A 53,700-nucleotide genomic window follows, 5' to 3' on the forward strand; every position below is an offset into this window, starting at 1 on the left:
GGCGATCACGGGCACGCACGCGCACCTGCTCCGAAGGGTCAATGGCCTTGGAGTCCTTGCGCTGGCGCAAGGTCAGGGCGATGGCTGCAATCATGGCCACCAGCAGGATCACCGCAGCCACCTCAACGGGGTACAGGTACTCTGTGTAGAGCAGTTTGCCCAAGGCTTTGGTGTTCGAGTAAGGCACCACCTGCCCCGCAGCATTCACCAGCACTTCGACGGCCTTGGGCTCTTCGATGCCACGAAAACCAGTCATGAGCACAGCGGCCATCTCGAATGCCACCAGGGCACCGATGAATGCCGCCAAAGGAAAGTGCTTCCAGAAACCGCGTCGCACGGTATCGATGCGGATGTCCAGCATCATCACGACAAAGAGGAACAGCACCATCACGGCGCCCAGGTAGACGAGCACCAGCGTGATGGCGAGGAATTCCGCCTTCAGCAGAAACCACACGCCGGCGGCCTGCGAGAAGGCAAGAATCAGATGCAGCACGGCATGCACGGGGTTGCGCGCCGTTATGACCCGGAAGGCCGCGTACAGCAGCACTACCGAGAACAAGTAGAAGAAACCGGTTTTGGCGTCCATGAATCGGGTCTTTTCAAAAAGTCAGGTGCGGTGAGGCAACCCGATCAACGGTACTTGGCGTCCGCCGCCTTGGCGGCTGCGATCTCGGGCTCGTAGCGGTCGCCCACGGCCAGCAGCATGTCCTTGGTGAAGTACAGATCACCGCGCTTCTCGCCGTGGTATTCGAAGATCTGCGTTTCCACAATGGAATCCACCGGGCAGCTCTCTTCGCAAAAGCCACAAAAAATGCACTTGGTCAGGTCGATGTCATAACGGGTGGTACGGCGCGAACCGTCCTCACGCACGTCGGACTCGATGGTGATCGCCAGCGCCGGGCACACCGCTTCGCACAGCTTGCAGGCAATGCAGCGCTCTTCGCCGTTGTCATAACGGCGCAGCGCGTGCAGGCCGCGAAAGCGCGGCGACAACGGTGTCTTCTCCTCGGGGAACTGCACAGTGACCTTGCGACGGAAGGTATAGCGACCGGTCAGGGCCATGCCCTTCGCCAGTTCCCAGAGCATGAAGCTCTTGAAGAAATCCTTGATTGAAAAGGATGCAGGAGCAGCAACAGCAGCCATGGATGTCCCCGCTTATTTCCAGATGTTCCAGGGCGACAGCAACCAGGCGCCCACGATCAACAGCCATACCAGCGTGACCGGAATAAAGATCTTCCAACCCAGACGCATGATCTGGTCATAGCGGAAGCGCGGGAACGTGGCGCGAATCCAGATGAACATGGATACCACCAGGAACGTCTTGATGCCCAGCCAGATCCAGCCCGGAACGAAGCCCAGGGCTTCGATCGGCGGCAGCCAGCCGCCCAGGAACATCACCACCGCCAGGATGGAAACCAGCCACATGCTGGCGTATTCGGCCAGGAAGAAGATGGCGAAACCCATGCCTGAATACTCGACCATGTGACCGGCGACGATTTCCGCCTCACCTTCCACCACGTCAAACGGGTGGCGGTTCACTTCGGCCACGCCCGAGATCAGGTAGACCAAGAAGATGGGCAGCAGGGGCAGCCAATTCCACGACAGGAAGTTCAGGCCCATGGCCGCCATCGTGCCCTGCCCTTGGCCCAGCACGATCTCGGTCAGGTTCATGCTGCCCGATACCATGATGACGACCAGGAAGCAGAAACCCATGGCAATTTCGTAGCTCACCATCTGCGCAGACGCACGCAGCGCGCCCAGAAAGGCGTACTTGGAGTTGGACGCCCACCCCGCAATGATCACGCCGTAGACCTCGATGGAGGTGATGGCCATGATCAGCAACAGACCCGCATTGACGTTGGCAAGCGCTACATCGGGTCCGAAGGGAATCGCCACCCAGGCCGCCAGGGCAGGCATGATGGCCATCACCGGGCCGAGGTAGAACAAGCCCTTGGCCGCGGCCGTGGGCTGGATCAACTCCTTCGAGAGCAATTTCAGACCGTCAGCCAGAGGTTGCAGCAAACCGAAGGGGCCCACGCGGTTGGGGCCCATGCGCACCTGCATGAAGCCCAGCAGCTTGCGCTCCCACAGCGTCAGGTAGGCCACGGCACCCATCAGGGGGCCCACGATGCAGACGATCTTGATCAGGATCCAGAGTACGGGCCAAGCCACCCCGGTCCACCATCCGGCGGCAACCAGATTGAGGCCGCCGTTGTAGATTGCATCGATCATGCTGCGACTCCTTCACGTGCCGCGCGCGCGTCGGCAGTCAGTTGCAGCGACGGTGCGCGGCGCACCAGGCTGTCGAGCTGATAGATGGCTGCCACGACGGGTTCAGCACACTCGCCGCCCAGCTTCGGCTCGGCCGATGTGGCGTTGCTCAGGCGCTCCGCCGGCAGCAGCGTGCACTCACCTGCGGGCTTGCCGGTCGCACGGACCAGCACGTCCTGGGACGTCTCGTAGTCCATGCCTTCCAGCCCGAGCAGATTGCCCAGCACGCGCAATACCTTCCACGCAGGACGCGCCTCGCCGGCCGGCTTGACCACGGCATGGAAGCTCTGCAGGCGCCCTTCGGCGTTGACGAAACTGCCCGAGGTCTCGGAGAACGGAGCGATCGGCAGCAGCACGTCGCTGAACTCGAGGTTGGTCTTGAACGGGCTCAGCGTGACGACCATGTCGGTCTGCGCCAAAGCTTGAGCCGCTGCAGCACCCAAGGCGGAGTCGTGCTCAGGCTCCACATTCAGCAGCAGGGCTGCCTTCAGGCGGCCATCCAGCATTTGTGCAGCGTTCAGCCCGCCCTCTTGAGGTTGCGCACCCACGAACTGCGCACCGACCGTATTGGCGGCCTCCGTCAGGTAACCCACCGTCGCTCCGGTCTGCGCGCCAATCCACTGCGCCAGCGCCAGCAGGCTCGACGCTTGGGCATGATGGGCAGCACCATTGCCCAGCAGAATGGCTTTGCGCTCCCCCGTCAGCAATGCAGCAGCAATGGCCCGGGCTTCTTCGCTGGTGGCAGCCCCTTGCACGGGGGCAGCCACGCCCTTCTCTGCAGCGATGGCGGCTGCGACTTCCGCCAGCGCCGTGCTCCAGCCGGCCGCTGGGGCCAGCTTGGTGCGGACATTCGGAATAGCCCAATCACTCGCTACTGAATTAATAGCGTTTACCGCACACCCATGGCGCGCTGCCTGCCGAATTCGCTGTGCAAACAAGGGATGGTCCTTGCGCAGATTCGATCCAACGACCAACACGGACTGCAGCGTGCTCAGGGATGCGATGGACGTCCCCAGCCAGCGCACACCTTCGGCCTTGCCGAACTCCGCATGGCGCAGACGGTGGTCGATGTTGTCGCTACCCAACCCGCGCACCAGCGCGCCGGCCAGGAACAACTCTTCTACTGTGCTGTGCGGGCTTACCAGCGCTCCGATGCTCTGGGCGCCGTGCTCGGTTTTGACGCACCGCAGACCGTTGGCCACATATTCCAGAGCCGTCTGCCAATCGACTTCCTTCCACTCCCCGCCCTGTTTGAGCATGGGACGTGTCAGGCGGTCGGGGGAATTCAATGCCTCATAGGAAAAACGGTCGCGGTCAGCAATCCAGCACTCGTTGACATCCTCGTTCTCGAACGGGACGACGCGCATGACCTTGTGGTTCTTGACCTGCACAATGATATTGGCGCCCGTGGAGTCGTGCGGACTCACGGATTTGCGGCGAGAAAGTTCCCACGTGCGGGCGCTGTAGCGGAAGGGCTTGCTGGTCAGCGCCCCCACCGGGCACAGGTCGATCATGTTGCCCGACAGTTCCGAGTCGACGGTATCGCCGATCACGGTCGTGATCTCCGAATGCTCGCCGCGGTTCACCATGCCGAGTTCCATCACGCCCGCGATTTCCTGGCCGAAACGAACGCAACGCGTGCAATGGATGCAGCGGGTCATCTCTTCCATAGAGATCAGTGGGCCCACGTCCTTGTGCGCCACCACGCGCTTTTCCTCGCCGTAGCGCGAGGAATCGCCGCCATAACCTACGGCCAGATCCTGCAACTGGCATTCGCCGCCCTGGTCGCAGATGGGGCAGTCCAGCGGGTGATTGATGAGCAGGAACTCCATCACCGATTGCTGGGCCTTGATCGCCTTGTCGCTCTTGGTGCGCACGATCATGCCCTGCGTCACGGGTGTGGCGCATGCTGGCAGGGGTTTGGGGGCCTTCTCCACCTCCACCAGGCACATGCGGCAATTGGCGGCAATGGAAAGCTTCTTGTGGTAGCAGAAATGGGGAATGTAGGTACCCACCTTCTCGGCCGCATGCATCACCATGCAGCCTTCGGTGACTTCTACCTTCTTCCCGTCCAGTTCGATTTCAACCATATGCTGTACTCGCGTTCAGGCGCTGGCGGGGGTGGAACCCGATGGGTGGGCGTTTCGGATCAGCGCTTCAAACTCAGGACGGAAATGCTTGAGCATGGCGCGCACCGGCATGGCTGCCGCATCGCCCAGCGCGCAGATGGTCCGGCCCTGAATGTTGTCCGCGACGGAATTGAGCAGGTCCAGATCGCTCTCCCGCCCGGCTTCGTGCTGGATACGATTGATCACGCGCCACATCCAGCCCGTGCCTTCGCGGCAGGGTGTGCACTGACCGCAGGATTCATGCGCGTAGAAATACGACAGGCGCAGCAGGCTCTCCACCATGTTGCGGGAATCGTCCATCACGATCACGGCGCCCGAGCCCAGCATGGAGCCGGCCTTGGCGATGGAGTCGTAGTCCATCGTGCATTCCATGATGATGGACGCCGGCAACACGGGAGCGGAAGAACCGCCCGGAATCACCGCCTTGAGCTGGCGACCCTTGCGCACGCCACCCGCCAGTTCCAGCAGCTTGGCAAATGGCGTGCCCAAGGGCACTTCATAGTTGCCTGGACGCTCTACGTCGCCGGACACCGAGAAGATCTTGGTGCCGCCGTTGTTGGGCTTGCCGCACTCAAGGTAAGCCTGACCGCCATTGCGGATGATCCACGGCACCGCGGCGAACGTCTCGGTGTTGTTGATCGTGGTGGGTTTGCCGTACAGGCCAAAGCTGGCCGGGAATGGCGGCTTGAAGCGCGGCTGGCCCTTCTTGCCTTCCAGCGATTCCAGCAACGCGGTTTCCTCACCGCAGATATACGCCCCAAAGCCATGGTGCGCATGCAGTTGGAAGCTGAAGCTGCTGCCCAGGATGTTCTCACCCAGATAGCCTGCAGCGCGCGCCTCTTCCAGCGCCGCTTCAAAGCGCTCGTAGACCTGGAAGATCTCGCCGTGGATGTAGTTGTAGCCCACAGAGATGCCCATCGCGTAGGCCGCGATGATCATGCCCTCGATCACGATGTGCGGGTTGTACATCAGGATGTCGCGATCCTTGCACGTGCCCGGCTCCCCCTCGTCGGAATTGCAGACCAAGTATTTCTGGCCAGGGAACTGACGCGGCATGAAGCTCCACTTCAGGCCAGTCGGGAAGCCCGCACCGCCACGGCCGCGAAGACCGGATTCCTTCATGGTGGCGATCACCTGGTCCTGGGTCAGGCCTTCACCACCATCCTTGCCCAGCAGCTTGCGCAGGGCCTGGTAGCCTCCCCGGGCCTCGTAATCCTTGAGGCTCCAGTTGCTGCCGTTCAAGCCCGCATAGATCTGCGGATTGATATGGCGGTCATGGAAGCAGGTCTGTACGCCCGTCGCCTGAAACTGCGACAGCACTTGTGCAGCCGTGGTCATTGTTTGCCCTCCGCAGCGCGCAGGCCATCCACCATCTGGTCGAGCTTGTCGTCGTCCATGAAACTGCACATGTTGCGGTCATTGACCAGCATCACGGGCGCGTCGGCGCAGGCCCCCAGGCATTCGCATTGCTGCAAGGTGAAAAGGCCATCGGCGGTGGTTTCGCCCATGGAAATGCCCAGCTTCTTCTCAAGGTGGTGCAGCGCATCCTGCCCACGGCGCAGCTGACACGGCAAATTGGTGCAGACGGCCAGCTTGTACTTGCCCACCGGCTGCTGGTTGTACATGTTGTAGAACGTGGTGACCTCATGCACGGCGATCTGGGGCATGCCCAGGTACTCGGCGATCACGGCCTCGCTCTCGGCGCTGACCCAGCCCTGTTCCTGCTGGACGATGGACAGGCACGCCATCACCGCCGACTGTTTCTGGTCTGCGGGGTATTTCGCCACTTCGCGGGCAAAACGTTGCTTGGTCGCTTCGGTAATCATCGGTCAATCTCTCCGAACACGATATCCATGGTGCCGATGATGGCCACGGCGTCGGCCAGCATGTGGCCCCGCGCCATTTCGTCGAGTGTGGCCAGATGCGCGAACCCGGGTGCGCGGATCTTCAGGCGGTAGGGTTTGTTCGCACCGTCGCTCACCATGTAGATACCGAACTCCCCCTTGGGATGCTCAACGGCCGCGTAAGCCTCGCCGGCCGGCACGCGGAAGCCTTCCGTGAAGAGCTTGAAATGGTGGATCAGCTCTTCCATGTTGGACTTCATGGCCTCGCGCGAGGGCGGCGCGATCTTGTGGTTGTCCGTGATGACAGGGCCGGGGTTGGCCCTGAGCCAATCGACGCACTGCTTGATGATGCGATTGGACTCGCGCATCTCTTGCACGCGAACGAGATAGCGGTCATAGCTATCGCCCGTCACCCCGACCGGCACATCGAAGTCCACACGGTCATAGGCGTCATAGGGCTGCTTCTTGCGCAGGTCCCATGCAATGCCCGAGCCGCGCAGCATCGGGCCGGTCATGCCCAGGTTCAACGCGCGCTCAGCCGGCACCACGCCGATACCCACCGTACGCTGCTTCCAGATCCGGTTGTCTGTCAGCAGGGTCTCATACTCGTCTACGCACTTGGGGAAGCGCTGCGTGAAATCGTCGATGAAATCCAGCAGCGAACCCTGCCGGTTACGGTTGAGCTCCTCGATAGCCTTGGCGTTCTTGATCTTGCTGACCTTGTACTGGGCCATGCTGTCCGGCAGGTCCCGGTACACACCTCCCGGACGGAAGTAGGCCGCGTGCATGCGAGCGCCAGAAACGGCCTCGTACATGTCGAACAAGTCCTCCCGCTCACGGAAGGTATAGATGAGGATCGTGGAACTGCCGCAGTCGTTGCCGTGCGAACCCAGCCACATCAGGTGGTTCAGCAGGCGCGTGATTTCGCCGAACATCGTTCGGATGTACTTCGCGCGCAGCGGCACCTCGATGCCCAGCATCTTCTCGATGGCCAAGCAGTAGGCCTGCTCGTTGCACATCATGGACACGTAATCGAGACGGTCCATGTAGGGCAAGGATTGGATGTAGGTCTTGTGCTCTGCCAGCTTTTCGGTGGCACGGTGCAACAGCCCGATGTGCGGGTCGGCCCGTTGTACGACCTCGCCATCCAGTTCCAGCACCAAGCGCAGCACGCCGTGTGCTGCCGGGTGCTGCGGTCCGAAGTTCAGGGAGTAGTTCTTGATTTCAGCCATGGTCGATCACCAAGCGGCACGCCGCCTCAGTGCAGGCCTCCGTACTTGTCTTCGCGGATGATGCGCGGCGTCACTTCGCGCGGCTCGATGGTCACGGGCTCATAGATCACGCGACGCTGGTCGGCGTCATAGCGCATCTCGACATGGCCGGACAAGGGGAAATCCTTGCGGAACGGGTGGCCGATGAATCCGTAATCGGTCAGGATGCGGCGCAGATCGTTGTGCCCATCAAACACGATGCCGAACAGATCGAATGCCTCGCGCTCAAACCAGTTGGCCGAGTTCCAGATGTCGGTAACCGAGGCGACGATGGGGAAGTCGTCGTCGGAGCAGAACACCTTCACGCGCAACCGCTGGTTGAGGGAAACGGACAGCAAATGGGAAACCACGGCGTAGCGCGGTCCTTCCGAGCCCGTGGCGCCATAGGCAGAATAGTCGACGCCGCACAGATCAATCAATTGCTCGAACTTGCAATCGGGCGCATCGCGCAGGATTTGCATGGCTTCGAGATAGCGCGCAGCGGACACCACCACGGTCACCTCATCCAGCGCCACCGAGATCTGGCGCACGCGGTCACCCAGAGCGGAGGCAACCACGTCCCGCAGGCTCTCGGGGTGAATGGCAATAGCAGTCATCTTCGTCCCTTCAGGCGCGCGCAATGGTGTGGGTGCGGCGGATCTTCTGCTGCAGCTGAATGATCCCGTAGATCAGCGCCTCGGCCGTCGGAGGACAGCCGGGAACATACACATCCACAGGGACGATGCGATCACAGCCACGCACCACCGAATAGCTGTAGTGGTAGTAACCCCCGCCGTTGGCACAAGAACCCATGGAGATGACCCAGCGCGGCTCGGCCATTTGGTCGTACACCTTGCGCAGAGCGGGCGCCATCTTGTTGCACAGCGTGCCGGCCACGATCATCAGGTCCGACTGTCGCGGGCTCGCCCGGAACACTTCCGCGCCAAAACGCCCCAGGTCATAACGTGCGGCGGCAGCATGCATCATCTCGACAGCGCAGCAGGCCAGCCCGAAGGTCATGGGCCAAAGGGATCCGGTCTTGGCCCAGTTCACCACGGAGTCATAACTCGTGGTGATGAAGCCTTCCTTCATCACACCTTCAATCATTGCGTCATTCCTTTGAGCGGCGGCTCATTCCCAGTTGAGGGCGCCTTTTTTCCATTCGTAGGCAAAGCCCACCACGAGGATGGCCAGGAAAACCAGCACAGCGACAAAGCCCGTCACCCCCACCTCTTGCAGAGTCACCGCCCAAGGGAAGAGGAAGGCAATTTCCAGGTCGAACAAAATGAAGAGGATGGCCACCAGGTAGTAGCGCACGTCAAACTTCATACGCGCGTCTTCAAATGCCTCGAAGCCGCACTCATAGGGGGAGTTTTTCGCCGCATCCGGGCGATTGGGGCCAAGCACATAGCCCAGAAGAAGCGGCACCACACCGACACCGATGCCGACCAGAATGAACAATAGGACTGGGAGGTATTGATCGAGGTTCATCTGGCAGATGTGCTCACCGCTGAAAAACCGCCTCGCATGCCCCGCAACGCGGACCAGGGAGGCGGCTTCTTGTGATTGGTGCCGTCGGCGAGACTCGAACTCGCACAGCTTTCGCCACTACCCCCTCAAGATAGCGTGTCTACCAATTTCACCACGACGGCTGCTGTATGCATCTGGATGGCATGAGGACCGGAAATAACGGTTTTGGCTTTCCAGACAATCCGGGATTCTACCCCGGAAAAACCCTGTCACAAACGGATGAGGCGTTTTTTTGCGACGCCTCAAACGTTCACTTGGTCGGGATCTGAGCGGCGCCGGAGGCAGGCTCCACCGCCGGCGCTGGGGCCGCCGCAGAGGCATCGACCGCAGGCGCCGTCGAGGCGGGGACAGCCGCTGCGGGCGTCTCCAGAACACTACCAGTGCTCACCGGACGCTGGTTGCCAAAGTATGCCAATGCCAGGGTTGCCACGAAGAACACCGTCGCCAGGACCGCCGTAGTGCGCGAAAGGAAGTTGGCGCTGCCGCTGGCCCCAAACAAGCTGCCGGAACTGCCACTACCGAAGGCTGCCCCCATGTCCGCACCCTTACCGTGCTGGATCAGGATCAACCCAATCATCCCGAGGGCGGTCAGCATCTGCACCGCCAGAATCACGTTCACAACCAGTCCCATAATCCCATCACTCCTAATTTAATAGCTACCAGCGCTTGTCAGCTATGCGCTGCAGCGATAATTTTCAAGAAATCCGCGGCCTTGAGCGACGCACCGCCCACCAGGCCCCCATCGATATCCGGCTGCGCCAGCAGTTCGGCTGCGTTGGCAGCATTCATGCTGCCGCCATACAGGATGAGCACGCGGTCCGCGCTCTCGGTCGCGGCGGCGAGCTGAGCGCGCAGCACCGCATGCACCTGCTGCGCCTGCTCTGGCGTTGCCGTGCGGCCGGTGCCGATGGCCCAGACAGGCTCGTAGGCCACCACGATCTCGCTCACGCAGTGCCCCACGGCATGGATCACAGCCGCCAGTTGGCGCTTGACGACGGTCTCGGTCTGGCCCGCCTCGCGCTCCGCCAGGGTTTCCCCCACGCATACGATCGGCGTGACGCCGCCCGAGAGCGCCCGCTGGGCCTTGGCCGCCACCACGGCATCGGTTTCGCCATGGTATTGGCGACGCTCGGAATGCCCCACAAGCGCGTAGCGTGCACCAAAGTCGCGCAACATGCCCACAGAGACCTCGCCGGTGAACGCGCCCGTTTCATGCTGCGACACATCCTGGGCGGCGAGAGCGATTTCGCTGCCCGCGACCAAGGCCTGCACCTGCGCCAGGTAGGGCGCCGGCACGGCCACCGCCACGCCACAGCCGGGCACACCCAAGCCGTCGCGTAGCGCCTGCAACAGCGCCGCATTGGCCTGCAGGCTGCCGTTCATCTTCCAGTTGCCGGCAATGAGTTTCTTTTTCTGTGTCATGTCGTCCATGTCAAAACAATCTTGCCCACGTGCTGGTTGGATTCCATCAGCGCATGCGCCTGCGCGGCATGCGCGGCCGGGAAAGTGCTGTGGATGACCGGCTTCACCGCGCCCGACGCCAGCAGCGGCCAGACATGCTCACGCAATGCCTGCGCAATGGCGCCCTTGAACGCCACGGGACGCGGCCTCAGCGTGGAGCCCGTGATGGTCAGCCGCCTGCGCAGCACCAGCCCCGCATTGAACTGCGCATCCAGCCCGCCCTGCACCGCGATGATGACCACGCGGCCGTCCTCGGCCAGGCACTCAACCTCGCGCGCCACGTAGGAGCCGGCCACCATGTCCAGCACTACGTCCACGCCGCGCCCATCGGTAAGGCGCCGCGCCTCGGCCACGAAATCCTGCGTCTTGTAGTTGATCGCGTGGTGCGCACCCAGCGCCAGGCAGGCTGCGCACTTTTCGTCCGAACCCGCCGTGACGATGACCGTGGCGCCGCGTGCACGCGCCAACTGAATAGCCGTAACGCCAATGCCGCTACTGCCGCCCTGCACCAGCAGGACCTCTCCCGCCTGCAGGCGGCCGCGGTCGAACACATTGCTCCAGACGGTAAAGAAGGTTTCCGGCAAGGAGGCCGCCTCCACGTCGCTCAAGCCCTGCGGCACCGGCAGGCATTGCGCAACAGGCGCGACGCACCACTGCGCATAACCGCCGCCCGCAACCAAAGCGCACACCCGGTCGCCCACGCGAAGGCCCGCCTGCGCCATGGCGGCGGCATCGCCGGACTCGACAACGCCCGCCACTTCCAGCCCCGGCAGATCGGAGACGCCCGCGGGTGGCGCGTAGTTGCCCTTGCGCTGCAGCACGTCGGGGCGGTTCACCCCGCTGGCCGCCACGCGGATCAACAACTCGCCGTCTCCCGGCTGCGGCACCGGGCGCTCGGCGAGACGCAGCCCCTCAGGCGGGCCAAACGCCGCAATCTCTACGGCCTGCATCACGTCATTCATGGCAGTTTTGAATCATTTGAGCCGCTAGCGCCCGTCCATCGGGCGTTAGCAGCTCTCATTTCAATAGCAAACAGGCGTTCCCGAAGGAACACCCCCGGCTTACTGCTGCTGTTGCTCGGAAGCACCGCCATCACGGCGCTCACGACGCTCGCCCCGCTCCGCAGGGGCGGGACGGCCGCTGTCGCCAGCGGGGCGGTCAGCCAGCGCCTTCATGGACAGCTTGACGCGGCCCTTGTCGTCGGTCTCCAGCACCTTGACCTTCACGATCTGACCTTCCTGCAGGTAGTCGCCCACCTTTTCCACACGCTCGTGGGCGATCTGGCTGATGTGCAGCAGGCCGTCCTTGCCGGGCAGCAGGTTGATCAACGCGCCGAAGTCCAGGATCTTGGTGACCGGGCCTTCGTAGACCTTGCCCACTTCAACCTCGGCCGTGATCTCTTCGATGCGGCGCTTGGCTTCATCAGCCTTGGCAGCCTCGGTGGCTGCGATGGTGATGGTGCCGTCTTCCTCGATGTTGATCTGGCAGCCGGTCTCGTCCGTCAGGGCACGGATCGTGGCGCCGCCCTTGCCGATCACGTCGCGGATCTTCTCGGGGTTGATCTTCATCGTGTAGAGCTTGGGCGCGAAGGACGAAATCTCGGTCTTGGCTTCACCCATGGCTTCCTGCATCTTGCCCAGGATGTGCATACGTGCTTCCTTGGCCTGCGCCAGGGCGACCTGCATGATTTCCTTGGTGATGCCCTGGATCTTGATGTCCATCTGCAGGGCGGTGATGCCGTTGGTCGTACCGGCCACCTTGAAGTCCATGTCGCCCAGGTGGTCCTCATCGCCCAGGATGTCGGTCAGCACGGCGAAGCGGTTGTCTTCCTTGATCAGGCCCATGGCGATACCGGCCACATGCGCCTTCATGGGCACGCCGGCATCCATCAGCGACAGGCAGCCACCGCAGACCGATGCCATGGACGAGGAGCCGTTGGATTCGGTGATCTCCGACACCACGCGGATGGTGTAGGGGAACTCGTCCTTGCTCGGCAGGCAGGCCACCAGGGCGCGCTTGGCCAGGCGGCCGTGGCCGATTTCGCGGCGCTTGGTCGAGCCCATGCGGCCCACTTCACCCGTGGCGAAGGGAGGCATGTTGTAGTGGAAGATGAAACGGTCTTCGAACTCGCCGGCCAGTGCGTCGATGCGCTGCGCATCGCGCTCGGTGCCCAGCGTGGACACCACCAGCGCCTGGGTCTCGCCACGCGTGAACAGGGCGGAGCCGTGGGTGCGCGGCAGCACGGAGTTGCGGATCTCGATGGGGCGCACGGTGCGCGTGTCGCGGCCGTCGATGCGGGGCTCGCCAGCCAGGATCTGGCTGCGCACGATCTTGGCTTCGATGTCGAACAGCAGGGCCTCGACCTTCACGGCGTCGAACTCCACGCCCTCGCCCTTCAGCGATTCCAGCACCGAGGCCGATGCCTCGCGCAAGGCCTGGGTGCGGGCCTGCTTGCTGCGGATCTGGTAAGCCGCGCGCAGCTTGTCCTCTGCCAGGGCCGTGACCTTGGCGATGAAAGTCTCGTCCTTGGCAGGCGGCTGCCAGTCCCACACGGGCTTGCCAGCGTCGCGCACCAGCTCATGGATGGCGTTGATCGCCACCTTGCCCTGCTCGTGGCCGAACACCACGGCGCCCAGCATGATCTCTTCGGACAACTGCTGCGCTTCGGACTCCACCATCAGCACAGCGGCCTCGGTGCCCGCCACCACCAGGTCCAGTTGCGAGCTCTTGCGCGCGGTCTGCCCGGGGTTCAGCACGTATTCGCCATTGACGTAGCCCACGCGTGCGGCGCCGATGGGGCCATTGAACGGAATACCGGAAACGGACAGCGCTGCGCTCACGGCGATCATGGCGGCGATGTCAGCGTCCACTTCGGGGTTGAGCGAGATGGTGTGGATGACCACATGCACCTCGTTGTAGAAGCCCTCGGGGAACAGCGGGCGGATCGGGCGATCGATCAGGCGGCTGGTCAGCGTCTCCAACTCGCTGGGCTTGGCCTCGCGCTTGAAGAAGCTGCCGGGGATCTTGCCGGCGGCGTAGGTCTTCTCGATGTAGTCCACCGTCAGCGGGAAGAAGTCCTGGCCAGGCTTGGCCTGCTTGGACCCCACCACGGTAGCGAGCACCACGGTGTCGTCAATGTTCACCAGCACGGCGCCTGAGGCCTGCCGGGCGATCTCACCCGTTTCCATGACAACGGTCTTGTCACCCCACTGGAACGACTTGGTAACCTTGTTAAAAATGCTCATAGTGACTCCTTGCTCTCAAAATAATAGCTGGCAACGCGGTACCAGCAAGGCTTGGAGCGCAATTCAGAACACGATGCCATTCCAGCGACCCTGCCCTGCCCATCGGAAGGCAAGGCCCCTGGAATGACACAGCTTCGCTCTGCAGTTGCGTCTCCGAAGTAAAAAACGCCTGAGCTAGACAGAGCTAACCCAGGCGTCTCGGCATGCCGGCGCGCTTACTTGCGCAGGCCCAGCTTGGCGATCAGTGCCGTGTAACGGTCGGCGTCCTTGGCCTTGAGGTAGTCCAGCAGCTTGCGACGACGGCTCACCATGCGCAGCAGACCACGGCGGCCATGATGGTCCTTGGCATGCTGCTTGAAGTGAGGAGTCAGCTCGTTGATGCGGGCGGTGAGCAGTGCCACCTGGACCTCCGGGCTACCCGTATCGTTGGCGGAACGGGCATTGGCCTTGACGACTTCGGCCTTGACGGATGATGCGATCATGTTTTTTCCTTGATAGAAGAGCCCAAGCAGGCAGCCGCATTGCTGGACCAACTGCCTATGGCTCTGGTTGTACTTGCGCCGCGACTGGAAGGGTCGACAGCGTGCGTCTTGCACCATGCAAAACCTTGAGATTATACCGCTGCGCTTTTCCCCACTTCTTCGCCGCCGCCCAACCCCTGTGCAGCGGGCTTTCGGGCATGATGCAAACCGTACTGCAAAACGTTTCAACGCCCTTTCTGAAAGACCACTATGCGCTTCATGGATACGCTTGTCCGCCGGTCTCTTTCCCTGCCAGTGGGTGTCGGCGTGACCGCGCTCTTGTTGTCCTTTGCGTCACTTCACAGCCATGCCGCAGCCACAGCCGAGAAGGCAGCCAGCGCTTCGAAGAGGTCCAAAGCCATCCGGTTCAAGCACACGCAGAACCATTCCGGCGAAAGCCAGGCAGAGCGCGACCGGCGCCTCTACCGGGAGTGCAAGGGCATGCCCAACGCAGGCGCCTGCCTGGGCTACACACGTAAGTGAGCAACATCGAGCAATTTCGCAAAACCGGGCGAAAACTCCGCTACAATCACGCCATCGTCACAATGCGCTGATCGACTGAGTTAGTTAATTAGCCAGTGACGATTTTTGATATAGCTTGAGAACTTCGTGCTATAATTCAAAGCTTAGCGGCTGTAGCTCAGCTGGATAGAGTACTTGGCTACGAACCAAGGGGTCGTGGGTTCGATTCCTGCCAGCCGCACCAAACGGTAAGCCCTGGAACTGCAAGGTTCCAGGGCTTTTTCGTTTTTGGCATTTGCTCCCTTTCAGGCACGATAAGCATATGAGCAAGGCATTCACCAAGGAAACAGACACCGACGACGAACCGTCCCTCCCCCCGCAGGCGCCCGTGGGGGCCGGCAAGAACTACATCACACCCCAGGGATATGCGCGCCTTCGCCGCGAGTTGCTGGACCTTATCGATGACGAGCGCCCCAAGGTGGTGGAAATTGTCCATTGGGCTGCCAGCAACGGAGATCGCTCGGAGAACGGCGACTACCTGTACGGCAAAAAAAGGCTGCGCGAGATCGACAGGCGCATCCGTTTCCTGACGAAACGGCTGGAAATCGCGGATGTCGTGGACCCATCGGTACACGCGGGCAGTGACCAAGTCTTCTTCGGCGCCACGGTCACCTACGCCGAGGAGGACGGCGTGGAGCGCACGGTGACGATTCTGGGCATTGACGAAGCCGACAACAGCCTGCAGCAGATCAGCTGGATTTCTCCCGTGGCGCGCGCGCTGCTCAAAGCCCGGGAGGGAGACGAAGTGACCCTGCAGACTCCCGCCGGCCTACGTACCCTGGAAATCCTGCGTGTCGAATACCCCGTCGCGGCGCCTCGGTGACGAACCCAGGCCCTCAAGCGGGCTGGGGAAGCACGCGGAACGCTCGCAATACGGAATGCGTGCGGCGCAGATTGCGCAACACGGCCTCTACATGGTGTTGATCACGCACCGCTGCCACAAAACGCAGATCAGTGGTGTCCATCGCATCGTCCATGTCCACACGGACGATATCTGCCTCTGAGTTGGCAAATTCGGATGCGATGCGAGCCAGTACCCCCTTGCCATTGGTCACGGTCACGGTGATACCGGTCTCGAATTGGCGGGTAGGCTCATCGGACCAGTCGACGGCAATGAAGCGCTCGCCATCTTTGTGCTGCAGTTTCTTGGCTACCCCGCATTGCGCGTGATGGACCACCAGGCCCTCGCCGCGGCCCAGGTATCCCACGATGGGGTCACCCGGCACCGGGCGGCAACACGCTGCATATTGAACAGATGCATTCTCGCTGCCGTCGAGGGTGATGCTCCCTTGCGAGACTGTTTCATGGGAGCTGTAGCGCTCGCGGGTCAGCAGCAATGCATCAGGCCGCTGGCCATCTTCCGATAGCAACACGACCAGGCGCTTGGCCACGATGCCGGCAATGCGCTTGCCCAGTCCCACATCGGTCATGAGTTCCGCGCGGCTGCGATTGCCCGTAAAGCGCAGCAGTTTTTCCCAAATGGGCGCTTGGGTCTGCACGTCAGGCAGTTGTTCGATGCCCTCGGCACGCAGCGCCTGGGTCAGCAGTTTCTCGCCCAGGCCCGCCGACTCGTTCTGCGCCAGCGTCTTGAGATAGTGGCGAATCTTGGAACGCGCGCGCCCTGTGCGCACGAACCCCAGCCAAGCCGGGTTGGGCCGGGCGCCCTGTGTGGTAACGATTTCCACCACATCCCCGTTCTTGAGTTCGGTGCGCAGGGGCACCTGTTCGTTGTTGATGCGCGCCGCCGTGGTGCGGTCGCCCACGTCGCTGTGGATCGCATAGGCAAAGTCCACCGCCGTGGCTCCGCGGGGCAAGGCCATGATCTGGCTCTTGGGCGTGAAGACATAGACTGCATCTGGGAAGAGGTCCACCTTGACGTGGTCCCAGAATTCGGCCGCGTCGCGCGTTTCATTCTGGATGTCGAGCAAAGACTGCAGCCATTTGGTGCCCAGGCGTTCTGCCACCGCGCCATCCGCATCTTTCGCCTTGTAGAGCCAGTGCGCCGCCACACCCGCTTCCGCCACGATGTGCATTTCCTCGGTGCGAACCTGAAACTCGATATTCAGGCCAGCAGGTCCCACCAGCGTCGTATGCAGCGACTGATAGCCATTGAGCTTGCCAATGGCGATATGGTCCTTGAACTTGCCGGGCACCGGTTTGTACATCTGGTGCAACACACCCAAGGCGGTATAGCAGTCCGTCACCGAATGCACGATGACACGGAAGCCATAGAGATCCGTCACCTGCGCAAAGCTCAGGTGCTTGGTGATCATCTTCTGGTAGATCGCAAAGAGTGTCTTCTCACGCCCCGCCAGCCGCACGTGCATGCCCAGCCGCGCAAATGCGGCATCCACTTCCGTCTGCACCTTCTGCACGATGTCGCGGCGTCGATTGCGCGACTTCGTGACCGCTTTGGACAGCGTGGCATAGCGCCATGGATGCAGGTGGCGAAAGGCGAGGTCCTGCAGTTCGCGGTAGGTCTGGTTCAGCCCCAATCGATGCGCGATGGGCGCATAGATCTCCAGCGTCTCCGACGAAATGCGGCCCCACTTGCTGCGCGGCATGTCGGAGAGCGTGCGCATATTGTGCGTGCGGTCCGCCAGCTTGATGAGGATGACGCGCACGTCGCGCGCCATGGCCAGCAGCATCTTGCGAAACGACTCGGCCTGGTTCTCCTCACGGGTATTGAACTGCAGCTTATCGAGCTTGGTGAGACCATCCACCAGTTCCGCCACAGGCGCGCCAAACCGGTCGATGAGATCGGACTTGGTGATGCCGCAATCTTCCATGGCGTCGTGCAGCAAGGCTGCCATGAGGGCCTGGACATCCAACTTCCAGCTCGCGCACAGCGCCGCCACGGCAATCGGGTGCGTGATGTAGGGCTCGCCACTGCTGCGCAACTGCCCCAAGTGCGCTTCATCGGCGTAACGGTACGCCTGGCGCACCTGTTCGACGCTGGCTTCGTCAAGGTAGTCGAGTTTTTCCAGCAGCGCAGCAAAGCTCGCCGCCGCGGCATTGGCGGCCGCAGCAGAAGAACTGTCAACCGCCACAGGGACGGCCTGCGGATTGTCAACAGCTGCCTTGTTCAACACGACGTTCATGGCTTAAATGTAGCGCGCCCCGCCCGAGCGGCAAGCGCAGGCAAAAAAAAGCACCGCCACGCGGTGCTCTTTTACCGGGATCACCGGAGGCTGACGATCGCTCAGCCCGGAACCTTCTTGAGCATTTCCAGGCCGACCTTGCCGGCGGCGATTTCGCGCAGTGCCGTCACGGCTGGCTTGTTGCGGCTCTCGATCTTGGGGGCGTGGCCCTGGCTGAGCATGCGGGCACGGTAGGTGGCGGCGAGCACCAGTTGAAAACGGTTGGGAATCTGCTCGAGGCAGTCTTCCACGGTAATGCGGGCCATGGTGTTCTCCAGGGATCAGGGAATATTGAGCGACTCGAAGGTTTCGGCCCGGGCGCGGCGCTGGGCTGCGTACTTGAGACGCTGGGCATGAACGATGGTTTTCAGGTCGAAAAGCGCTCGCTCAAAGACCTCGTTGATTATAACGAAGTCGAATTTGCTGGCTTGCGCCATTTCCTCTGCCGCGTTCTCCAGGCGCAGGTCGATCACGTCGGGCGCATCTTCGCCCCGGCGTTCCAGCCGGGCGCGCAACTCGTCCCAGCTGGGCGGCAGCACAAAGACCAGCACGGCGTTCGCGAAGGCCTGCTTGATCTGCAGCGCGCCCTGAAAGTCGATTTCCAAGACCACGTCCGCCCCCTGGGCCACGCGCTCCTCGATCACCTTGCGGGAGGTTCCATAACGGCGTCCATGGACGTTCGCCCACTCGACGAAGCCGTTAGCCGCCACCATCGCGTCGAACTCCTGCTCGGAAGCGAAGAAGTACTCGCGGCCGTGCTTTTCCTGCCCGCGCGGCGCGCGGGTCGTGTGCGACACGGAGGGCTGCACATGTGAGTCCAGCTCCAGCAGGGCCTTGACCAAGCTGGATTTACCCGCCCCGCTGGGGGCAGAGACTACAAACAAATTTCCGGGATAGTCCATATGGAGTGTGCGTGAGCCGCTATCAAAACAGGATTATCACTCGATGTTCTGCACTTGCTCGCGCATCTGCTCGATCAGCACCTTCATGTCTACGCTGATGCGCGTGAGGTCCATGGCAGCCGACTTGGAGCCCAGCGTGTTGGCTTCACGGTGCAGTTCCTGGATCAGAAAATCCAGCCGCTTGCCGACCTCGCCGCCTTTTTTGAGCAGGCGGGCAATCTCGTCCAGGTGCGACTGCAGCCGCGTGACTTCCTCCGCGACGTCGATGCGGATGGCAAAGGCCGTGGCCTCGGTCAGGGCGCGGTCCTGGGCCGCTTCGGGCACCACCGCGCCTTCGGCCAGCGACATGGCCTCCTTCCAGCGCTCCATGAAGCGCTGGCGCTGCTGCTCCACGAGCTGCGGAACCAGCGGCACCGCCTGGCGGGCCAGCTCGCGCAACTGCGCGATGCGCTCCTGCAGCATGGCGGCCAGGCGTTCGCCCTCGCGTTGGCGCGCGGCCACCAGGTCGTCCAGCGCCTGCTCGGCCGCGCGCGCTGCCGTTTCGCTCCAGTCCAGCGCAGGAGCACCGGCATTGGCGCACAAGCGCAGCGCGTCGGCCACCGACAGCGGCCTGGCGTCGGGCAGCCACGAACGCACTGCATCCTGCACCGCGCCTACCCGTTGCAAGATGCGCGGGGATGGCTCGGCGAGCGCGGCGGAGTCGTCGTTGTCCACGAAAGCGCGCACCTCGACCTTGCCGCGCTTGAGGCGCTGCGTGAGCAGGGCGCGCAGCGCCGGCTCCTGGGCGCGCAGTTCATCGGACAGGCGGAAAGACAGGTCCAGAAAGCGGCTGTTGACCGCACGTATTTCCAGGCCTAGGCGCCGTACGGGCCCGTCCTTGTCGTCCCCTGCAGTAGCCACGCCGCGCTGCACGCTGGCGTATCCGGTCATGCTGTAAACTGCCATTGGACTTTTCGGTGGTTGGTTGCTTGCGATCCAGCGATTATCCGGGTTCCCCACCCGCGCCCACGACTGCCTTCGCTTCCTATGTCAAAAATCAAGCCGGCCCCCCTGCCCCCCGATACCGCCATTGGCGGCTACCGCGTGGTGCGCCGGCTGTCCTCCGGTGGTTTTGGCGTGGTGTACCTCGCCATTGACGCCGAAGGCCAGCAAGTGGCCATCAAGGAATACCTCCCCGCTTCTCTGGCTACGCGTGCACCGGGCGAACTGCTGCCCAAGGTGCCCCCCGAGAAGCTCTCGCTCTACCGCCTGGGCCTCAAGAGCTTCTTCGAGGAAGGCCGTGCGCTCGCGCAGATCTCGCACGCCTCCGTGGTGAGCGTGCTCAACTTCTTCCGCGAGAACGAGACCGTCTACATGGTGATGAACTACCTGGAGGGCGCGACCCTGCAGGACTTCATCATCACCGCACGCGACCTCAAGACACAGAAGGTGTTCCGCGAGTCCACCATCCGCTCGCTGTTCGATGAGGTGCTGCGCGGCCTGCGCATCGTGCACCAGCACAAGATGCTGCACCTGGACATCAAGCCCGCCAACATCTTCATCACCGACGACAACCGCGCGGTGATGATCGACTTCGGCGCCGCGCGCGAGGTACTCTCCAAAGAGGGCAACTTCATCCGCCCGATGTACACCCCCGGCTTTGCTGCGCCCGAGATGTACCGCCGCGACTCGCAGATGGGCCCCTGGACGGACATCTACGCCGTTGGCGCCTGCATCTATGCGTGCATGCAGGGATTTCCGCCCAACGAGGCGCCGCAGCGCCAGGAGAAGGACCGCCTGTCGCTGGCGCTGAACAAGCTGCGCGGCGTGTATTCGGACAATCTGATCGAGGTGGTCGAATGGTGCATGGCGCTCGATCCGCTGTCGCGCCCGCAATCGGTGTTCGCGCTGCAAAAGGAGCTGAGCCGCGAGGGCGAGCGCCGCTATACCAAGCTGTCGGTGGCCGAGAAGATGCGCATGCAGCTCGACACCCTGGTGTCGGACACCAAGAAAAACGTGCAAAAGGTGGGCGAAGCCACCGGTCTGGGAGCGCGGCCTAAATGAAGTTCTCTGTCTTTCAGATCAGCCGCCGCGGCGGGCGCGAGAAGAACGAAGACCGCATGGGGTACTGCTACACGCGCGAGTCGGTGCTGTTCGTGCTGGCTGACGGCATGGGCGGCCACCCGGAGGGCGAGGTCGCCGCGCAGATCGCCATCCAGACGGTCTCCGCGATGTTCCAGCGCCAAGCCAAGCCCACGCTGAAGGATGTGCAGGAGTTCCTCTCCACCGCGCTGCTGGGCGCGCACCATCAGATCCTGCGCTATGGCACCACCAAAGACATGCTCGACACGCCGCGCACCACGCTGGTGATCGCCGTGGTGCAAGACGGGCGCGCCAGCTGGATCCACTGCGGCGATTCGCGCCTGTACCTCGTGCGCGGGGGCGAGTTGCTCATGCGCACGCGTGACCACTCCTACCTGGAGTTGCGCAACGCCGCCATCGCCGGGCTGGAGCGCGTGAACCGCAACGTGCTGTTCACCTGCCTGGGCTCTCCCACCAAGCCGCTGTACGACGTGGCCGGCCCCGTGCTGCTGGAGCAGGGTGACCGCATCCTGCTGTGCTCCGACGGCCTGTGGGGCGCGCTGGACGACGAGACCATCGCACGCCAGCTGGGCCGCCAGACCGTCTCCAACGCCGTGCCCGACCTGGTCGAGGACGCCCTGCGCAAGGCCGGGGACGGCAGCGACAACGTGACCGTGGTGGCCATGGAGTGGGAAACCCCCGACACATTCGAGTCCACCCAGGGCATTTCCACCGACAGCATCAGTGACGACGTGTTCGCCTCCACCATCCAGGCCGGCCCGCTGGAGAGCTTTGCGGACGACCTGGACGACGAGACCATCGAACGCTCGATCGCCGAAATCAACGAAGCCATCCGGCGCTCTGCCGCGCGCAAGCTGTAGGCCGCGGCCCGGGCGCACCGCCTCCTCCGCTCTCCGCCAGGAGTGCGGGGAGCCCCTTCTTTGACCTGGACCTGCCATGAACACCACCCCCTTTGCCCGCAGCGGCGGCCGCGCCCTGGACCAGCTACGCCCCATCCGCATCACGCGCCACTACACCATGCATGCCGAGGGCGCGGTACTCATCGAGTTCGGCAACACGCGCGTGCTGTGCACCGCGTCAGTCGAGGAAAAGGTGCCGCCGCACAAGCGCGGCAGCGGCGAAGGCTGGGTGACGGCCGAGTACGGCATGCTGCCCCGCTCCACCCACACCCGCAGCGACCGCGAGGCCGCGCGCGGCAAGCAAAGCGGACGCACGCAGGAGATCCAGCGCCTCATCGGCCGCAGCCTGCGTGCAGTCTTTGATCTCAAAGCCTTGGGTGAGCGCACGATCCAGATCGACTGCGACGTGATCCAGGCCGACGGCGGCACACGCACCGCCGCGATCACGGGCGCCTGGGTGGCGGCGCAGGACGCGGTCAACACCCTGCTGGCTGCGGGCAAGATCAGCGCATCGCCGCTCACCGGTGCGGTGGCCGCCGTGTCCGTGGGCATCGTGCAGGGCCAACCGCTGCTGGACTTGGAATATGTGGAGGACGTGGCCTGCGACACCGACATGAACGTGGTGATGACCGGCACCGGCCACTATGTGGAGGTACAAGGCACGGCCGAGGGCGCGACCTTCTCGCGCCAGGAAATGGACCAACTGCTGGCGCTGGCCGAGAAGGGCATCGCCGAGCTGGTCGCCCTGCAACGGCAGTCGCTACGCAATTGATAGCTGTTTGCGCTTGATTGATATGCGCTAAAGACCTTTTTGACCATGAAACTCGTACTCGCCTCCAACAACCGCGGCAAGCTCGCCGAACTGCAGGCCATGCTGGCCCCGCTGGGCGTGCAGCTCATTCCCCAGGCCGAACTGGGCGTGGGCGAGGCCGAGGAGCCGTTCCACACCTTCGTCGAGAACGCACTGGCCAAGGCCCGCTTTGCCAGCGCCCACACCGGTCTGCCCGCGCTGGCGGACGACGCCGGCCTGTGCGTGCAGGCCTTTGGCGGTCAGCCCGGCGTGCAGACGGCCTACTACGCCACGCAGTTCGGCTACGACAAGGGCGACGCCAACAACGTGCGCGCGCTGCTGGAGCAGATGCAGGGCATCGACGACCGCCGCGCCGCGATGGTCAGCACGCTGGTGGCCGTGCGCAGCCCGCAGGACCCCGAGCCACTGATCGCCGTGGGCCGCGTGGCCGGCGAGATTGCACGCGCGCCGCGCGGCACGGGCGGCTTCGGCTTTGACCCGGTGATGGTGCTGCCCGCCTTCGGCAAGACCTTTGCCGAGCTGCCGCCCGAGGTGAAGAACGCCCACAGCCACCGCGGCCGCTCGTCGCGCCAGATGCTGGAGCTGATGCGCGAGCATTGGTTTGCCGGAACCTCAGAAAGGTGAGCGGTTAGCGCTTTCCAGATAAGGGTTTCAATGTCTTTTGATACTGAAACGGTTGTCAGGAAAGCGCCAGCAGCTATGGTTTTTAGACTCGTATGACCATCCCCATCCTCCCCGCCGCGCAGTCCGGCGCGCCGCTGCGCGACGTGCAGCACTACATGCGCCCCGGCCTGCTGCAACTGTCCAGCCTGCCGCCGCTGTCGCTGTACGTGCACCTGCCGTGGTGCCTGCGCAAATGCCCGTACTGCGACTTCAACTCGCACGAGGCGCGCGGCGGCATGGGCGGCGATGGCGGCGTGCCCGAAGCGCGCTACATCGACGCCCTGCTGGCCGACCTGGAGGCCGCCCTGCCGCTGATCTGGGGCCGCACGGTGCACAGCATCTTCATCGGCGGCGGAACGCCCAGCCTGTTTGCACCCGAGTCCATCGACCGGCTGCTGGGCGACATCCGCGCGCGCCTGCGGTTGGACGCGGGGTGCGAGATCACGCTGGAGGCCAACCCCGGCACGTTCGAGAAGGAGCGCTTTCGCGCTTACCGCGGCGCGGGGGTCACGCGGCTGTCCATCGGCGTGCAGAGCTTCAACGACCGGCACCTGCAGGCGCTGGGCCGCGTGCACAACCGCGCACAGGCGCTGGCCGCGGTGGAAGAGGCCGCACAGGCCTTCGACACCTTCAACCTCGACATCATGTACGCCCTGCCCGGCCAGACGCCGGCTGAGCTGGACGAGGACATGCGCACCGCGCTCGCGCTGCAGCCGCCGCACATCTCCATCTACCACCTGACCATCGAGCCCAACACCTACTTCGCCAAGTACCCCCCACCGCTGCCCGAGGACGATGCCGCCTATGCCATGCTCGACCGCATCACCGAACTGACGGGCGCGGCAGGCCTTGCACGCTACGAGGTATCGGCCTATGCACGCGAGGGCCACCAATGCGTGCACAACCGCAACTATTGGCAGTTTGGCGACTATCTGGGCATTGGCGCGGGCGCGCACAGCAAGCTCAGCTTTGCGCACCGGGTGGTGCGCCAGGTGCGCCTGCGCGATCCGCAGCTCTACATGGCCGGAGCACTCGCAGGGCGCGCCATCGCGCAAGACGACGACGTGCGCCGCGCGGACCTGCCGTTCGAGTTCATGCTCAATGCGCTAAGGCTGCAGGAGGGTTTTGCGCTGCAGGACTTCACCGCCCGTACGGGCTTGGCGATCACGGCCATAGCCGCTGGCCTGCAGCAGGCCGAGGCGCAGGGCCTGATCACGCGCGACATGGAGCGCGTGCGTCCCACGCAGCGGGGCTTTGACTTTCTAAGCGACCTGCAGGCGCTCTTCCTGGCGGACTGAGCGGGCGCCGAAAGCACACCGACGAAGCGTGCCCGGTCACAGCCGCGCACACTTCATCAGCGCCACATTCCTGCGGCTGATCAGCCGCAGCGCACGGCAATGATCTTGCCGCTGGCGTCCACCTCCAGGTTGAGGCGTTGGCCATCGAACTCCTTGGTGATCATCTGGCCCGGGCGCAGTACGCGCGCCAAGCGCGCGCCGGAGCGCACGCGCGCGTCCTCCACCACCTTGGCCGTGGCATTCTTACCCACCGCCGCCTGCGCGCCCTGGGCGTTGCATTCACCGCCCACCGGGGCCGTGCTGGCGCCAATGGGCGCGGGCGCCGGGCTGCTGCCCGGTCCGATCGACGAACAACCTGCCATCATCAGCCCCACCACGGCCACGGCGCCGCCTGCCTTTAAGAAATAACGCATGCCTGTTGCCTCCTGCTCCGAAAAATGCAGCACCATACCGCAGCCGCGGTGCACGGGCCGTCACCATCGGTAACCCGGCGGCGACGCGGCTAATCCTCGCGGTGCTTTTGCACGCTCAAGCTGCCGTCGGCTTCCAGGAAGAGGTAGCGCATGTCCTTCCTGTCGCAGTCGGCCTCTCGCAACGCCCGCTCCACGTCGTTCTCCGATACGCGATGCCGCTTGCGCACCGTGTCAAAGACATGCCCATTGCGCCCCAGCAGGATCGCCTCGCCCTCCAGCAGTTTCTCGGCCATGCGAAAACGCGCCGTGAGTATCCCCACCAGGATGTTCAATCCGATCAGCACCAGGCAGACGATGAGACCGCCCCACAGCGACTGGTCCTTGCCCGTCATGGACGGACCCGCGGCCTCGCTGACCAGCATCACCACCAGCAGGTCGAACGGCGTGAATTGCCCGACGGTGCGCTTGCCGCTGACGCGCATGAGCGCCAGCAGCAGGCCGTAGACCATGGCGGCGCGCAGCACCAGCTCTGCGGCGGGTAAGTCCAGGTTGAACATAGCGGTCGCTCCGGTCAGTCAGGGTGCAGCCGCCCGTACCGCAGGCCGTACGGCGCACTTGAACACGTCATGCAATTGCCGCAGGGCCTCCGTCTTGCGGTGTTCCGATTCCGCGGCGGTGCAATCCGACGGCACCCACACCTTGTAGCCCAGCATGCGCGCATCGGTGGCCGTCAGCATCACGCACATGTCGGCGGCCAGGCCCACGATGATCAGCTGCTCGGTCTGCATCTTGTCCAGCAAATGCTGCAAGGGAGTCGAATGGAACGCCGAATGCTGTGGCTTGAGGATCACCAGATCCTGCGGCGCGGGCGCAAGCAGGCAGGCCATCTCGCCGCGCGCCCCCGGCAGCGCGCGGCAGGCCGTGAGAATGTCACGGAAGTCGCTGTGCCACGTGCCATAGTTGTCGTTGGCATAGATCGCCGTGACCCCGCGCCGCGCCAGGCGTGCCTTCAGCCGCGCAATGGCGTTCGCGGCGCGTACCGCTCCGGGCAGCAGGTCTGCCGCTGTAGGGAAATTCAGCGGATTGATCACATCCACCAACAGCAGCACGTGTTTGCTGCGCGGCAGCGGCGTGCGGCGCAATGCGGCGGGGCGCGCCACGCAGCCTCCTCAAAGCATCGCGTCGCGTTGCTGCTCCGCGCGCGACGCGCCAATGGCGGTCTCCACCTGTTTGACCTCTTCCGGCGGAGGCAGCACCGCCGGCATGCCCAGGCTTGCAATCCACAGCTCGCGGCACCAGCCCTTGGTGTGGTACAGGTGGTGGTCCTCGTCTTTCTCCACGCGCTCGTGGGCATCTTTCAGGGCGCGACCGACATCCCCGGTCGCCACCTCCGCCACCTTGCCCAGCAGCTCCCAGTTGGCGTGGTCCTTGGTCTCGGCATGCACCACGCATTCGCAGGCGACCAACTGGGCCTGCGCAGGATTGCCGGCCTGCCGGGCCAACTCGATCGCCTTGACCAGCGAATCGCCGATGTGCTTGACCACCAGGCGCGAAGGCACCACCTCGTCGGGGTCGATTCCCAGGTTTTCGCAGGTTGTGCGTACCACGTTTTGGTGCGATAGCGTCTCGTCGAGGTAGCCCTCCCATTCCTTCTTGAGGTCTTCATTGGTCGCGCAGTCGATCGCCGCACGGTACACCTGCTCACCACCCAGCTCGGTTTCCATCATCTGCAACAGCAGATCCTTGAGTTGGGCTTCGTCATAACGTGGCTTGGGCATGGGTCTTCTCCAGGTTGTGGGGTTGGAATGCAAGAGAAGCCCATGGTGTGAGGCGGACCGGTTCCGCGCCGTAGGCAACGGCCTATTTGCGCGTAATGCAATTTCCGAACAAAGCAGGCGCGCAGCCGACCGCTGTCACGTTGATCGCAGACGAAAAGACAAAACCCCGCTATCAACGCGATAGCGGGGTGTGACATTGGGGTCAGGTAGTGCTTGAAGGACTGGAGCCGACAGCAAGCCGGCGCGCCATGCGCGTGGCATTCACTGTCCGGCGCGAGAACGAGCTTTGAAAAGGTGGATGGTTTCGCCGCGTGCGAGCATATCAACCAACTGGGCGATTCGTCTGGCGCGCGTTTCTGCTTTCACGGCTGTCTGGATACGCCACAGTACCGCGTAACGATTGGCCGCATTGATCGTTGCAAAGAAGGCTTTGGCCTTTGGATCGATTTCCAACGCGGCCAACAGATCCTCGGGTACGGTAGACGTACGAGCGCTGTCGTAAGCCCGTGCCCAGCGCCCATCGGCCTTGGCCGCTTCGATCTGGGCGTAGCCAGGCGCCTGCATGCGGCCCGCCACTATGAGTGCCTCGACCTTGTCGATGTTGACTTTCGACCAGATGCTGCGCGCGCGCCGCGGCGTGAAACGCTGGAGGTAGTGCTGATCGTCGAGAGCTTTTTTCTGACCGTCGATCCAGCCCCAACAGAGTGCGATTTCCACCGCCTGGGGGTAGGAAACGCTGGGTTCTTGAGCGCCCTTTTTCGCGATCTTGAGCCAGAGACCGCCCGAAGCGGCATGGTTCTTCCTCAACCATGCATCGAAAGCCTTGGCGCTCTTGAACGAGGCCGGGGCAGATTCGAGTTGAATGCTGGATCTGGCGACAGTCATCGACCAGAGTGTGCCCCAAGAGCGCCGCTTGTCGTTATGTCCAGAGAAGCTGTGAGCTGCAGGCCGTGCCGCCGCACCCGTTGGCTGCCAGATGGCGCAATCCCCTGGCGCAGTCTAACGCCCCTCCTCTCAGCGCCGATGCGGATACGCCCCGGACAGCGGAGCATGCGTCTTCATCAGTTCAACCATCCAATCCATGAACACCCGCAGCCGAGCGCCCACATGACGGTTTGGAGGAAACGCGATATACAGCGGCATCGGCGCAATGGACCAGTCCTCAAACAGCGGCGCCAGTTCGCCCCGCGCCAGATGAGGCGCTGCCATGTACTGAGGCAACCAGAGCGCCCCCAGACCGGCAACGCCTGCCGCCAGGTAGGCATTGCCATCGTCGGTGGCAATCGCGTAACGGCCCATCACGCGCACTTGTTCGTCGCCGCGGTGCAATACGCAGGATGAGACGCGTCCGGTGCTTGATCCCAGAAAGCCCACGATGTGGTGCGGTGCGGCCTCCAGGTTCTTGGGGTGCAAGGGCATTCCGGCATTCGCCAAGTATGTAGGTGCCGCATACAGCCCCATGGAAAGATCGCCTACATGCCTTGCCACAAGCGAGGCGTCGCCCGGCTCACCTCCCCGCACCACGCAATCGACGTTTTCATCGATCAGATCGACCACTCGGTCACTTACACCCATGTGCAGCTGGATGTCCGGATAGCGCGCATGGAATGCAGCAAAAGCCGGAACAAGGACCATGCGTGCCAGAGGGCTGGGCACGTCCACCCGCAGGCGGCCTTGAGGCGCGCTTGAGGCACTGGTCAGACTGGTCTCCGCATCATCCAGGTCACCCAACAGACGCACGACACGCTCGTAATAGGCGGCACCTTCGGCTGTCACGTTCACTTTGCGGGTGGTGCGGTTCAAAAGCCTGACCCGTAAACGCGCTTCCAACTGCTGCACAAGCTGAGTTACCGTAGTTTTGCTCATGTGCAGCGTTTGAGCGGCCTGGGTAAAGCTGCGTGTCTCTACCACGCGAGCAAAGGCCACCATAGCGTCGAAACGATCCATAGAGGTCAGGAGATTGTCCAGATTTTGCAAACAGTCTTGATGATACTTTCCTGTTTATCCGAACAGATACAGTGCCTACAGTGGGTTCTTTTATCCAATGAAAGATGTCCCATGCCTCCACGCGACGTTGTCTTCCCGCCAGGCCGCCAAGCTCTTTATGAGAAGAACCGCTACTCACCAGCGGTCCGGTCCAACGGCTTTCTATTCGTCTCGGGCCAAGTGGGCAGCCGCGCAGATGGCACGCCAGAGCCCGATCTGGAATCTCAAGTCCGCCTTGCCTTCACTCACCTGAACGCTGTGCTGGAGGCAGCCGGGTGCAGCTTTGACGACGTAGTCGACGTGACGGTGTTCGTAGTGGACCCCGAGAAGAATTTCGAGCGCATTTGGCAGATCGTGCCGGACTATTGGGGCAATGCCCCCTATCCCACGCTGACCGGTATCGGCGTAACCTGGCTTTACGGCTTCCAGTTCGAAATCAAGGTAATCGCAAAGCTTCCAAGCTAAACACTGAGTCCTTGGGGCAACGTGGGCAAGGTAACCTTCGCCTCCAACGAGCAACGGGGGGATAGCATGTCCAATTTCACAGATTACTTGTCGGCATTCTCTGGTGCGGTGAGTGCGGCAGCCGCTTACTGGGCTTGGAAAACCGCAACCGAGGCGCACCAGTTGTCGAAGTTTGTGACTGCGAAAGCCGAACAAGACAAATTCACGCTGGAACTGGAGCGGCTCACATTGGCCGCCGCTGAAATTGAAGCCGAAGCGACAAACCTCTATTTCCTCGCTGGCACCACTCGCGTTACAGCCACGTCCCGCGCTGTGGCGCTTAGCGGCATGTCGAACAACAGGTTCCAGCTTTTTATAAAACGTCTCGATGAGGAAATAGCCGGTGCGCTTGAAGCGACGACACGCGCAGCATTCTTTAGAGAGCAATCCACGACCGGTTGCAAAGGGAACCTAGAGACGGCGCGAGACATGCGAATTCAGGCCACAGAGCTTTGCATTGCGCTTCGCGGAAAAATACGGTCCCTCGAAGTCGAGCGCACGGGCTGGGTTCACGACGCCCCCAGCAACTGACCACTGACGGAAATTGCGCCCCAACGGCTACATGGTGGCTACATGACCCGGGAAACAAAAAACCCTGCTACCAAAACGATAGCAGGGTTTCCTTTATCTACTTGGTAGGGCGTGTTGGACTTGAACCAACGACCAAAGGATTATGAGTCCTCTGCTCTAACCAACTGAGCTAACGCCCCAAGGGGTGCGCTGCCCTGCCTCGTAGGCGGCGCAGCGGCGCGTATTGTAGGGGCTACTTCCGGTGGCTCAGGGCGTTGGAGACCAGCTTGGAGGTGATGTCCACGATCTGGATCATGCGGTCATAGGGCATGCGCGTGGGGCCGATCACGCCCAGGGTGCCCACCACCTGACCGTCGACCTCATAGGGTGCACTCACCACGGACAGCTCTTCAAATGGCACCACCTGGCTCTCTCCACCAATGAAGATGCGCACCCCTTCTGCACGGCTGGAAATGTCCAGCAGGCGCAGGATCTGGGTCTTTTGCTCGAACAGGTCGAACGCACGGCGCAAGTGGCTCATGTCGCTGGAAAAATCGCTCACGGACAGCAGGTTGCGCTCGCCCGAGAACACCACCTCGTCCTGCGACCCGGACATGGCCTCCGAGCCCACGCTCACCGCGGCCTGCATCAGCGCCGCGATTTCTCCGCGCAGCTTGTCCACCTCCAGCTTCAGGCGCTCGCGCACCTGCTCCATGGTGAGGCCCGCGTAGTTGGCGTTGAGGAAGTTGGCGGCCTCCACCAGTTGCGACTGGGAGTAATCGACCTCGGTAAAGATCACGCGGTTCTGCACATCACCGTCGGGCGAGACGATGATCACCAAAAAGCGCTTCTCGGACAGCCGCAGGAATTCGATGTGGCGAAACACCGAGGCGCGCCGCGGCGCCATCACCACCCCCACGAACTGCGACAGGCTCGACAACAGGTGGGCGGCGTTGGCGATCACCTTCTGCGGCTGCTCGGGCATGAGCTGGACTGTCGGCAACTGCTCCTGCTGCACGGTGAGCATGGTGTCGACGAACAGGCGATAGCCCTTGGCGGTGGGCACGCGGCCCGCGGAGGTGTGGGGGCTGGCAATAAGCCCCAGGTCCTCCAGGTCTGCCATCACATTGCGTATGGTGGCGGGCGACAATTCAAGCCCTGATGCCCGCGACAAGGTTCTGGAGCCGACTGGCTGCCCCTCGGCTATGTAGCGTTCCACCAAGGCCTTGAGTAACAACTTGGAGCGGTCATCAAGCATTGAATCATTTTAATGATGTAATTTCTGCATGAAGCCCATCTTCCGCCGCGTTGCAGTCATAGGCAAATACCCGGGGCCTGGCGCCGTTTCAGCGTCCGACAGCGCACGGCAGATCATCGAGAGCATTGCCCAGTTCGTCACCCAGCAGGACTGCGAGTTGACGCTGGAGGCCGAAACCGCCGCCCACACGGGCCTCACGCAATACCACACGCTGGATGTGGAGGGGATCGGCCGGCAATGCGACCTGTGCCTGGTCGTAGGCGGCGATGGCACCATGCTGGGCGTGGGCCGGCGGCTGGCCGGCTACGGCACGCCGCTGGTGGGCATCAACCAGGGGCGGCTGGGCTTCATTACCGACATTCCGCTGGAGGGCTACCAGGACGCGCTCACGCCCATCCTGCACGGAGACTACGAAGAAGACGTGCGCCCGTTGATGCAGGCTTGCGTGATGCGCGGTGGCGAGTGCGTGTTCGAGGCGCTGGCCCTCAACGACGTGGTGGTCAACCGCGGCTCCACCTCCGGCATGGTGGAGCTGCGCGTGGAGGTAGACGGCGTATTCGTTTCCAACCAACGCGCCGACGGCCTGATCGTCGCGTCGCCCACCGGCTCCACGGCGTATGCCCTGTCTGCAGGCGGCCCGATGCTGCACCCATCGATCCCCGGCTGGGTGCTGGTGCCGATCGCGCCGCACACCCTGTCCAACCGGCCGATCGTGCTTTCCGACGCGACTGAAGTGGCCATTGAGGTGGCGGGGGGGCGCGACATCAGCGCCAACTTCGACATGCAGTCGCTCGCATCGCTGCAACATGGCGACCGCATACTGGTGCGCCGTTCCGCGCACCGGGTGTGCTTTCTGCACCCGCGCGGCTGGAGTTACTTTGCCACCCTGCGCAAGAAGCTGGGCTGGTACGAGGGAGGTTCTTGACCATGGCCCTGAGGCGGATCGCCCTGAGCGATTTCGTGATCGTGCGATCGCTCGAACTGGACCTGCATGCCGGCTTCACCGTGCTCACCGGTGAAACCGGAGCCGGCAAGTCCATCCTGATCGACGCGTTGCAACTGGTGCTGGGCGCGCGTGCCGACTCCGGTGTGATCCGCGAAGGCGCGCAGCGCACCGACGTCTGCGCCGAATTCGACGGTGGCACCATCGCGCTGGCAGCCTGGCTGGACGAGGCGGGCTTTCCGCGCGACGACACGCTGCTGCTGCGCCGCACCGTCGATGTGCAGGGCAAGAGCCGCGCCTGGATCAACGGCATCCCCGCCACGGCAGCGCAGATGCGTGCCGTGGGCGAGCATCTGCTGGACATTCATGGGCAGCACGCCTGGCAGAGCCTGACGCGGCCCGACGCCGTGCGCGGCCTGCTGGACGCCTATGCCGGCGCGCAGGTGCAACCCTTGGCCGCGCTGTGGACGAGTTGGCGCGACGCGCAGCAGGCGCTGACCCACGCCCGCGCTGCCCAGGACACGCTGCAACAGGAACGCGAGCGCCTGCAGTGGCAGATCGGCGAAGTGGACAAGCTGGCGCCGCGGGATGGCGAATGGGAGGAACTCAATGCCGAGCATGCGCGACTATCCAACGCCCAGTCGCTGCTGGACAACGCCCAGGCCGCCCTGAGTGTGCTGGAGGACGAAGACGCAGGCGGCGCGCTGCGGGCCCTGGCGCAGGCACAGCACCTGCTGCAGGACTACGAGCATGTGGACCCGTCGTTTCGCACCATGAATGAGGTGCTGACCTCCTGCATCGCCCAGGCGGGCGATGTGGCGCACTCTCTGCAAAGCTACCTGCGCCACGCCGAGCCCGACCCGGATCGGCTGCAGCAGCTGGACGCCCGTGTATCGCAGTGGATGCAGCTCGCGCGCCGCTACAAGCGCACCCCACCCGAACTACCCGCGCTGCTGCAAGACTGGAAGGACACGCTGCACCGTTTGGACAGCGCCACTGACCTGGCCGCATTGCAGGCTGCCGAGCAAACCCATGGCGCCGCTTACCAGAAGGCCGCACGCGCCCTGTCGCAAAAGCGCGCCAAGGCTGCGCCGCAACTGGCGCAGGCCATCACCCGCGCCATGCAGGGCCTGGGCATGGCGGGCGGGCGCTTCGAGGTGCAACTGGACAAGGCCGAGCCTGGGCCGCACGGCATCGACCAGGTGGCGTTCCTGGTCAGCAGCCACCCGGGCATGACGCCGCGGCCCATCGGCAAGGTGGCGTCGGGAGGCGAGCTGTCGCGCATGGCGCTGGCGATCTCGGTCACCACCAGCGAGCTGGGCGAGGCGCCCACACTGATCTTTGACGAGGTGGACTCGGGCGTGGGCGGCGCCGTGGCGGAGACCGTGGGCCGTCTGATGCAGCAGCTCGGGACGGCCCGGCAGGTACTGGCCGTCACCCACCTGCCCCAGGTGGCCGCGTGCGCGGACCATCACCTTGTGGTGGCCAAACACAAGCACGCCGAGGGCACCACCAGCAGCGTGGCCGCCGCCAACGAGGAGGCGCGCGTGGCCGAGATTGCGCGCATGCTGGGCGGCGAGCGTCTGTCCCCTACCACCCTGGCGCATGCACGCGAGATGCTGCAGGGCGCCGCCAAACCCACACCCTGAGCCATGGATCTGGAAGTCGTCGTCATCACCGGTATGTCCGGCTCGGGCAAGTCCGTCGCGCTGCATGCACTCGAAGACGCGGGCTACTACTGCGTGGACAACCTGCCGCCGGAACTTTTGACCTCCTTCGTGGAGCTGGAGCATGCGCACCACGGCCACCGCGTTGCCGTGGCCATGGACGTGCGCAGCGCCACCGCCCTGCCCCTGGTGCCGCAGCAGTTGGCCGGCCTGCGCGAGCAGGGCGTGCAGGTGCGCCAACTGTTCCTGGACGCCACCAACGACGTGCTGGTGCGGCGTTTTTCAGAAACCCGGCGCCGCCACCCTCTGTCCCAGGCCGAGATGCGCGAAGGTCCGCGACCGCTTTTGCACACCATGCGGTTGGAGCGCGAGCTACTGGCCCCGCTGCGCGAGCAGGCACACGTCATCGACACCAGCACCCTGCGGTCCGCGCAATTGCTGAGCTATGTGAAGGACCTGCTGTCGGTGCCGCCGAGTCGGCTGACCCTGGTATTCCAGTCGTTTGCGTTCAAGCGCGGCATCTCCATGGATGCCGACTATGTGTTCGACGTGCGCATGCTGCCCAATCCCCACTACGAGCCGCTCTTGCGCGCCCTCACGGGCAAGGACGCGCCGGTCATCGACTACCTGCGTCAGCAGCCCGAAGTAGCGCTGATGCTGGCGCACATTGGCGACTTCCTGGACCACTGGCTGGACGCGCTGGCCCACAACCACCGCAGCTACGTGACCGTGGCCATCGGTTGCACGGGAGGACAGCACCGCTCCGTCTACCTGGTGGAGCAGCTGGCGGCGCGCTTCGAGGGCCGCTGGAATACGCTGCGCCGCCACCGCGAGCTCGACGGCATCTAGCATGCACCGCTAGGTGACAGCTATTGTTTTAGTAGCTGCTAGCGCTTGCTATTGAACGACTTGCAATAGTTTTCTACCGGAAGTCGCCTATCTACGGGCGCTACCAGCTCTCATTTTTGACAGTCGTCCCCAAGGGAGGCGAGCAGCTTGCGCACGGGCGCGGGCAGCCCCAGCGCCGGCCATTGCGCCGAAGCGAACCACCCCGACTGCTGCTCAGCGCAATGCGCGTTCGGCTGCGGCGTTGCATCGCGCGCCAGCACCGGATGCAGGTGCAGGTCGCGGTGCGTTAGCACGTGGGTGAAGGCCGGCAGATCCCGCGCATCGCAGCTGGCGTGCAACTGCAGCGCCTCGTCCAGCGCCGCGCGGCTGTCATAGACCGGCGGACAGTACAGCCCCGCCCAGATGCCGGTGGGCGGACGCCGCTCCAGCCACAGCCGGCTCGCACCATCCTGGCGCAGCAGCAGCCACCAGGCCTGCGCGCTGCGCTTGAGCTTGCGCGTGCGCACCGGGTAGTCCTGCGGGTTGCCGTCGCGGCGCGCCGCGCAGGCCTCTTGCAAGGGGCACAGCAGGCAATTGGGGTTGCGGGGCAGGCAGATGCCGGCACCCAGGTCCATCAGGCCCTGCGTGTAGCGCGGCATGGCATGGGACAGGTCCTGCCGTGGCAGCAGCGCCTCGGCCTGCTGCCATAGCGCGCGCTCGTTCTTCGCCTCGGCCAGGTCGGCGCCGAACCCCAGCACCCGCGTGAGCACGCGCCGCACGTTGGCATCCAGGATCGGCGCCCGTGCGCCGAAGCAGAAAGCGGCTATCGCCCCTGCCGTGGAGCGGCCGATGCCCGGCAGGGCCGCCAGCTCATCCACCGTGCGGGGGAATTCCCCGCCGTGCTGGTGCACGACGATCTGGGCGCAGCGGTGCAGGTTGCGCGCGCGGCTGTAGTAACCCAGGCCGCTCCACAGCGCCAGTACCTCGTCTTGCGGCGCAGCAGCCAGTTGGCGCACGTCGGGAAAGCGCGCCAGAAAGCGCGCGTAGTACTCCAGCACCGTGGCCACCTGGGTCTGCTGCAGCATGATCTCCGACAGCCACACGCGGTATGCATCGCGCGTGTTCTGCCAAGGCAGGTGGTTGCGCCCATGCGCTGCCTGCCAGCGCACCACCTGGGTCGCCAGCTCTGCGGACGGACCGCTCATGACGCCGCGAGCGGCTGGGGTTCGGTAAGGGGTATGTCGATGTCCACGCCCTCAGGCGCTTGCGGCTGCCGCACGAGGTCGGAGGTCAGCTCGGTCAGCCGCTGCTCCAGTTCGGCGAGGTGCTGCTCGGCCTCTTCGATCTCGGCGATGCGGTCCACCAGCCCGTTGGCGGCCTGCTGGATGCGGTTCACCGCCTCGATGCGCCGCGAGAAGCTGCGCTTGCGCTCACGCAGCTGCGCGTCCAACTGCGCTGTGGCCGTCTTGCTCCACAGCTCCAGCTCGTTGGCCGCGGACTCGAACACGGTGCGCAGGCGCAGGCCCATGGCCCGCAACAGGCGCTGCGCGAACTCCGGCTGCGCCAGGCGCAGCGTGTTGCCCATGCCCACGTATTGCAGGTGCCGCTGCTCGATGGCCACGATCTCCTGCACATAGTTACCCAATTGGGGCGCCGCAGGTACTTGCAACGAGAAGCCGAACTCCGTGTTGAGCTGGCGGAAGGTGCCGCCCAGCATGGCCTGGATCTCGATGCCCGTGGACTGCGCGGCCTCCATGATGGTGCGCACCTTGGCGAAGGTGTCGCCATATACCTTGCGCACGCCCAGCTTGAGCCCCTTGGGCTGCAGCGCCTCGGTGAGCTCCACCAGTTGCGCCTTGAGCGAACGCGGCCCAAGCTGGTGGAACACCTCGCGCAGCATCTTCAGGTGCACTGCCCGCACGGCCTGAATCTTGGCCGTGCTGGCTTCAAACTCCTGCTGCTCCTGCTCGATGCGCCCGCGCATGGCGTCGATCACCGAGGCATTCTTGCCGCGCAGGCTGCGCAACTCCAGCATCTGATCATCCAGATCGCGCCGGCGGATGTTGATCACCCGCCGCGTCTCGGACTGCAGGCTTGCCACGCCGCTGGCCACCGTGGCCCGCAGGATGGCCTGGCGCCGGCCCATGATGCCCTCGGCCAGCGCTTCCTCCAGCAGCGGCAGCCCGCTGGACTCCAGCAGGATGTCGTCACAGTTGATCTTGGCCACCAGGCCCTTCTGGGCCGACACGGGCACGACATGGCTGAGCGGCACGCCCAGCAGTTCGGCCGATGTCTGGCGCTGGCGCTCCAGCTGCGCTTGCACTTGCGACGGGGAACTGAGCGTGTCCCACAGCGTGTCGATCTTGTTGAGTACCACCAGCCGCGCATCGGTCGCGTCTTCAGCCGTGCCCAGGTGGTCGCGCCAGATGGTCAGGTCCGAGCGCGTCACGCCCGTGTCCGCGCCCAGGATGAACACCACGGCGTGGGCCTGCGGGATGAGGTTGATGGTGAGCTCGGGCTCCGCGCCCACGGCGTTCAGGCCCGGCGTATCCAGAATCACGAGCCCCTGCTTGAGCAGCGGATGCGGAATGTTGATGACCGCGTGCCGCCACATCGGCACCTCGACCATGCCCGCAGCGTCCAGCACGGGGTTCTCGTCGGCGGCCTCATCGCTCCAGAAACCCAGCGCACGCGCCTCATCCACGGACACGCGGCGCACTTCCGATACTTTTTCAAGCGCCTGGGCGAGTTGGGCCGGGTCGTCCATGTCCAGCGGCACCTTCACCCAGCGGTCTGCCTTCAGGCGCCACTCGGCCAGCCCCAGGGACTGCATGCGCGTGTCGATAGGCAGCAGGCGCAGGCTGGGGGCGGTGCCGTTTTCATAGCCCAACTCGGTCGGACACATAGTGGTGCGCCCCGCACTGGCCGGCATGATGCGCCGGCCATAGCCGGCGAAGAAGATCGCATTGATGAGCTCGGACTTGCCGCGCGAAAACTCCGCCACAAAAGCGACAGTCACCTTGTCGCTGCGCACCTGCTCTTCCAGCCGCTGCAGACGCTCCTCCACAGCCGCGTCCATGAGGTCGTGCGAACCCATCCATTGCCCCAGGCGCTTGAGTTGCTGGGCGAAAGCACGCCTCCATGCGCCGTGCTGGTCAAACTGTTCGTTGAATGAAGGTCCCACTTTGCTCCCGGATATCAATGCAAGCGCCCGCGTGGGCGGGAGATGGCGCAATATAGCATCGCCATTGCGCCGGTCCGCCGCCACGCAGCCCGGTCAGGCGCGCTGGCAGTGCGGACAGAAATAGGTGCTGCGCTGCCCCTGGCGCAACAGACGCACGGGCGTACCGCACTGGCGACACGGCAGGCCCGCGCGGCCATAGACATTGGCCTCCAATTGGAAATGCCCGGCGCTGCCGTCGGCGCTGGAGAAATCACGCAGCGTGCTGCCGCCCCGCTCCACCGCGCGCGCCAGCACCTCGCGGATTGCGCCGTGCAGGCGCCGGGCTCGCTGGGGTCCGATCGCGCAAGCGCGGATGGTTGGCCGGATGCCCGCGAGGAACAGCACTTCGCAGGCATAGATATTGCCCACGCCCACGACCACCGTGCCAGCGAGCAGCAGTTGCTTGATGGGCGTGCGTTTGGCTCGCAGCCCCGCGTGGAAGGACTCGAAAGCGAAGTCCTCGCCCAGCGGCTCCAATCCCCACCCATCGAGCAGCTTGCGTGCACGGGGATCGGACTCACCCGCCGCCCAGACCACGGCGCCGAAGCGCCGCGGGTCGTGCAGCCGCAGCGTGCCCTGGTCCGTTATCAGTTCGAAATGATCGTGGGCGCCGCGCACGGGCAGGTCGCGTGCAAAGCGCAAGCTGCCCGACATGCCCAGGTGAATGAGCAGCAGCCCTTCATCCAGATCCAGCAACAGGTATTTGCCGCGCCGGCGCACACCGCACACCCGCCGTCCGACCAATACTGCGGGCTCCGTGCCCAGCGGCCAGCGCAAGGGCTTGCCCACCGCAATGCCGCGGACAGTTGCGCCCTCGATCGCGCCAGCGAAGCTGCGCCGCGTGACTTCCACCTCCGGCAGCTCAGGCATCGCAATACTCGTCAAGAAGTTCAAGAGCCATGGATTATTATGGGCCGATGGTGCAATCTCTTCGTTTCAGGGCCGTCGCACTGGCATGTTGGGCTGCGGCGAGCATGCTGCCGGCCATGGCCCAGACGCCTGCCCAGTCCACCGTCCCCGCCCCCCCAGCCGAGCTGGAAGATACCGATGCGGCTGCCAGCGACGATGCAGCCGCCTTGAATGCCGAGCTGTTCTACGAATTGCTGCTGGGCGAGATGACCACCAGCCGGGGCGACCCCGGCACCGGTTATGCCCTGATGCTGGACGCTGCACGCCGCAGCGGCGACCCACAGTTGTACCGCCGCGCCACCGAGATCGCCCTGCAGTCGCGCTCGGGCGAATACGCCTTGATGGCCGCGCGTGCGTGGAAGGAGGCCCTGCCGCAGTCGCGCGATGCCAATCGCTACATGCTGCGCATCCTGGTCTCCCTCAATCGCATCGGCGATAGCGCCGAACCCTTGAAGCAGGAACTGAGCACCGCGCCGACGCGCGACAAGATATCCATCATCCGCGCGCTGCCTCAGCTCTATGGCCGTGCTAGCGACAAGGCACTGGCGGCGCAGGTGGTGCGCCAGGCCCTGCAGGCAGAACTGAACCACCCGGCCATCGGCCCCATTGCATGGACCACCGTGGGGCGCATGGACCTGGCAGCCAGCGACAAGGCGGGCGCCCTGGAGGCGGCGAGCCAGGCCCATGCACAAGACCCCGCCGACGATGGCGCCGCCATGCTGGCGCTCGAGTTGCTCGCAGAGGGCGTCACGCAGGCGGAGCCGCTGCTCGCGGGTTACCTGGCCGGCAAGCCCCTGCCCGAAGTCCGCATGGCCTACGCACGCCTGCTGCTGGAGTCTCAGCGCCTGGCCGACGCACAGTTCCAACTGGATGCAGTCAATCGCGAACAGGCCGACATGCCCGAAGCCTGGTTGTTGCAGGCGTCGCTACACCTGCAAGGCGGACGGCTGGAGCAGGCGGAGGAAGCACTGCGGCGTTTTACCGGCTTGCTCGAAGACCTGCCCGCCACGCCCCAACGCAAGCGCGCGCTCACCCAGGCATATCTGATGCACGCACAAGTAGCGGAGAAGCGTGGCGACTACGCCGGGGCCGAAGGTTGGCTTTCGCGCATTGAAGATGCCGCCGAACTGCTCACGGCTCAAAGCCGCCGCGCTGCACTGCTCGCACGCCAGGGCAAATTGGAAGAGGCGCGCGCATTGATCCGCGCCGTGCCCGCAAGCACCCCGGATCAGGAACGCCTCAAGTTGCAGGCCGAAGCCCAGTTGCTGCGCGAAGCAAAACAATATGCACAGGCCTACACGGTCCTCGGCAAGGCCGTAGCGCTGGCGCCCGCGGACAACGACCTCGCCTACGACCAAGCCATGCTGGCGGAAAAGGCGGGCCGCCTCGACGACATGGAACGCCTCTTGCGCGCCATCATCGCCCGCCAACCCGACTACCACCACGCACTCAATGCCCTGGGTTTTTCCCTCGCAGAGCGGGGCGTGCGTCTGGAGGAAGCCAAGGCGCTCATCGTCAAAGCGCTTGAGTTTGCACCGAACGATCCGTTCATCACCGACAGTCTGGGCTGGGTGGAATTCCGCCTGGGCAACCGCCAGGAAGCGCTGACCATCCTGAAACGCGCCTACGAAACACAACCGGACGCAGAGATAGCGGCCCACATCGGCGAAGTTCTGTGGTCTCTGGGAGAACATGATCGCGCGCGTGACATTTGGCGCGAGGGCCTGCGTATCAACAAAGACAACGACACACTCAAGGGCACGCTCGACCGGCTGGGAGTGCGTCTGTGAGCCAACCGCAACTGGCGGCTGACCACCGCCCTCTGCGCGGCCGGCTGGTGCTCGGGATCGTCGCAGCTGCAACCCTGGTCGCCTGCGCGCAGCCGCCACGCCCTGCGGATGCCAGCCCGGACCACTGGTCGGGCCGGCTGGCCGTTCAGGTGGAAGACGATGCAGGCCAATCCTTCAGTGCCGCTTTTGAATTGAAGGGCCACCCCTCTGCGGGAGAGTTCACTCTGATCAACCCGCTGGGCAACACCATCGCGCGTGTGGAATGGACTCCGCATCGCGCCGTGCTGATCCAGGGGCAGGAACGCAGGGAGGCTGCCTCGCTGCAGACCCTGGTACATGACCTGACCGGCAGCGACCTACCCATTTACGCGCTTTTCAGCTGGCTGAAGGGCGAAGCCCTCCAGGTCGCCGGCTGGCGCACCAACCTCGATGCCCTGCAGCAGGGGCGCTTGTCGGCCACGCGCGAGCAGCCGCTGCCTCGCACTACGCTGCGCATTGTCTTGAGCCTCTGACCGCTTTCCATGCAAGCCCTGTACGACGTGCCGGCGCCGGCCAAACTGAACCTGTTTCTGCATGTCACGGGTCGCAGGCCCGATGGCTATCACCTGCTCCAGTCGGTCTTCATGTTGATCGATTGGTGCGATGTTCTGCATTTCGAGGTGCGCGGCAATGGGGCCGTCACACGTGAAGACCTTACCAGCGCCCTACCTGCGGACGATCTGGTCGTGCGCGCCGCACGTGCGCTGCAAAAGGCCACCGGTTGCCCGCAAGGGGTACATATCGGCGTCTCTAAACACATCCCCGCACAAGCCGGCTTGGGTGGCGGATCTTCGGACGCGGCCAGCACACTGCTGGCGCTCAACCGCTTGTGGAAGTTGAAACTGTCTCGGCAGCAGTTGCACTCGATCGCCCTGACGCTGGGCGCCGATGTTCCGTTTTTTTTGTGCGGCGCAAGCGCCTGGGTGGAGGGAATTGGTGACATAATTCGCCCTCTTGAGTTGGAGCACCAACTTCCGCCTGCGGCTTTCGCGGTGGTCAAGCCCGAAGCGGGGCTGGATACGAGAATGATTTTTTCGCATCCCTCCCTTAAACGTGATTCGAGTTGTGCTACAATTTCAGGCTTTGCTGCAACACACTACCAATTTGGAAGTAATGACCTGCAGCCAGTCGCACAGGCCTTGTGCCCTGAGATCACGCAAGCCATCAATTGGCTTGAATCAAAAGGGTTGCAAGGACGCATGACAGGCTCTGGAAGTGCGGTGTTTGCACAAATCACACACGCTGTCGATCTGCACGATGCACCCGCTGCATGGCATGTCAAAGTGTGTGAAAATCTAAAGTCTCATCCGCTAGCGGATTGGGTTTTTGGATGAAAAGATACTGGGTGAGCTGACGCAAGACAGCTGACCTGCGTAGGGGAGTCGCCAAGTTGGTTAAGGCACCGGATTTTGATTCCGGCATGCGAGGGTTCGAGTCCTTCCTCCCCTGCCAAAGATTATTTCCCACACGGGATTTAAATTCAGACGGCTGAGTCGCTCATGCAAACCAATCCCCCCGACTTCGTGGTTTTCACGGGCAATGCCAACCCTGGATTGGCTGCCGAGATCGCTCAAAATCTTGGCACCACTCTCGGCGCCATTGATGTGGGCCGGTTCTCCGACGGCGAAGTCACCGTCGAAATCAAGCAAAACGTCCGCGCTCGCGATGTATTCGTGGTGCAGTCGACCTGCGCGCCGACGAACGAGAACCTGATGGAACTGCTGATCATGGTCGACGCGCTCAAGCGCGCCTCGGCCGAACGCATCAGCGCCGTGATTCCCTACTTTGGTTACGCTCGCCAGGACCGCCGTCCGCGTTCCACACGCGTTCCGATCTCCGCCAAGGTGGTGGCTAACATGCTGCAGGCAGTGGGCGTCGCCCGCGTGCTGACCATGGACCTGCATGCCGACCAGATCCAAGGTTTTTTCGACATTCCGGTGGACAACATCTACGCGTCGCCGGTGCTGCTGGGTGACCTGAACCAGAAGAAGTACGAGAACCTGATCGTGGTGAGCCCGGACGTGGGCGGCGTGGTGCGTGCACGCGCCCTGGCCAAGCAGCTCGGCACCGATCTGGCCATCATCGACAAGCGCCGCCCCAAGGCGAACGTGTCGGAAGTCATGCACGTGATCGGCGACATCGAAGGCCGCAACTGCGTGATCATGGACGACATGATCGACACCGCCGGCACGCTGGTGAAGGCCGCCGAAGTGCTCAAGGAACGCGGCGCCAAGAACGTTTACGCCTATTGCACGCATCCCATTTTCTCGGGCCCGGCCATCGAGCGCATCGCGCAAGGCACGGCCCTCGATGAAGTGGTGGTGACCAACACGATCCCCCTGAGCGATGCCGCCAAGGGGTGTTCCAAGATTCGCCAGCTCTCCGTGGCGCCGCTGATCGCCGAAACGATCCAGCGCATTGCCAAGGGTGAGTCGGTGATGAGCCTGTTCTCCGACCAGGCTTGATGATCGCTCCGCCGCTGGCGGAGGTGTCACAGCCCCAAGCCTCCTTCGGGAGGCTTGCTTGTTCGGAGACAGCACGGGCCCATGCCATGGTGGCGTGCGGTCTTTATCAACAGGGCCAGGCTGGTCGCGGCCGGCCCCTTCAGGAGTTCAAACATGCAATTCGTCGCTTTTGAGCGCGCCAAGCAAGGTACGGGTGCGAGCCGCCGTCTGCGCATTTCGGGCAAGGCCCCCGGCATCGTCTATGGTGGCTCCGCCGAGCCCCAGCTGATCGAGATCGATCACAACGCCCTGTGGCACGCCCTCAAGAAGGAAGCGTTCCACTCCAGCATCCTGGACATGGAGCTGAACGGCCAAGTCACCAAGGTGCTGCTGCGTGACGTGCAGTACCACCCCTTCAAGCAGCAAGTGCTGCACGTGGACTTCCAACGCGTGGACGAGAAGACCCGCGTGCACCTGAAGGTGCCGCTGCACTTCGAAGGCGTCGAAGGCTCGCAGGCCGTGAAGGTGGAAGGTTGCACGGTGACCCCGCTGATCCATGAACTGGACGTGATGTGCATGCCCGCGCAACTGCCCGAGTTCATCAAGGTGGACCTGAGCGGCCTGACCTCCAAGTCCACCATGGGCCTGCAGTCCGTGAAGCTGCCCCACGGCGTGAAGGCCGTGGTGCGTGGTTCCAACAAGAACCCCGCCCTGGTGTCGATCAAGCTGCCCGAAGTGGTGGCCGACGCGACCGCAGCCGCAGCACCCGCAGCCGCACCCGCCAAGAAGGGCAAGAAGTAAGCACTTCTGCCGGGCCGTCGCCCTCAGGGGCGGCCTCTTGCCTCTCAACGGCCCACCTCGCGTGGGCCGTTGGCGTTTTGTGGCCCCCTGCAGGCGCACGTCGCGCCGCTTCAGGCGCGCCGGATAATCGCAACATGATCAAACTGTTTGTGGGCCTGGGCAACCCCGGCCCGGAGTACGAGGCCACACGCCACAACGCGGGGTTCTGGTGGATCGACGCGCTGGCGCGCGAACTCAAGGTCACCCTGGTCCCCGAGCGCAGCTACCACGGCCTGGTCGCGCGCGCCAGCGTTGCCGGCCACAGCGTCTGGCTGCTGCAGCCGCAGACCTTCATGAACCTCTCAGGCAAGTCGGTGGCGGCCCTTGCGCGCTTCTTCAAGATTCCGCCGGAGGAAATCCTCGTCGCACACGACGAATTGGACATTCCGCCCGGACAGGCCAAGCTCAAGCGCGGCGGCAGCCACGCAGGCCACAACGGGCTGCGTGACATCCACGCGCAACTGGGCACCAGCGACTACTGGCGGCTGCGCATCGGCATCGGCCACCCCGGCGTGAAAGCGGAGGTGGTGAACTGGGTGCTCAAGAAGCCCGCGCCCGACCAGCGCACGCTGATCGAGGACAGCATCCTTCATTCGCTCAAGGCCTACCCTGCCCTGCTGGCCGGCGACATGGACAAGGCCACGCTCCTCGTGCACACCACCAAGCCGCCGCGCCCCAAGGCCACACGCCCCGCCCAGGCGCAGGCCGCACCACAAGCGGGCCCAGATTAACTATTGTTTTGATAGCTGGTAGCGCTTACCAGATAAGCGCTAGCGGCCCAAAAGCCTCCAAGTTCAAGCCACTTTCGGTGGCTTCAGGCGCTGGAACTTCTGCCACAGCGTCTCGCGGCTTTCCTGGTGAGCCGGGTTGACCGGAATGCAGGCCACGGGACAGATGGCCACGCACTGGGGCTCATCGAAATGGCCCACGCATTCGGTGCACTTGGAGGGCTCGATCTCGTAATGCTCCTGGCCCAGGAAGATGGCCTCGTTGGGGCATTCGGGCTCGCACACGTCGCAGTTGATGCACTCGTCCGTGATCATCAACGCCATGGCGCAACTCCCTTGCGGCACATGGCGCAATGCGGTGACAGGCGGGCGGTGAACAGCATCCTGCAATTATCCGCCCACCCCTGTGCCCCCGTGGGGATGGCCGCCATGCGCCCGCGGTTTTTGTCCTATGCTCGGTCCACCACCGCCCCGGCCGCGCGCCGCGGCCTTCACTCCCATGGCCCTGTTCTTCCTCCAACGCCTCGCCACTTTGATCGCCACGCTGCTGGGCGCGTCGGCCGTGGTGTTCGTGGTGCTGGAGGTCCTGCCGGGCAACGCGGCCGAAGTGCTGCTGGGGCCTGACGCCGCACCCGAGGCCGTGGCCGAGCTCGCCGCCCGGCTGGGCCTGGACCAACCCGCGCTCGTGCGTTATGGGCAGTGGCTGGGTGGACTGCTCACGGGCCAGTTAGGGGACAGCCATGCCTACAGCGCGCCCGTGGCCGACCTGATCGGCGAGCGCCTGGCGCTGACCATTCCGCTGGCCCTGCTGGCCATGCTGCTGACCACCGCGCTGGCGCTGGCCGCTGGCGTGTATGCGGCATCGCGCCACAACCGCCTGGGCGACTGGGGAGTGATGGGGCTGGCGCAACTGGGCATTGCCATTCCCAACTTCTGGTTTGCCATCCTGCTGATCCTGCTGTTTTCGGTACAGCTGCAATGGTTCTCGGCCGGGGGCTTTCCCGGCTGGAGCGCCGAAGCCGGCGGCGGCGTGCTGCCCGCGCTGCAGGCCCTGCTGCTGCCCGCCGTGGCCCTGGCCGTGGTGCAGGCCGCCATCCTGGCGCGCATCACGCGCTCCGCCGTGCTGGACGTGCTGCGCGAGGACTTCGTGCGCACGGCGCGCGCCAAGGGGCTCTCGCAACGCGCGGCGCTGTGGGGCCATGTGCTGCGCAACGCCATGATCCCCGTGGTGACGGTGATGGGCCTGCAGTTCGCCAACCTGCTGGCCGGCACCATCGTGGTGGAGAACGTGTTCTACCTGCCCGGGCTGGGCCGGCTGATCTTCCAGTCCATCGCCAACCGCGACCTGGTGGTGGTGCGCAACTGCGTGATGCTGCTGGCGGCCATGGTGGTGGTGGTGAACTTCGTGGTGGACCTGCTGTACGCGGCCATCGACCCGCGCGTAAAGGCCCGCGGTCTATGAGCGCGCTGCCGACCTTCCCCGCGCCCAGCCCCCACACGCCGGCGTTCTGGCGCCGTGCGCTGCGCCACCCCAGCTGCGCGATCGGTGCCGTGCTCACGCTGGCGCTGGTGCTCTCCGCCCTGCTCTCCTTCGTCTGGACGCCATGGCCGCCTTATGAGATGGCGATGGATGCCGCCCTGCAGCCCCCCGGCGCGCAGCACTGGCTGGGCACCGACGCCTACGGGCGCGACGTGGCCTCGCAGCTGCTCGTGGGCGCGCGCGCGTCCATCGCGGTGGGCGTGATTGCCGTGGGCATCGGCCTGGCGCTGGGCGCCGCGCTGGGGCTGCTGGCAGCGGCGCGCGGCGGCTGGGTGGAGGAAGCCGTCATGCGCCTGGCGGACTTCACCTTCGCGTTCCCCGCGCTGCTGCTGGCCATCATGCTCACGGCCGTTTTCGGCCCCGGCATGGTGAACGCCATCATCGCCATCGGCATCTTCTACATACCGACTTTTGCCCGTGTCACGCGCGCATCGGCCAAGGCGGTGTGGGCGCGTGAATACATCCTGGCGGCGCGCGCCTGCGGCAAGGGCCCATGGCGTATCACCTTCGAGCATGTGCTGCCCAACATCGCTTCCGTGCTCATCGTGCAGGCCACGATCCAGTTCGCGCTGGCGATCCTCGCCGAGGCCGCGCTTTCGTACCTGGGCCTGGGCACGCAGCCCCCGCAACCGTCGTGGGGACGCATGCTGGCCGAGGCCCAGACCCTCATGTTCCAGGCGCCGCTGCTGGCCGTGTGGCCGGGCGTGGCGATTGCGCTGGCGGTGCTGGGCCTGAACCTGCTGGGCGACGGGCTGCGCGACCTGCTGGACCCCCGACTGTCCCGCCAGCGATGACACCAGCGCACGCACCTCCCTCCCCTGCGCCATTGCTGGACGTGCAGCAACTGGCCATCACGCTGCGCACGCCGCGCGGCCCGGTGCGCGCCGTGCATGACGTGGACTTCGCCCTGCAGCCCGGCGCCACGCTGGGGCTGATCGGCGAATCGGGCTGCGGCAAGTCCCTTACCGCGCTCGCACTCATGGGCCTGCTGCCTGAAGGCGCGCGCGTGCAGGGCCGCATCCGCCTGGACGGGCAGGAACTGCTGCCGATGACCGAGCCCCAGTGGTGCCGGCTGCGCGGCGACCGCATCGGCATGGTGTTCCAGGAACCCATGACCGCGCTCAACCCCGTACACACCATCGGGCGGCAGGTGGCCGAGCCGCTGCGCCTGCACCGCGGCCTGTCCGCCCGGCAGGCGCGCGCCGAGGCCGTTGCGTTGCTGGAACGTGTGGGCATCGCGCAGGCCGCGCAGCGGCTGGACGCCTACCCGCACCAGTTCTCGGGCGGGCAGCGCCAGCGCATCACCATCGCCATGGCGCTGGCCTGCGGGCCGCAGCTCCTGATTGCCGACGAGCCCACCACGGCGCTGGACGTGACGCTGCAACGCCAGATCCTGGAGTTGATCCAGGGTCTGGTGGCCGAGCGCGGCATGGCGCTGATCCTCATCTCGCACGACCTGGGCGTGATCGCGCAGAACGTGCAGCGCACGCTGGTGATGTATGGCGGCACGGTGGTCGAGGCCGGCCCCACGCGCGAAGTCTTCCGCACGCAGGCCCATCCCTACACCCGCGGCCTGTTCGCCGCACGCCCGCAGTGGGGCTCCGCACGCGTGCCCGGTGCACGCCTGCCCACGATCGCTGGCACCGTGCCCGACCTGGCCGATCTGCCGCCGGGTTGCCCGTTCGCTGGGCGCTGCCCGCTCACCGTGCCCGACTGCCACGCCGCCCTGCCGCCCGCCACGGCGCTGGGCCCGGGCCACATGGCGCGCTGCATACGGCTGGGGGAGAGCGCGTGAACACTATCAATTCAATAGCTGCCAGCGCTTTCCCTATAAGCGCTACAGACCATTTCGACCCGAATGCACCCCTTTTGCGCGTACGCGGCCTGCAGCGGGACTATCCGCTGCCCCGCACACGGCCGTGGGGACCGCGCGCGCAGGTGCAGGCGCTGCGGGGTGTGGACCTGGACATCACCACCGGCCGCAGCCTGGGCGTGGTGGGTGAATCGGGCTCGGGCAAGTCCACGCTGGCGCGCCTGGTGATGGCGCTGGACACGCCCAGCGCCGGCAGCGTGCACCTGCTGGGGCGCGACCTGCACCGGTTGCCCGCGCACGCGCTGCGCGCCGCACGGCGCGACTTCCAGATGGTGTTCCAGGACCCCTATGGCTCGCTGGACCCGCGCCAGACGGTGGAGCGCATCGTCACCGAGCCGCTGCAGGCCCTGGGAAGCGCCACACGCGCCGAACTGCGCGAGCAGGCCGCCGCCGTGCTGCAGCAGGTGGGCCTGCGCGCGGGCGATGCGCACAAGTACCCGCACGAATTCTCGGGCGGCCAGCGCCAGCGCATCGCCATCGCGCGCGCGCTCATCACGCGGCCGCGCCTCATCGTGGCCGACGAGCCCGTGAGCGCGCTGGACGTGTCCGTGCAGGCCCAGGTGCTGAACCTGCTGCAGGATCTGCAGGAGCGTGTGGGCGTCACCTACCTGCTCATCAGCCACGACCTGGCCGTGGTGCAGCACCTGTGCGACGAGGTGCTGGTGCTGCACGAGGGGCGCGTGGTGGAGCGCGGCGCGCCGCACACGCTGTTCAGCACGCCGCAACACCCCTACACGCAGGCGCTGGTGGCCGCGGTACCGCGCATCGCGCTCTAGCCGCACGGCGCCAGCGCGCCACGCCCGGCCGCGCCCTGTAGTAAAAAGCAGCGCACAGCCCGCCGCACGCATTCCACCCGTCCAAGGAGATCCCGCCCATGTTCACCCGCCGCACCGCCCTCGCCTCCGGCGCCCTGGCCACCGCCGCGCTGGCCACGCCGCTGCACGCGCTGGCGCAGGGCAAGAAGGACGCCGTGACCCTGGCCCTGGCCCTGGAGCCGCCGGGGCTGGACCCCACGGCCGGCGCGGCGTCCTCGATTGCCGAGGTCACGCTCTACAACATTTACGAGACGCTCACCAAGATCAACCCGGACGGCAGCGTCTCGCCGCTGCTGGCCGAGAGCTGGGAGGTCTCGCCCGACCTCAAGACCTACACCTTCCGCCTGCGCAAGGGCGTCACCTTTCACAACGGCGAGCCGCTCAATGCCGCGGCCGTGAAGTTCTCCTTCGACCGCGCGGGCGGCGACAAGAGCACCAACAAGGACAAGCGCAGCTTTGCCAACCTGAGCACGCAGGCGGTGGACGAGTACACCGTGGTGGTGCTCAACAAGGACATCGACCCCGACCTGCTGTTCGTGCTGGGCCAGGCCACGGCCATCATCGTGGAACCCAAGAGCGCCGCCACCAACGCCACCAAGCCTGTGGGCACGGGGCCCTACAAGCTCGCCGGCTGGAGCCGCGGCGCCTCCATCACGCTGGCCGCATGGCCGGGGTGGCGCCAGCCGTCCAGCATCCGCATCCGCCGCGCCACGTTCCGCTTCATTCCCGATGCGGCGGCGCAGGTGGCCGCGCTGCTGGCGGGCGACGTGGACGCCTTCCCGCGCGTCACGCCGCGCAGCATGGCGCAGTTCAAGAACAACCCGCGCTTTCAGGTGGTGGTGAGCGGCTCGCGCGCCAAGACCATCCTCGCGATCAACAACGCGCGCAAGCCCTTGAACGACGTGCGCGTGCGCCGCGCCATCGCCGCAGCGATCGACCGCAAGGCCATCATCCAGGGCGCGGCCGACGGCCTGGGCGTGCCTATCGGCAGCCACTACGTGCCCGGCGCCTTCGGCTATGTGGACACCACGGGCATCAATCCGCATGACGTGGAGAAGGCCAAGCGCCTGCTGGCCGAGGCCGGCGTGAAGACACCCCTCACCCTCACCATGACGCTGCCGCCGGCGCCCTACGCACGCCAGGGCGGCGAGCTCATTGCCTCACAGCTCGCCAAGGTGGGCATCGTTGCCAAGCTGCAGAACGTGGAGTGGGCCCAATGGCTCAGCGGCACCTACGGCAACAAGAACTACGACCTGACGCTGATCTCGCACGTGGAGCCTTTCGACCTGGGCAATTTCGCCAAGCCGGACTACTACTGGGGCTACCACTCCGAACAGTTCGACGCGCTATACGAGAAGATCCAGAACGCCGCGCGCCCCGCCGACCGCGCCCGCCTGCTGGGCGACGCGCAGCGCCTGCTGGCCGAGGACGCGGTGCACGCCTTCCTGTACCAGCCGCAATGGGTCACCGTGGCCCACAAGCAATTGCGCGGTCTGTGGAAGGACATGCCGGTGTTCGTCAACGACCTGGCGGCATTGCACTGGGCATAAGGAGCTGGCGCGTGGTAGCGCCAGCCCCCTCGGCACGGCCACTTCCGCCCGGGTGGAACAGCCGTTCTCTCCACACCGCCTCCGCGATGACACAAGGATCGCCATGACGCAATTGCACGAGCTGTCCGCCAGCGAACTGCTCGCCGGCTACCGCAGCCGCCAGATCTCTCCGGTGGACGCGTTGCTCGACGTGCTCAGCCACGTCGCGCGGTGGGAGCCTCACCTGCAGGCCACTTACCTGCTGCGGCCCGAGGCTGCGCTGGCCCAGGCCCGCCAGAGCGAGGCCCGCTGGCTGCGCGGCGCCCCCTGCGGCCCGCTGGACGGCGTGCCCGTCACCCTCAAGGACAACATCGCCACGCAGGGCGATCCCACGCCGCTGGGCACCGCCGCGCTGCCGCTGGTGCCCGCCGCGGCCGATGCACCACCCGCAGCGCGGCTGCGCGAGGCGGGCGCCGTACTGCTGGCCAAGACCACCATGCCCGACTACGGCATGCTGTCCTCGGGGCTGTCGAGCTTTCATCCGCTGGCGCGCAACCCCTGGGACCTGTCCAAGGGCCCAGGCGGCTCCAGCGCCGGCGCGGGCGCGGCGGCGGCCGCCGGCTACGGGCCGTTGCACGTGGGCACGGACATCGGCGGCTCGCTGCGCCTGCCGGCCAGCTGGTGCGGCATCTTCACGCTCAAGCCCAGCCTGGGCCGCATTCCCATCGATCCGCCCTACACCGGCCGCGCGGCCGGCCCCATGACGCGCGGCGTGGAGGACGCCGCGCTGATGATGCAGGTGCTGTCGCAGCCCGACGCGCGCGACAGCATGAGCCTGCCAGCACAGCCCATCGACTGGCTGCGGCTCGCGCCCGGCACGCAGCGCCTGCGCGGCCTGCGCCTGGGGCTGCTGCTGGACGCGGGCTGCGGCCTGGCTACCGATCCCGAGGTGCGCGCCGCCGTGCAGGCCGCCGCGCAGCGCCTGGCCGACGCGGGCGCCATCGTCGAGCCCATGGAGCCGTTCCTCACGCGCGCCATGCTGGACGGCATGGACCACTTTTGGCGCATGCGCTCGCACATGGACATGCGCACGCTCACCGTCGAGCAGCGGGCCAAGGTGCTGCCCTACATCCGCGCCTGGGCGGATAGCGCCGCCACGCTCAACGCGGCCCAGGTGTACGAGGCCAGCCAGCAGTTCCACGCCACGCGCGTAGCCACGGTGCGCGCCTGCGCGGGGTACGACTACGTGCTTTCGCCCGTGGCGCCCATCACCGCCTTCGCGGCCGAGCTGCCCTCGCCCACCGACGACCCGCTGCGGCCGCTGGAGCACATTGCCTTCACCGTGCCGTTCAACATGTCGGAGCAGCCGGCCGCGTCGGTCAACTGCGGCTACAGCGCCAGCGGCCTGCCCATCGGGCTGCAGATTGCCGGACAGCGCTTTGACGACCTGGGCGTACTGCAACTGGCCCACGCCTTCGAGCAGTTGCGCGGCGCGCAGCGGCCCTGGCCCGCGCCGCCCGCGCCTTGAAGGCACAAGCCAAAATGGCCTCCAGCGCTTGATAGACAAGCGCTAGCAGCTATAAAAAGTGGAGTGTCAGCGCTCGGCTGTGGCCAGCCGCACGGCCAGGCCCAGGAACACCAGGCCCGCCACGCGGTTGAGCATGCGCTGCGCGCGCGCCGAGCGCTGCAGCAGCGCGCCGAACGCCCCGCTGAAGCATGCGATGGCCCCGAACACCAGGAACGTGGCCAGCATGAACACCACCCCCAGCACCAGGATCTGCCGCGCCATGCCGCCGCGCGCGGGGTCGGCAAACTGCGGCAGGAAGGCCAGGAAGAAGATCAGCACCTTGGGGTTGGTCAGGTTCATCACCACACCGCGCCCCACCATGCGCAGTGCACCACCGGGCACACGGGCGCCCGGCGCCATCGCCGCGCCCGTAGCGGGCGCCTCCTCGGGCACGCTGGCCGGCGCCCGCAACGCCCCCCAGGCCAGATAGGCCAAATAGGCGGCGCCGCAGAACTTGAGCACCGTGAACGCCACGGCCGACGCGGCAAACACGGCCGCCAGTCCCAGCGCCACGGCCGTGGTGTGCCCCACCAGCCCCAGGCACAGCCCCAGCACCACGCACATGCCCGCGCGCCAGCCGCGCTGGGCCGACTGCAGCAGCACGAACAGGTTGTCGGGCCCCGGCGTGAGCGCCAGCAGCACGGAAACACCAAAGAACGCGACAAGGGTTTCGATCGAAGGCATGGGACGGTCTGAGGGTGGGACGGAGAACCGCCGGAGCGGCGGCGCACCATTCTGCACCGCGCACACGGCGGGCGCGTGCGCAGGCACGACAATCGACGGTTTCGCCCGCTTTTCACGGACTTGTCTGCCATGGACCTTTTATTCGTGGTGGCCCTCGCGGCCACCGGCGCCTACATGCTCAACACCCAGCAGCAGCGCCGGCGCATCGTGCTGCTGGCGCAGCATCTGCAGCCCTACCAGATGGAACGGCTCATGGAGACACTGACCCAGGGCTACCTGCGCGCCATGGGCGAACAGGACCCCGAGCGCCGCCAGCAGGTGCTGAACCTGCTGGCCAGCAGTGAGGCACAGTTGAGCGAACAGTTTGAGCGCTTTGCCGCCGACTTCCGCCGCGTGCCCGCACCGCTGGCACGCGCGAGCCGCCTGGCGCTGGGCCTGCCGTTTGCCACGCAGTTGCTGCCCGCCGCCACCTTCGACATGCGCGAGGCCATTGATGTGCACGCGCGCGGCATCGCCCGCGTGGCACGCAACGACGCCGGCCTGTCGCCGCGCGACAAGGCCTTCACCATGACGGCCGAGCTGCTGCTGATGCAGCACACCTGCCACTGGTTCTGCAAGTCCAAGGCCGTGGCATCGGCCCGCACGCTGGCGCGCCACCAGACGCCGCACGCCCAGCTGGTGGCTGCGGTTTCGCCGGAAACGCGCGCCGCTTACCTCGCCCTGACCGGCCCAGTGCGCTGAAGCGCGGCGGGCGCGGCAACTCGCGCCCCCGTCCTACCCTGCCGGCGCCGGCGCCCGGTTCCAATCAGCCAGCCCATGAATACCCTCCCCACCGACAACGATCCCGTCCAGGCCTGGATGGCGCTGGGCGTGCAAAGCGCCATCCTTGCGCGCACCATGCCCGCCGTGCGGCACGACCTGGCGGGGCCGCTGTCGGCCATGCGCATGGCGGCCACCGTGCTCAAACGCCGGCTCGGTACGGGCGAGTTGCCGCCCGCACAGGCAGTGGAGCGGGTGGAGCAGTTCGAAGGCCACCTGACCCGCCTGGCCGACAGTGCCAAGCGCCTGCGCCATTGGGACCTGCCCGCGCAGGACAGCGCTCAGCCCCTGGCGGCCGTGGCCGCCCAGGCGGTTCAGCTGGCCCGGCCGCTGCTGGCCATGCGCGGCACCGACCTGCAAGCGCCCGGCCCGTTGCCCGAGACGCCCGTCGCGGCACACACCACCCTGTGCCTGCTGCTGGGCGCCCTCTATCACCTGGCGGAAA

The 53,700-nt window shown here is 65.0% G+C and carries 57 protein-coding genes and 4 tRNA genes (2 of these 61 cut by a window edge); 28 read left to right on the forward strand and 33 right to left on the reverse strand.

Features of this window, described 5'->3' with window-relative positions; all coding sequences use genetic code 11:
- From AC1PPL_RS15410 to rpsO, 16 genes are all read right to left on the reverse strand, one after another.
- Positions 1-586, reverse strand: partial view of an NADH-quinone oxidoreductase subunit J gene (locus tag AC1PPL_RS15410; RefSeq protein ID WP_015912616.1) — the 5' portion only. It extends 80 nt beyond the left edge of the window; only the first 586 of its 666 coding nucleotides appear in the window; it begins with the start codon at positions 584-586; its stop codon lies beyond the left edge, outside the window.
- A 44-nt stretch (positions 587-630) separates the two neighbouring features.
- The gene (gene nuoI / locus AC1PPL_RS15415; RefSeq protein ID WP_015912615.1) at positions 631-1,143 is read right to left on the reverse strand and encodes an NADH-quinone oxidoreductase subunit NuoI; all 513 of its coding nucleotides are present in this window, start codon (positions 1,141-1,143) and stop codon (positions 631-633) included.
- A gap of 12 nt (positions 1,144-1,155) precedes the next feature.
- Positions 1,156-2,232, reverse strand: coding sequence for an NADH-quinone oxidoreductase subunit NuoH (gene nuoH / locus AC1PPL_RS15420; protein WP_088887486.1), 1,077 nt, complete (start codon positions 2,230-2,232; stop codon positions 1,156-1,158).
- Positions 2,229-4,361, reverse strand: a complete 2,133-nt coding sequence (gene nuoG / locus AC1PPL_RS15425) for an NADH-quinone oxidoreductase subunit NuoG (RefSeq protein WP_123675101.1) — start codon at positions 4,359-4,361, stop codon at positions 2,229-2,231. The genes nuoH and nuoG overlap by 4 nt, the downstream gene beginning before the upstream one ends.
- A gap of 15 nt (positions 4,362-4,376) precedes the next feature.
- Entirely contained in the window at positions 4,377-5,738 is a 1,362-nt protein-coding gene (nuoF, locus tag AC1PPL_RS15430) for an NADH-quinone oxidoreductase subunit NuoF (protein WP_479973661.1), read from the reverse strand.
- Complete coding sequence (gene nuoE / locus AC1PPL_RS15435) at positions 5,735-6,226, reverse strand: NADH-quinone oxidoreductase subunit NuoE (protein WP_011804402.1); 492 nt, start codon at positions 6,224-6,226, stop codon at positions 5,735-5,737. The genes nuoF and nuoE overlap by 4 nt, the downstream gene beginning before the upstream one ends.
- Positions 6,223-7,476: an NADH-quinone oxidoreductase subunit D gene (locus tag AC1PPL_RS15440; RefSeq protein WP_011804401.1), complete on the reverse strand. Its 1,254-nt coding sequence runs from the start codon at positions 7,474-7,476 to the stop codon at positions 6,223-6,225. Before AC1PPL_RS15440 ends, nuoE begins: the two co-directional genes overlap by 4 nt.
- A gap of 26 nt (positions 7,477-7,502) precedes the next feature.
- Entirely contained in the window at positions 7,503-8,111 is a 609-nt protein-coding gene (locus AC1PPL_RS15445; protein WP_015912611.1) for an NADH-quinone oxidoreductase subunit C, read from the reverse strand.
- A gap of 10 nt (positions 8,112-8,121) precedes the next feature.
- Positions 8,122-8,601: a NuoB/complex I 20 kDa subunit family protein gene (locus AC1PPL_RS15450; RefSeq protein WP_011804399.1), complete on the reverse strand. Its 480-nt coding sequence runs from the start codon at positions 8,599-8,601 to the stop codon at positions 8,122-8,124.
- 24 nt (positions 8,602-8,625) lie between these two features.
- Complete coding sequence (locus AC1PPL_RS15455) at positions 8,626-8,985, reverse strand: NADH-quinone oxidoreductase subunit A (protein ID WP_015912610.1); 360 nt, start codon at positions 8,983-8,985, stop codon at positions 8,626-8,628.
- Between the two features lie 76 nt (positions 8,986-9,061).
- A tRNA-Leu gene (locus AC1PPL_RS15460) sits at positions 9,062-9,146 on the reverse strand.
- 128 nt (positions 9,147-9,274) lie between these two features.
- Positions 9,275-9,655, reverse strand: a complete 381-nt coding sequence (secG, locus tag AC1PPL_RS15465; protein ID WP_015912609.1) for a preprotein translocase subunit SecG — start codon at positions 9,653-9,655, stop codon at positions 9,275-9,277.
- Positions 9,656-9,693: 38 nt separating this feature from the next.
- Positions 9,694-10,455 (reverse strand): triose-phosphate isomerase, encoded by a 762-nt coding sequence (tpiA, locus tag AC1PPL_RS15470; RefSeq protein ID WP_479973662.1) that lies wholly within the window; start codon positions 10,453-10,455, stop codon positions 9,694-9,696.
- Entirely contained in the window at positions 10,443-11,447 is a 1,005-nt protein-coding gene (locus AC1PPL_RS15475; RefSeq protein WP_047350020.1) for an NAD(P)H-quinone oxidoreductase, read from the reverse strand. Before AC1PPL_RS15475 ends, tpiA begins: the two co-directional genes overlap by 13 nt.
- A 99-nt stretch (positions 11,448-11,546) precedes the next feature.
- A complete protein-coding gene (pnp, locus tag AC1PPL_RS15480; protein WP_135148621.1) occupies positions 11,547-13,730 on the reverse strand; it encodes a polyribonucleotide nucleotidyltransferase in 2,184 nt (727 codons plus the stop codon).
- Positions 13,731-13,945: 215 nt separating this feature from the next.
- Positions 13,946-14,212, reverse strand: coding sequence for a 30S ribosomal protein S15 (gene rpsO / locus AC1PPL_RS15485; protein WP_011804393.1), 267 nt, complete (start codon positions 14,210-14,212; stop codon positions 13,946-13,948).
- A 249-nt stretch (positions 14,213-14,461) separates the two neighbouring features.
- Here rpsO and AC1PPL_RS15490 point away from each other — a divergent pair, with 249 nt between their 5' ends.
- The 3 genes from AC1PPL_RS15490 (at position 14,462) to greB (ending at position 15,596) form a co-directional block, all read left to right on the forward strand.
- Positions 14,462-14,734, forward strand: coding sequence for a hypothetical protein (locus AC1PPL_RS15490; protein WP_479973663.1), 273 nt, complete (start codon positions 14,462-14,464; stop codon positions 14,732-14,734).
- Between the two features lie 146 nt (positions 14,735-14,880).
- Positions 14,881-14,957: transfer RNA gene (locus AC1PPL_RS15495), tRNA-Arg, on the forward strand.
- Between the two features lie 78 nt (positions 14,958-15,035).
- Entirely contained in the window at positions 15,036-15,596 is a 561-nt protein-coding gene (gene greB / locus AC1PPL_RS15500; RefSeq protein WP_011804391.1) for a transcription elongation factor GreB, read from the forward strand.
- 13 nt (positions 15,597-15,609) lie between these two features.
- On the opposite strand, the gene AC1PPL_RS15505 is transcribed toward greB, so the two are convergent.
- The 4 genes from AC1PPL_RS15505 to AC1PPL_RS15520 all read right to left on the reverse strand — a co-directional run bounded on the left by AC1PPL_RS15505 (position 15,610) and on the right by AC1PPL_RS15520 (position 19,745).
- Positions 15,610-17,874 carry a RelA/SpoT family protein gene (locus AC1PPL_RS15505; protein WP_011804390.1) on the reverse strand — a complete coding sequence of 755 codons (2,265 nt, stop codon included), beginning with the start codon at positions 17,872-17,874 and terminating at the stop codon, positions 15,610-15,612.
- A 101-nt stretch (positions 17,875-17,975) separates the two neighbouring features.
- Entirely contained in the window at positions 17,976-18,179 is a 204-nt protein-coding gene (rpoZ, locus tag AC1PPL_RS15510; RefSeq protein ID WP_011804389.1) for a DNA-directed RNA polymerase subunit omega, read from the reverse strand.
- 15 nt (positions 18,180-18,194) lie between these two features.
- A complete protein-coding gene (gene gmk / locus AC1PPL_RS15515; protein ID WP_011804388.1) occupies positions 18,195-18,815 on the reverse strand; it encodes a guanylate kinase in 621 nt (206 codons plus the stop codon).
- A 36-nt stretch (positions 18,816-18,851) separates the two neighbouring features.
- The gene (locus AC1PPL_RS15520; protein WP_041835906.1) at positions 18,852-19,745 is read right to left on the reverse strand and encodes a YicC/YloC family endoribonuclease; all 894 of its coding nucleotides are present in this window, start codon (positions 19,743-19,745) and stop codon (positions 18,852-18,854) included.
- A 96-nt stretch (positions 19,746-19,841) separates the two neighbouring features.
- Between AC1PPL_RS15520 and AC1PPL_RS15525 the strand changes: the two genes are divergently transcribed.
- The 5 genes from AC1PPL_RS15525 to hemW all read left to right on the forward strand — a co-directional run bounded on the left by AC1PPL_RS15525 (position 19,842) and on the right by hemW (position 24,568).
- A complete protein-coding gene (locus AC1PPL_RS15525; RefSeq protein ID WP_015912601.1) occupies positions 19,842-20,858 on the forward strand; it encodes a serine/threonine protein kinase in 1,017 nt (338 codons plus the stop codon).
- The gene (locus AC1PPL_RS15530; protein ID WP_011804365.1) at positions 20,855-21,757 is read left to right on the forward strand and encodes a PP2C family protein-serine/threonine phosphatase; all 903 of its coding nucleotides are present in this window, start codon (positions 20,855-20,857) and stop codon (positions 21,755-21,757) included. Before AC1PPL_RS15525 ends, AC1PPL_RS15530 begins: the two co-directional genes overlap by 4 nt.
- Before the next feature lie 76 nt (positions 21,758-21,833).
- Positions 21,834-22,568 (forward strand): ribonuclease PH, encoded by a 735-nt coding sequence (gene rph, locus AC1PPL_RS15535; RefSeq protein ID WP_424295348.1) that lies wholly within the window; start codon positions 21,834-21,836, stop codon positions 22,566-22,568.
- A 45-nt stretch (positions 22,569-22,613) separates the two neighbouring features.
- Positions 22,614-23,231, forward strand: coding sequence for an RdgB/HAM1 family non-canonical purine NTP pyrophosphatase (gene rdgB / locus AC1PPL_RS15540; protein WP_011804363.1), 618 nt, complete (start codon positions 22,614-22,616; stop codon positions 23,229-23,231).
- A gap of 92 nt (positions 23,232-23,323) precedes the next feature.
- Entirely contained in the window at positions 23,324-24,568 is a 1,245-nt protein-coding gene (gene hemW / locus AC1PPL_RS15545; RefSeq protein ID WP_088887494.1) for a radical SAM family heme chaperone HemW, read from the forward strand.
- Positions 24,569-24,648: 80 nt separating this feature from the next.
- Here hemW and AC1PPL_RS15550 read toward each other — a convergent pair whose 3' ends face one another.
- From AC1PPL_RS15550 to AC1PPL_RS15575, 6 genes are all read right to left on the reverse strand, one after another.
- Positions 24,649-24,981 (reverse strand): I78 family peptidase inhibitor, encoded by a 333-nt coding sequence (locus tag AC1PPL_RS15550; RefSeq protein ID WP_088888594.1) that lies wholly within the window; start codon positions 24,979-24,981, stop codon positions 24,649-24,651.
- A gap of 89 nt (positions 24,982-25,070) precedes the next feature.
- A complete protein-coding gene (locus tag AC1PPL_RS15555) occupies positions 25,071-25,538 on the reverse strand; it encodes a DUF421 domain-containing protein (RefSeq protein WP_047350010.1) in 468 nt (155 codons plus the stop codon).
- Between the two features lie 18 nt (positions 25,539-25,556).
- On the reverse strand, positions 25,557-26,141 hold the full coding sequence (locus AC1PPL_RS15560) for a cysteine hydrolase family protein (RefSeq protein ID WP_479973664.1): 585 nt from the start codon (positions 26,139-26,141) through the stop codon (positions 25,557-25,559).
- 9 nt (positions 26,142-26,150) lie between these two features.
- Positions 26,151-26,759 (reverse strand): hypothetical protein, encoded by a 609-nt coding sequence (locus tag AC1PPL_RS15565; protein ID WP_047350008.1) that lies wholly within the window; start codon positions 26,757-26,759, stop codon positions 26,151-26,153.
- Between the two features lie 261 nt (positions 26,760-27,020).
- Positions 27,021-27,644, reverse strand: a complete 624-nt coding sequence (locus AC1PPL_RS15570; protein WP_479973665.1) for a YdeI/OmpD-associated family protein — start codon at positions 27,642-27,644, stop codon at positions 27,021-27,023.
- A gap of 129 nt (positions 27,645-27,773) precedes the next feature.
- Positions 27,774-28,706 carry a LysR family transcriptional regulator gene (locus AC1PPL_RS15575; protein ID WP_479973666.1) on the reverse strand — a complete coding sequence of 311 codons (933 nt, stop codon included), beginning with the start codon at positions 28,704-28,706 and terminating at the stop codon, positions 27,774-27,776.
- A 111-nt stretch (positions 28,707-28,817) separates the two neighbouring features.
- Between AC1PPL_RS15575 and AC1PPL_RS15580 the strand changes: the two genes are divergently transcribed.
- Both AC1PPL_RS15580 and AC1PPL_RS15585 read left to right on the forward strand, forming a co-directional pair.
- Positions 28,818-29,210, forward strand: coding sequence for a Rid family hydrolase (locus AC1PPL_RS15580; protein ID WP_135148459.1), 393 nt, complete (start codon positions 28,818-28,820; stop codon positions 29,208-29,210).
- A gap of 66 nt (positions 29,211-29,276) precedes the next feature.
- Positions 29,277-29,780, forward strand: coding sequence for a hypothetical protein (locus AC1PPL_RS15585; RefSeq protein ID WP_196995045.1), 504 nt, complete (start codon positions 29,277-29,279; stop codon positions 29,778-29,780).
- A gap of 102 nt (positions 29,781-29,882) precedes the next feature.
- On the opposite strand, the gene AC1PPL_RS15590 is transcribed toward AC1PPL_RS15585, so the two are convergent.
- Together AC1PPL_RS15590 and hrcA are read right to left on the reverse strand one after the other, a co-directional pair.
- Positions 29,883-29,959 (reverse strand) — tRNA-Ile (locus tag AC1PPL_RS15590).
- A 53-nt stretch (positions 29,960-30,012) separates the two neighbouring features.
- The gene (gene hrcA, locus AC1PPL_RS15595) at positions 30,013-31,017 is read right to left on the reverse strand and encodes a heat-inducible transcriptional repressor HrcA (protein ID WP_088887498.1); all 1,005 of its coding nucleotides are present in this window, start codon (positions 31,015-31,017) and stop codon (positions 30,013-30,015) included.
- 28 nt (positions 31,018-31,045) lie between these two features.
- Here hrcA and AC1PPL_RS15600 point away from each other — a divergent pair, with 28 nt between their 5' ends.
- From AC1PPL_RS15600 to rapZ, 3 genes are read left to right on the forward strand one after another with little or no spacing between them, the layout of a single operon-like run.
- Entirely contained in the window at positions 31,046-31,942 is an 897-nt protein-coding gene (locus tag AC1PPL_RS15600) for an NAD kinase (RefSeq protein ID WP_012655803.1), read from the forward strand.
- Between the two features lie 2 nt (positions 31,943-31,944).
- Positions 31,945-33,609: a DNA repair protein RecN gene (recN, locus tag AC1PPL_RS15605; protein ID WP_313145149.1), complete on the forward strand. Its 1,665-nt coding sequence runs from the start codon at positions 31,945-31,947 to the stop codon at positions 33,607-33,609.
- A 3-nt stretch (positions 33,610-33,612) separates the two neighbouring features.
- On the forward strand, positions 33,613-34,476 hold the full coding sequence (gene rapZ, locus AC1PPL_RS15610) for an RNase adapter RapZ (RefSeq protein WP_123675086.1): 864 nt from the start codon (positions 33,613-33,615) through the stop codon (positions 34,474-34,476).
- Between the two features lie 110 nt (positions 34,477-34,586).
- Here rapZ and mutY read toward each other — a convergent pair whose 3' ends face one another.
- The 3 genes from mutY to mutM all read right to left on the reverse strand — a co-directional run bounded on the left by mutY (position 34,587) and on the right by mutM (position 38,548).
- On the reverse strand, positions 34,587-35,660 hold the full coding sequence (mutY, locus tag AC1PPL_RS15615; protein WP_479973667.1) for an A/G-specific adenine glycosylase: 1,074 nt from the start codon (positions 35,658-35,660) through the stop codon (positions 34,587-34,589).
- Positions 35,657-37,639, reverse strand: a complete 1,983-nt coding sequence (locus AC1PPL_RS15620) for a dynamin family protein (RefSeq protein ID WP_012655799.1) — start codon at positions 37,637-37,639, stop codon at positions 35,657-35,659. Before AC1PPL_RS15620 ends, mutY begins: the two co-directional genes overlap by 4 nt.
- A gap of 93 nt (positions 37,640-37,732) precedes the next feature.
- Positions 37,733-38,548, reverse strand: coding sequence for a bifunctional DNA-formamidopyrimidine glycosylase/DNA-(apurinic or apyrimidinic site) lyase (gene mutM, locus AC1PPL_RS15625; RefSeq protein ID WP_479973668.1), 816 nt, complete (start codon positions 38,546-38,548; stop codon positions 37,733-37,735).
- Between the two features lie 29 nt (positions 38,549-38,577).
- On the opposite strand from mutM, the gene AC1PPL_RS15630 reads away from it, so the two are divergent.
- From AC1PPL_RS15630 to pth, 7 genes are all read left to right on the forward strand, one after another.
- Positions 38,578-40,377 (forward strand): tetratricopeptide repeat protein, encoded by a 1,800-nt coding sequence (locus AC1PPL_RS15630; protein WP_479973669.1) that lies wholly within the window; start codon positions 38,578-38,580, stop codon positions 40,375-40,377.
- A complete protein-coding gene (locus tag AC1PPL_RS15635) occupies positions 40,374-40,889 on the forward strand; it encodes a lipoprotein insertase outer membrane protein LolB (RefSeq protein ID WP_479973670.1) in 516 nt (171 codons plus the stop codon). Before AC1PPL_RS15630 ends, AC1PPL_RS15635 begins: the two co-directional genes overlap by 4 nt.
- 9 nt (positions 40,890-40,898) lie before the next feature.
- Complete coding sequence (gene ispE, locus AC1PPL_RS15640; protein ID WP_088887505.1) at positions 40,899-41,750, forward strand: 4-(cytidine 5'-diphospho)-2-C-methyl-D-erythritol kinase; 852 nt, start codon at positions 40,899-40,901, stop codon at positions 41,748-41,750.
- A 41-nt stretch (positions 41,751-41,791) separates the two neighbouring features.
- Positions 41,792-41,868 (forward strand) — tRNA-Gln (locus AC1PPL_RS15645).
- Between the two features lie 47 nt (positions 41,869-41,915).
- The gene (locus tag AC1PPL_RS15650; protein WP_011804339.1) at positions 41,916-42,881 is read left to right on the forward strand and encodes a ribose-phosphate pyrophosphokinase; all 966 of its coding nucleotides are present in this window, start codon (positions 41,916-41,918) and stop codon (positions 42,879-42,881) included.
- A gap of 153 nt (positions 42,882-43,034) precedes the next feature.
- On the forward strand, positions 43,035-43,661 hold the full coding sequence (locus AC1PPL_RS15655; RefSeq protein ID WP_011804338.1) for a 50S ribosomal protein L25/general stress protein Ctc: 627 nt from the start codon (positions 43,035-43,037) through the stop codon (positions 43,659-43,661).
- A gap of 134 nt (positions 43,662-43,795) precedes the next feature.
- Positions 43,796-44,431, forward strand: coding sequence for an aminoacyl-tRNA hydrolase (pth, locus tag AC1PPL_RS15660; protein ID WP_123675080.1), 636 nt, complete (start codon positions 43,796-43,798; stop codon positions 44,429-44,431).
- Positions 44,432-44,494: 63 nt separating this feature from the next.
- Here pth and AC1PPL_RS15665 read toward each other — a convergent pair whose 3' ends face one another.
- Positions 44,495-44,752, reverse strand: a complete 258-nt coding sequence (locus AC1PPL_RS15665; protein WP_012655793.1) for a YfhL family 4Fe-4S dicluster ferredoxin — start codon at positions 44,750-44,752, stop codon at positions 44,495-44,497.
- 175 nt (positions 44,753-44,927) lie between these two features.
- Here AC1PPL_RS15665 and AC1PPL_RS15670 point away from each other — a divergent pair, with 175 nt between their 5' ends.
- From AC1PPL_RS15670 to AC1PPL_RS15695, 6 genes are all read left to right on the forward strand, one after another.
- Positions 44,928-45,890: an ABC transporter permease gene (locus tag AC1PPL_RS15670; protein ID WP_012655792.1), complete on the forward strand. Its 963-nt coding sequence runs from the start codon at positions 44,928-44,930 to the stop codon at positions 45,888-45,890.
- Positions 45,887-46,762 carry an ABC transporter permease gene (locus tag AC1PPL_RS15675; protein WP_011804334.1) on the forward strand — a complete coding sequence of 292 codons (876 nt, stop codon included), beginning with the start codon at positions 45,887-45,889 and terminating at the stop codon, positions 46,760-46,762. The genes AC1PPL_RS15670 and AC1PPL_RS15675 overlap by 4 nt, the downstream gene beginning before the upstream one ends.
- Positions 46,759-47,763, forward strand: coding sequence for an ABC transporter ATP-binding protein (locus tag AC1PPL_RS15680; protein WP_374607737.1), 1,005 nt, complete (start codon positions 46,759-46,761; stop codon positions 47,761-47,763). Before AC1PPL_RS15675 ends, AC1PPL_RS15680 begins: the two co-directional genes overlap by 4 nt.
- On the forward strand, positions 47,760-48,617 hold the full coding sequence (locus AC1PPL_RS15685) for an ATP-binding cassette domain-containing protein (protein WP_479973671.1): 858 nt from the start codon (positions 47,760-47,762) through the stop codon (positions 48,615-48,617). Before AC1PPL_RS15680 ends, AC1PPL_RS15685 begins: the two co-directional genes overlap by 4 nt.
- A gap of 98 nt (positions 48,618-48,715) precedes the next feature.
- The gene (locus tag AC1PPL_RS15690; RefSeq protein WP_287805478.1) at positions 48,716-50,206 is read left to right on the forward strand and encodes an ABC transporter substrate-binding protein; all 1,491 of its coding nucleotides are present in this window, start codon (positions 48,716-48,718) and stop codon (positions 50,204-50,206) included.
- Between the two features lie 103 nt (positions 50,207-50,309).
- Positions 50,310-51,713, forward strand: a complete 1,404-nt coding sequence (locus AC1PPL_RS15695; protein ID WP_270175008.1) for an amidase — start codon at positions 50,310-50,312, stop codon at positions 51,711-51,713.
- A 66-nt stretch (positions 51,714-51,779) separates the two neighbouring features.
- Here AC1PPL_RS15695 and AC1PPL_RS15700 read toward each other — a convergent pair whose 3' ends face one another.
- Positions 51,780-52,436, reverse strand: a complete 657-nt coding sequence (locus AC1PPL_RS15700; RefSeq protein ID WP_011804329.1) for a LysE family translocator — start codon at positions 52,434-52,436, stop codon at positions 51,780-51,782.
- 129 nt (positions 52,437-52,565) lie between these two features.
- On the opposite strand from AC1PPL_RS15700, the gene AC1PPL_RS15705 reads away from it, so the two are divergent.
- Together AC1PPL_RS15705 and AC1PPL_RS15710 are read left to right on the forward strand one after the other, a co-directional pair.
- Positions 52,566-53,177, forward strand: a complete 612-nt coding sequence (locus AC1PPL_RS15705) for a hypothetical protein (RefSeq protein ID WP_479973672.1) — start codon at positions 52,566-52,568, stop codon at positions 53,175-53,177.
- Positions 53,178-53,252: 75 nt separating this feature from the next.
- Positions 53,253-53,700 carry the 5' portion of a hypothetical protein gene (locus AC1PPL_RS15710; protein WP_011804327.1) on the forward strand. It continues 239 nt past the right edge of the window, so 448 of the gene's 687 nt are visible here — the first part of the coding sequence; its start codon is at positions 53,253-53,255; its stop codon lies off the right edge, out of view.

This window comes from Diaphorobacter sp. B2A2W2 (genome assembly GCF_056730635.1).

What these genes read in the sequence shown, in the direction of transcription:
- nuoI (WP_015912615.1), bottom strand. Translation starts at nt 1,143, where the DNA reads ATGGCTGCTGTTGCTGCTCCTGCATCCTTTTCAATCAAGGATTTCTTC.
- nuoH (WP_088887486.1), bottom strand. Translation starts at nt 2,232, where the DNA reads ATGATCGATGCAATCTACAACGGCGGCCTCAATCTGGTTGCCGCCGGA.
- nuoG (WP_123675101.1), bottom strand. Translation starts at nt 4,361, where the DNA reads ATGGTTGAAATCGAACTGGACGGGAAGAAGGTAGAAGTCACCGAAGGC.
- nuoF (WP_479973661.1), bottom strand. Translation starts at nt 5,738, where the DNA reads ATGACCACGGCTGCACAAGTGCTGTCGCAGTTTCAGGCGACGGGCGTA.
- nuoE (WP_011804402.1), bottom strand. Translation starts at nt 6,226, where the DNA reads ATGATTACCGAAGCGACCAAGCAACGTTTTGCCCGCGAAGTGGCGAAA.
- AC1PPL_RS15440 (WP_011804401.1), bottom strand. Translation starts at nt 7,476, where the DNA reads ATGGCTGAAATCAAGAACTACTCCCTGAACTTCGGACCGCAGCACCCG.
- AC1PPL_RS15445 (WP_015912611.1), bottom strand. Translation starts at nt 8,111, where the DNA reads ATGACTGCTATTGCCATTCACCCCGAGAGCCTGCGGGACGTGGTTGCC.
- AC1PPL_RS15450 (WP_011804399.1), bottom strand. Translation starts at nt 8,601, where the DNA reads ATGATTGAAGGTGTGATGAAGGAAGGCTTCATCACCACGAGTTATGAC.
- AC1PPL_RS15455 (WP_015912610.1), bottom strand. Translation starts at nt 8,985, where the DNA reads ATGAACCTCGATCAATACCTCCCAGTCCTATTGTTCATTCTGGTCGGC.
- secG (WP_015912609.1), bottom strand. Translation starts at nt 9,655, where the DNA reads ATGGGACTGGTTGTGAACGTGATTCTGGCGGTGCAGATGCTGACCGCC.
- tpiA (WP_479973662.1), bottom strand. Translation starts at nt 10,455, where the DNA reads ATGGACGACATGACACAGAAAAAGAAACTCATTGCCGGCAACTGGAAG.
- AC1PPL_RS15475 (WP_047350020.1), bottom strand. Translation starts at nt 11,447, where the DNA reads ATGAATGACGTGATGCAGGCCGTAGAGATTGCGGCGTTTGGCCCGCCT.
- pnp (WP_135148621.1), bottom strand. Translation starts at nt 13,730, where the DNA reads ATGAGCATTTTTAACAAGGTTACCAAGTCGTTCCAGTGGGGTGACAAG.
- rpsO (WP_011804393.1), bottom strand. Translation starts at nt 14,212, where the DNA reads ATGATCGCATCATCCGTCAAGGCCGAAGTCGTCAAGGCCAATGCCCGT.
- AC1PPL_RS15490 (WP_479973663.1), top strand. Translation starts at nt 14,462, where the DNA reads ATGCGCTTCATGGATACGCTTGTCCGCCGGTCTCTTTCCCTGCCAGTG.
- greB (WP_011804391.1), top strand. Translation starts at nt 15,036, where the DNA reads ATGAGCAAGGCATTCACCAAGGAAACAGACACCGACGACGAACCGTCC.
- AC1PPL_RS15505 (WP_011804390.1), bottom strand. Translation starts at nt 17,874, where the DNA reads ATGAACGTCGTGTTGAACAAGGCAGCTGTTGACAATCCGCAGGCCGTC.
- rpoZ (WP_011804389.1), bottom strand. Translation starts at nt 18,179, where the DNA reads ATGGCCCGCATTACCGTGGAAGACTGCCTCGAGCAGATTCCCAACCGT.
- gmk (WP_011804388.1), bottom strand. Translation starts at nt 18,815, where the DNA reads ATGGACTATCCCGGAAATTTGTTTGTAGTCTCTGCCCCCAGCGGGGCG.
- AC1PPL_RS15520 (WP_041835906.1), bottom strand. Translation starts at nt 19,745, where the DNA reads ATGACCGGATACGCCAGCGTGCAGCGCGGCGTGGCTACTGCAGGGGAC.
- AC1PPL_RS15525 (WP_015912601.1), top strand. Translation starts at nt 19,842, where the DNA reads ATGTCAAAAATCAAGCCGGCCCCCCTGCCCCCCGATACCGCCATTGGC.
- AC1PPL_RS15530 (WP_011804365.1), top strand. Translation starts at nt 20,855, where the DNA reads ATGAAGTTCTCTGTCTTTCAGATCAGCCGCCGCGGCGGGCGCGAGAAG.
- rph (WP_424295348.1), top strand. Translation starts at nt 21,834, where the DNA reads ATGAACACCACCCCCTTTGCCCGCAGCGGCGGCCGCGCCCTGGACCAG.
- rdgB (WP_011804363.1), top strand. Translation starts at nt 22,614, where the DNA reads ATGAAACTCGTACTCGCCTCCAACAACCGCGGCAAGCTCGCCGAACTG.
- hemW (WP_088887494.1), top strand. Translation starts at nt 23,324, where the DNA reads ATGACCATCCCCATCCTCCCCGCCGCGCAGTCCGGCGCGCCGCTGCGC.
- AC1PPL_RS15550 (WP_088888594.1), bottom strand. Translation starts at nt 24,981, where the DNA reads ATGCGTTATTTCTTAAAGGCAGGCGGCGCCGTGGCCGTGGTGGGGCTG.
- AC1PPL_RS15555 (WP_047350010.1), bottom strand. Translation starts at nt 25,538, where the DNA reads ATGTTCAACCTGGACTTACCCGCCGCAGAGCTGGTGCTGCGCGCCGCC.
- AC1PPL_RS15565 (WP_047350008.1), bottom strand. Translation starts at nt 26,759, where the DNA reads ATGCCCAAGCCACGTTATGACGAAGCCCAACTCAAGGATCTGCTGTTG.
- AC1PPL_RS15570 (WP_479973665.1), bottom strand. Translation starts at nt 27,644, where the DNA reads ATGACTGTCGCCAGATCCAGCATTCAACTCGAATCTGCCCCGGCCTCG.
- AC1PPL_RS15575 (WP_479973666.1), bottom strand. Translation starts at nt 28,706, where the DNA reads ATGGATCGTTTCGACGCTATGGTGGCCTTTGCTCGCGTGGTAGAGACA.
- AC1PPL_RS15580 (WP_135148459.1), top strand. Translation starts at nt 28,818, where the DNA reads ATGCCTCCACGCGACGTTGTCTTCCCGCCAGGCCGCCAAGCTCTTTAT.
- AC1PPL_RS15585 (WP_196995045.1), top strand. Translation starts at nt 29,277, where the DNA reads ATGTCCAATTTCACAGATTACTTGTCGGCATTCTCTGGTGCGGTGAGT.
- hrcA (WP_088887498.1), bottom strand. Translation starts at nt 31,017, where the DNA reads ATGCTTGATGACCGCTCCAAGTTGTTACTCAAGGCCTTGGTGGAACGC.
- AC1PPL_RS15600 (WP_012655803.1), top strand. Translation starts at nt 31,046, where the DNA reads ATGAAGCCCATCTTCCGCCGCGTTGCAGTCATAGGCAAATACCCGGGG.
- recN (WP_313145149.1), top strand. Translation starts at nt 31,945, where the DNA reads ATGGCCCTGAGGCGGATCGCCCTGAGCGATTTCGTGATCGTGCGATCG.
- rapZ (WP_123675086.1), top strand. Translation starts at nt 33,613, where the DNA reads ATGGATCTGGAAGTCGTCGTCATCACCGGTATGTCCGGCTCGGGCAAG.
- mutY (WP_479973667.1), bottom strand. Translation starts at nt 35,660, where the DNA reads ATGAGCGGTCCGTCCGCAGAGCTGGCGACCCAGGTGGTGCGCTGGCAG.
- mutM (WP_479973668.1), bottom strand. Translation starts at nt 38,548, where the DNA reads ATGCCTGAGCTGCCGGAGGTGGAAGTCACGCGGCGCAGCTTCGCTGGC.
- AC1PPL_RS15630 (WP_479973669.1), top strand. Translation starts at nt 38,578, where the DNA reads ATGGATTATTATGGGCCGATGGTGCAATCTCTTCGTTTCAGGGCCGTC.
- ispE (WP_088887505.1), top strand. Translation starts at nt 40,899, where the DNA reads ATGCAAGCCCTGTACGACGTGCCGGCGCCGGCCAAACTGAACCTGTTT.
- AC1PPL_RS15650 (WP_011804339.1), top strand. Translation starts at nt 41,916, where the DNA reads ATGCAAACCAATCCCCCCGACTTCGTGGTTTTCACGGGCAATGCCAAC.
- AC1PPL_RS15655 (WP_011804338.1), top strand. Translation starts at nt 43,035, where the DNA reads ATGCAATTCGTCGCTTTTGAGCGCGCCAAGCAAGGTACGGGTGCGAGC.
- pth (WP_123675080.1), top strand. Translation starts at nt 43,796, where the DNA reads ATGATCAAACTGTTTGTGGGCCTGGGCAACCCCGGCCCGGAGTACGAG.
- AC1PPL_RS15665 (WP_012655793.1), bottom strand. Translation starts at nt 44,752, where the DNA reads ATGGCGTTGATGATCACGGACGAGTGCATCAACTGCGACGTGTGCGAG.
- AC1PPL_RS15670 (WP_012655792.1), top strand. Translation starts at nt 44,928, where the DNA reads ATGGCCCTGTTCTTCCTCCAACGCCTCGCCACTTTGATCGCCACGCTG.
- AC1PPL_RS15675 (WP_011804334.1), top strand. Translation starts at nt 45,887, where the DNA reads ATGAGCGCGCTGCCGACCTTCCCCGCGCCCAGCCCCCACACGCCGGCG.
- AC1PPL_RS15680 (WP_374607737.1), top strand. Translation starts at nt 46,759, where the DNA reads ATGACACCAGCGCACGCACCTCCCTCCCCTGCGCCATTGCTGGACGTG.
- AC1PPL_RS15690 (WP_287805478.1), top strand. Translation starts at nt 48,716, where the DNA reads ATGTTCACCCGCCGCACCGCCCTCGCCTCCGGCGCCCTGGCCACCGCC.
- AC1PPL_RS15695 (WP_270175008.1), top strand. Translation starts at nt 50,310, where the DNA reads ATGACGCAATTGCACGAGCTGTCCGCCAGCGAACTGCTCGCCGGCTAC.
- AC1PPL_RS15700 (WP_011804329.1), bottom strand. Translation starts at nt 52,436, where the DNA reads ATGCCTTCGATCGAAACCCTTGTCGCGTTCTTTGGTGTTTCCGTGCTG.
- AC1PPL_RS15705 (WP_479973672.1), top strand. Translation starts at nt 52,566, where the DNA reads ATGGACCTTTTATTCGTGGTGGCCCTCGCGGCCACCGGCGCCTACATG.